This window comes from Gilvimarinus agarilyticus (genome assembly GCF_000832015.1).
GTDB classification, from domain to species: domain Bacteria; phylum Pseudomonadota; class Gammaproteobacteria; order Pseudomonadales; family Cellvibrionaceae; genus Gilvimarinus; species Gilvimarinus agarilyticus.
On the sequence record NZ_JXCJ01000001.1, the window covers coordinates 1,281,891 to 1,339,561 of the forward strand.

Sequence of the window (57,671 nt, forward strand, 5' to 3'; positions counted from 1 at the left end):
CAGGTGGCTGCGACTGTTTATTAAAAACATAGTACTGTGCAAACACGTAAGTGGACGTATACGGTATGACGCCTGCCCGGTGCCGGAAGGTTAATTGATGGGGTTAGCTTCGGCGAAGCTCTTGATCGAAGCCCCGGTAAACGGCGGCCGTAACTATAACGGTCCTAAGGTAGCGAAATTCCTTGTCGGGTAAGTTCCGACCTGCACGAATGGCGTAACGATGGCCACGCTGTCTCCACCCAAGACTCAGTGAAATTGAAATCGCTGTTAAGATGCAGTGTTCCCGCGGCTAGACGGAAAGACCCCGTGAACCTTTACTATAGCTTTACACTGAACTCTGAACCTATTTGTGTAGGATAGGTGGGAGGCTTTGAAACCATGACGCTAGTTGTGGTGGAGCCAACCTTGAAATACCACCCTGGTATGTTTGGGGTTCTAACGCAGGTCCCTTATCGGGATCGCGGACAGTGTATGGTGGGTAGTTTGACTGGGGCGGTCTCCTCCCAAAGAGTAACGGAGGAGCACGAAGGTTGGCTAATCCTGGTCGGAAATCAGGAGGTTAGTGTAATGGCACAAGCCAGCTTAACTGCGAGACTGACACGTCGAGCAGGTACGAAAGTAGGTCATAGTGATCCGGCGATTCTGTATGGAAGGGTCGTCGCTCAACGGATAAAAGGTACTCCGGGGATAACAGGCTGATACCGCCCAAGAGTTCACATCGACGGCGGTGTTTGGCACCTCGATGTCGGCTCATCACATCCTGGGGCTGAAGCCGGTCCCAAGGGTATGGCTGTTCGCCATTTAAAGTGGTACGCGAGCTGGGTTTAGAACGTCGTGAGACAGTTCGGTCCCTATCTGCCGTGGGCGTTGGAAAGTTGAGAAGAGTTGCTCCTAGTACGAGAGGACCGGAGTGAACGAACCTCTGGTGTTCGGGTTGTCATGCCAATGGCATTGCCCGGTAGCTATGTTCGGACGGGATAACCGCTGAAAGCATCTAAGCGGGAAGCCTCCTTCAAGATAAGCTTTCCCTGGGATCTTGAATCCCCTAAAGGGCCGTGGAAGACTACCACGTTGATAGGCTGGGTGTGGAAGCGTTGTGAGGCGTTGAGCTAACCAGTACTAATTGCCCGTGAGGCTTGACCATATAACAGAAACGACTGATGGGTTACGAGAGAAAACGTAACATGATCAATCGACGGACTCGAGTGAGACATACACAGACTGTCCTCAGCAATTTATAGAGTAAGTAACAACTTAATTCATCACCCTATTTGGTTGCGTGAGTAGGCCCGGCAAACGCCGATAAGACCGAAAACACACCAAGCCTGTTTGCTTGACGACCATAGCGAATTGGAACCACCTGATCCCATTCCGAACTCAGTAGTGAAACGATTCAGCGCCGATGGTAGTGTGGGGTTTCCCCATGTGAGAGTAGGTCATCGTCAAGCTTCTAAATAAATAAGGCCCATCCTGAATAGGATGGGCCTTTTTTATTTTGAATACGCTGAATTACTTTCCCTACCTCGCACGAAGTGCCATGTGGACCCAAAGCACTCGCTGCGCTCATGGGGCCTACTAAAAGCCTCTGTTCAGTAGGAACGAGTGCTAGGGCGCCCTAGCGTCGCGAAGCGATTACGAGCACCGCTCGTAACCCACTGTAGGTCATCGTCAAGCTTCTAATCTAAACGCCCTGTAGGTTATCCTGCAGGGCGTTTTTCTTGTCTGGGTTTTATCCACGTTAGGTGAGGCTTGACGATGCACTACTCTCACACGGGGCCGCCGTTCCTGCGCATCCCTGCGCCCACGGCATTAGTGAATCCTTTCACGTCAGCCCCGCTGTTTATGTGTGGGGTTTGACTCAGGCCATCCATGGCCTTCGCCCTTCGGGTAGCCTCCGGCTATCTGAAACGGCAATCCTGCCGTTTGATCCCCATGTGAGACCGCTCCTGCGCATCCATGCGCCTGCGGCATTAGTGAATCCATTCACGTCAAGTAGGTCATCGTCAAGCTTCTAATTTAAAATGCCCAATCGAGAAATCGGTTGGGCATTTTTTATTTACCGTCTGAAAATGCCTGACTGCCGATACATCTGTGAGACCGCTCCTGCGCATTCATACGCTCGCGGCATTAGTGCATTCTACACGTCAGTTGGGTGATGAACGGTGGCGAAGCCTGCAAAAGAGTGAGAGTCTTTTGCAGTGAAGAACGACCTGATCTGTGCTCAGGGCCGGGCCGGCTGTGCCGAGCTTCAAGCTTCTAATCCTAAATCCCCGATGGCGTATGCCGTCGGGGATTTTTTGTTGTAGAGAACTTGGGGATGGGTGAGTGACTCTCACTCGGGTCGCCGTTCCTGCGCATCTCGTCAACGGCTCCGGCTTTGTTCTACTTCCTCACATCCGTTTGGGTCACATGCGCCCACGGCATTATTGAGTTCATTCCTCTGTTTATGTCACCCGAATTATTTTTAATCCTTGTTCAGCTTGGTATAGTCAATGGAGTAATACATGTCACACACATTTATTCCGTAGAGGATCCATGGAAATTAAAGACGCAAGTAAACTCGCCCTATTTTTAGACTTCGACGGCACGCTAGTCGACTTTGCCTCAACCCCAGAGGGGGTGGTCGTACCTGCGGCGCTGCGCGAGGTCTTGGGGCAGCTGGCATTGCGTCTTAATGGTGCGTTAGCGCTGGTCTCGGGGCGTTCGATCGAATCGCTCAGTGGCTTAGTGGATTTACCCCTAACCATGGCCGGTAGTCATGGCGCCCAGTGGCGCTATGGTGACGGCCCCGTTAGTCATACCGAGCTCGCCAGTAAAGGCTTTGCCGAAATACGCTCGCTATTGCTGAGTTTTGCCGAGAAACACCACCTTATTGCAGAAGATAAAGGCCATGCTGTCGCGCTACATTATCGTAAAAATCCCGCCAAACAGCCGGAGATTGAGGCCTATATTGCAAAGGAGTTGGCATTGGATGATAGCGACCTGGTGCGCGTGATAAGAGGTAACTGCGTGTACGAAATTCAGCCGGTCGGGGTGGATAAAGGCGTTGCCATTGCACGATTTATGAGCACAACGCCTTTCAGCGGCCGCCAGCCCGTCTATATTGGTGATGACACAACCGATGAAGATGGGTTTGCTTGGGTGAACGCTCAGGGAGGGGTTTCCATCAAGGTGGGGGAAGGGCCAAGCTGTGCAAATGTTCGGCTTTCCGATACTGGCGAGGTTCTTGCATTTTTGCAGTTACAGCTGGATAAGTTGAGGCAACTAGATGACAGAACGAAACTTGGAACTGGCGCTAATCGGTAATTGCGTCATTGGGGCATTAGTCGATAAAAAAGCAGAGATTGTTTGGAATTGTTTACCTAGGTTTGACGGCGAGCCGGTATTTAGCTCCCTGTTAAAAACCGACGACCCAGAAACCATCATGGGTACCTACGCTATCGACTTAGAAAATTTTAGCCATAGCGAACAACATTACGAAAAAAACACCGCGATTTTGGTCACCACTCTGTACGACGCCAACGGCAATGGCGTGACGGTAACCGACTTCGTGCCGCGCTTTATGCAGTATGGGCGTATGTTTAGGCCCATGATGCTCTCGCGTAAACTCAAGCCAATAGGCTCTCCTAAAGTCCGCATTCGCCTGCGGCCCGCCTGTGACGATGGATCGCAAGGCTACCGCAAAATTCAGGGCAGCAACCATATCCGCTATTTAGGCTGCGATATGGCGTTGCGCCTAACCACGGGTATGTCCGTCACTGCCATTATGGACGAAACCTGGTTTATTCTAGATGGTGAGCACTACTTGGTGTTTGGCGATGATCAATCCATTAATGAGCCCATTAAGCAGTTAACCGAGCGCTTTTTGGTCGAGACTGAATCCTACTGGCTCGAGTGGTCGCGCTATTTGGCGATACCGTTTGAATGGCAAGATGCCGTTATCCGGGCGGCCATCACCCTTAAGCTTAGTGCCTACGAAGACACCGGCGCGATCATCGCGGCCATGACCACCTCGCTGCCCGAGGCGAGCCACTCTGAGCGCAATTGGGATTACCGCTTTTGCTGGTTGCGCGACAGCTACTTTACCGTACACGCGCTCAACCGCCTGGGCGCGACCCGTACCATGGAGCAGTATTTACAATATCTTGTAAATATAGTCGCCGGAATGAGTGAAGAGCACCTGCAACCTGTGTTCTGCATTAATGGTACCAAGCAGATGCCAGAGCGGATCGCTCACAGTTTACCTGGGTATCGCGGTATGGGCCCGGTGCGGGTGGGCAACCAAGCCGCCGAGCAAATTCAGCACGATGTGTACGGGGCGATTGTGCTCTCGGCCACGCAAATGTTTTTTGACGAACGCATTCGTCGCCCAGGTAGCAAAGAGCTGTTTGAGCTACTCGAAACCATGGGCGAAAAAGCCTACACCTATTACAACCAGCCCGATGCCGGTTTGTGGGAGTTACGCGGCAGCAAGCACGTGCACACTTTTTCCAGCATGATGTGCTGGGCCGCCACCGACCGGTTGGCCAAAATCGCGCGCAAACTCGAGTTGTCGGAGCGTTACGAATACTGGAAAAAAGCCTCTGCTACCATTCGCGATGCCATTGAAGAAAATGGTTTTAATAAAGAGCTTAACGCCTATACCGCCACCTGGGGCGGCGACACCATGGATGCCAGCCTGCTGTTGGCTTGTGAGTTGGGCTACATCGACGGACGCGACTCGCGCTTTACCGGTACCATCGCCGAGATCGAGAAAAAACTGATGCCCAGCGGCAGCCGGTATCTGTTCCGCTATGTCGTCGAAGACGACTTCGGCACCCCAGAAAACGCCTTTACCATTTGTTCATTTTGGTACATTGATGCGCTGGCGTCGGCCGGCCGCACAGAAGAGGCGCGTAATTTATTTGAAGACTTGCTTTCCAAGCGAAATCACCTGGGTTTGTTGTCAGAGGATTTGGACCCGGAAACCGGTGAGCTGTGGGGTAACTTCCCGCAAACCTATTCAATGGTGGGCATTATTAACAGCGCGCGCATCTTAAGTAAAAAATGGGAGACCGAATTATGAGTCGATTAATTGTGGTGTCGAATCGTGTTGCCAAAAGCGATGGCGCTAGCAAAGGCTCTGAAGGCGGGCTGGCCGTGGGTGTGATGGCTGCGATGGAAAAGGAGGGCGGTGTTTGGTTTGGTTGGAGCGGTAAAATAGAAAACCGCAACGATGCCCCCAAAACTGAAAAACGTGGCAACATCGAGTATGTAACGGTCAACCTGCGCCAATCGGAGTACAACCAATATTACAAAGGTTACGCCAACAGCGTGCTCTGGCCGCTGTTCCACCAGCGCCCCGAGCTAATGCGCTACAGCGATACGGACTTATCGGGTTACCTTCAAGCTAACCAAAAGTTTGCCGATGAGCTGCTAAAAATCATTCAGCCCGGCGACACCATATGGGTTCACGACTACCACCTGATTCCGCTGGGCAAAATGTTGCGCGATGCCGGTATTAAAAACCCGATCGGCTTCTTTTTGCATACGCCCTTTCCATCGCTAGATTTACTGCGCACTGTGCCGGGCTATGAGAAAATCTTAAAAGGCTTAATGCATTACGACTTGGTCGGCTTTCAAACCGAGGGCGACCATATGGGCTTTTGTATGGGCATCGCCCAGGGCCTTGGTGGTGAGATTCTTAAAAACGACAAGCTGCGACTGGGCAATTTACACTGTACCGCTCGTGTTTACCCGATTAGTGTCGAAACCTCGGCGCTCCATGGCGCAGCTCATGCCGGTATGCAAACCGACGAGTATCGACGCTTATACAGTAGTCTAGGCGATCGCAGCCTGGTCATTGGGGTGGATCGTTTGGATTACTCCAAGGGCTTAGTGCAGCGATTTCAGGCATACGACAAGCTGCTGGGGCACTATCAAGAGTTTCTGCGTCGGGTGGTGTACCTGCAAATATCGCCAACTTCGCGCGGCGATGTACAGGCCTACGGTGACCTTGCCAAACGTATCGATCGCGAAGCCGGACATATTATCGGCACCTACGCCGATTTTGACTGGATGCCCCTGCGCTACTTAAACCGAGGGTTTCGCCGTCGTACTATTCTGGCGATGTACAACTTAGCCCACGTAGGTTTGGTAACCCCGTTAAAAGACGGTATGAACCTGGTGGCAAAAGAGTATGTGGCGGCGCAAAACCCCGAAGATCCGGGCGTACTGGTGTTATCCGAGTTGGCCGGTGCCGCCGACGAGCTAGACGCCGCCGTCGTGGTTAATCCCTATGACGTCAGTGCCATCACAGGTGGTTTGGCCAAAGCCCTAAACATGCCGCTGGATGAGCGAATCGATCGTTGGCGCAAAATGATGGATGTACTCGAAGCGCACGACATCCACGCTTGGCAAGCACAGTTTTTAGGAGACCTAAAGCAGGTTACCGGCCCAAAGCTTATTAGCTCTAGCAGTGTTTCGTGATGGGGAGCGGGTGGCTCTGGAGATATAGACACTAGATTCCCGTTTTCACGGGAATGACGCCCCCTCTACGCCGTCGTCCAGGGCGTAGCGCAGCGAAGACCTTGGATGATGTGCAGGGACGCACAAGTGCCGGCGGTAGCAAGGAAAGCCAAAGCCGGCCCTAGTAGCTTTGCGATGGGGAACGGGTGATGGGGGACAGAGAACGAGGTGGTTCCAAAAAAGCAGACACTAGATTCCCGTTTTCACGGGAATGACGCCCCCTCTACGCCGTCGTACCCGACAGAGCGAAGCGGCGATCGGGGATCCAGTGACTTATGTGCAGGACACACAAATACCGACGGGTGCAGGGAGCACCGGCCCCAGCGGTTTTAACCACACAAGCCCACACCCAGCAATCCCCCGTTAACCGCTGCGGTAGGTTTCCGGCCGGCTAACCCTTATAATGCCAGTATGAAAAAGCACCCAGCGGGGTGCGCCACTGCATTATCGGGAACCACCATGGCCAGTAACGACAAACTTTATATTTTTGATACGACCTTGCGCGACGGCGAGCAGAGCCCGGGCGCCTCTATGACGCGGGATGAAAAAATCCGCATCGCCAAAATGCTTGAGAAAATGCGGGTCGACGTGATTGAGGCAGGCTTTGCTATCGCCAGTAAAGGTGATTTTGAGTCGATTCAGGCGATTGCCCGCGCGGTTAAAGACAGCACGATTTGCTCGTTGGCACGGGCGGTGCCGGGCGATATCGAGCGTGCGGCCGAGGCGATTAAGCCCGCGAACAGCGGCCGGATTCACACCTTTATCGCCACCTCCCCGATCCATATGCAGTACAAATTAAAGATGGATCCGCCCAAGGTGCTCGAGCAAGCCGTCGCCGCCGTTAAACTCGCGCGCAACCACACCGATAACGTCGAGTTCTCTTTGGAGGATGCCAGCCGCTCGGAGTTTGACTTTATGTGTCAAATTATCGAGGCCGTTATCGACGCCGGGGCGGGTACCATCAACTTGCCCGATACCGTTGGTTATGGCGAGCCAGGCGAGTACGGCCAAATGTTCGGACGCCTTATTGGCAATATCCCCAACGCCGATAAAGCCATCTTCTCGACGCACTGCCACAATGATTTAGGCCTGGCCGTGGCCAATAGTCTATCGGCCGTTATGCACGGCGCCCGTCAAGTTGAGTGCACCATTAACGGCCTGGGCGAGCGCGCTGGTAACGCCGCGCTGGAAGAAATCGTCATGGCGGTACGCACCCGCCAGGATATGATGCCGGTGGAAACCACAATCGACGCGCAACACATCGTCTCTACCTCGCGCTTGGTCAGCAGCATCACCGGCTTCCCCGTGCAGCCCAACAAAGCTATTGTTGGCGCCAACGCGTTTGCCCACGAGTCGGGCATTCATCAAGACGGGGTGCTCAAACACCGCGAAACCTACGAGATTATGCGCGCCGAAGATGTCGGCTGGAACACCAACAAACTGGTGTTGGGCAAGCACTCGGGCCGCGCCGCCGTAAAAGCTCGCTTTGAGGCGTTGGGCATTACCTTTGATAACCCCGAAGCACTGGGCGCGGCGTTTGCCCGCTTTAAAGACCTGGCCGATAAAAAGCACGAAATCTTTGACGAGGATCTACAGGCGCTGGTCAGTGATGTTCGCCCGCAAGAGGTGGTCGAGGTGTATCAGCTGGGTGAAATGGAGGTGCACTCCAAAAGTGGGCAGCAGCCAACCACCACCATTAATGTAAAAATCAATGGCGAGCCGCACACCTGCACCGCCACCGGAAGTGGCCCGGTCGACGCCACCTACAAGGCCATCGAGAGCGTGGTAAAAAGCGGCGCAACCCTTAAGCTTTATTCGGTTAATGCCATTACACAGGGCACAGACTCGCAAGGGGACGTGACGGTGCGGTTAGAAAAAGACGGCCACATTGTTAATGGCGTCGGCGCCGATACCGATATCGTTGTCGCATCGGCTAAAGCCTATTTACACGCGCTGAATTTATTGGTCGCGCCCGAGCGCTCGCATCCGCAGCGCGAAGGCATATAACCGGGCACCGTTATGGATGAACTGCAACGCCAACGCTATTTGTCGGCACTAGGCATCGAGACTTTTGTCCCTCGGTTGATCTTGCCCTGGGCGCAGCCCTCGGTACCTTGCCCGCTACCGCAGGCCACCGAGGCGCCGGCTCCGCAGCCGTTGGCGGGTGTTTCGGCGCAACCTTCCGCCGTGCAGGGCGCCGGACTTACGGAACAGCCGGTGGGCCGCGCGCCTACCGCCGCCGGCGCAGAAGCTGTCGGTCAGGTGCTGCGCGATATGGGCGTTAGCAAGTCGGCGCCGGTACGCAAAGAGCCGTTAAAAGCGGCCGTGCCTAAACGCCGTGAAGTATTAGAGACCATCCACCTGCACCTGTGGCGCCCAGCCGATGATTTAATCGTGTTAGATCATTACCAGCCCGGCACCGCCTTGCCGAGCGATAAACTGCTACACAACATCCTCAAGCTTTTGTGGCGGCCAGACGTGCAAGTTAATGCGGGTGAAGCGGTTCGCTGCCCCATAAGCGAAAAAGTGGCCAACCTTTATACCCGCGAGGACATGCAAGTGGAGCTACAGGCATGGTTCTCGGAAGAGCTGCAAAAAACACCCGATGCATCGGTCTGGTTGTTTGGAGCAGAAGCCGCTAAGTTTTTATTGCAGCCGGATGCGACCAAAGAAACACCCGAGTCGTACCATTTTAAACGCTTAGCGCTTGCCTCGGCCGATGGTGAATCTGAAGTGCGTAAGGCTCTGGTGCTACCCAGCCTAACCGAAATGCTCAATACCCCCGAGCTCAAAACAAAACTCTGGTCAACGGTACACAATAATGGCTGAGCCCAAGCTGCTGCCCGACAACCTTAAAGGCTCGGGCTTATCGAGCAGCGGCTCGACATTAGAGTTTCGGTTGCTAGACGAGAGCCTGCTCGACGCCATTTGCCAGCTAGAGTGCGAGGCCCACGCCTTTCCCTGGAGCCGAAAACTGTTTAGCGATTGCCTGGGTGTTCGTCAGCCTTGCGTCGTTGCCTTTAACAACGAGCATATTGTTGGCTTTGCCGTGGTAAATGCAGTTGCCGGTAACGCCGAGTTACTCAATTTGGCGGTCGCCAAAAAAAATAGGCGCCAGGGCATAGCGCGTGCACTGTTGCAGCATGTTATTAAAGCCGTCACTCCCTACGCCGACACCCTCTACCTCGAAGTTCGCGAGTCAAACCAATCAGCTATCGCCCTTTACGAAGCTACCGGCTTTGTCGAAGTCGGCACCCGCCCCAATTACTACCCCGCCGCCAAAGGGCGTGAAGACGCTATTATTTTGGCTTATACGCTTTAGGGGGGGGCGAGCTAAGGAGTACGGAGAACGGAGAACGGAGTGGCTTCAAATAACGCGGCCACTGGATTCCCGTTTTCACGGGAATGACGGATTGGAAGTGCCGTCGCACAGAATGCCGCGAAGCGAATGACGACACCAAACTACCTACAACGTCGCCCTGGGCGTAGTGGAGACCCGGGGCCCAGTGGCTTAGAGACCGGAAGCGGGCTAAGGGGTACGGAGCGCGGAGTGACTTCAAATAACGGGGCCACTAGACTCCCGTTCTCACGGGAGTGATGGGATAAAAGACGTTAGATTCCCGCCTTCGCAGAAATGGCACTACACCAACCAAACCCGTAAGGATTAAAAAATCGTCTAGATCATTGGTTATGGCAACTTTGGCAAGCTAACCTTACACAAACGTCGAAAAGGAGTTCGCGATGAAGCAGCCAGCGGTCTATATCCTATCCGTAAACGTAACGGCAGCCTATACGTTGGTGTAACCAGCCACTTGGTCCAACGGGTATGGCAACACAAGCAGCACCAGGTAGCGAGGTTTACACAAAAATATAAGGTTACCTATTTGGTGTATTTTGAAATGCACGACGATATGCTGGCGGCCATCGCGAGAGAAAAGCAAATAAAACACTGGCAGCGCCGCTGGAAGGTTGAGCTAATCGAAACTCATAATCCCTATTGGCGCGACCTTTATGGCGATATTTTATAGCTTGGCGGGTGGGGTGGCACCGAAAACGCAGACACTAGATTCCCGTTTTCACGGGAATGACGACACAAAGACCCAACCACACTACAACGTCGTCCCGGGCGTAGTGTAGCGGAGACCCGGGACCCAGTGGCCTAGGTGCAGGGCCGCACAAATGCCGACGGGAGCCAAGGATAGCCACAACCAGACCAACCCTTCAACTAATCCTTCACCGGCCTTTTAGTGAGTTTGCGCTGTAATGTGCGTCGGTGCATACCCAGCGAACGGGCGGTGGCGGAGATGTTACCGTCGTTTTCTTGCAGCACTTTTTGAATATGCTCCCAGGCAAGCCGGTCGACCGAGGGCGGGCGCTCGGGGATGCTCGGCTCGCAGGCTTTATTAATGCCTAGCGCGCCTAGAATTTCATCGGTGTCGGCGGGTTTGCATAAATAATTTTTGGCGCCAAGCTTTATGGCCTGCACGGCGGTGGCGATGCTGGAGTAGCCGGTGAGCACAATCATAACAATGTCAGGTTGATGCTTTATTAAAGCCTCAATAACATCAAGCCCCGAGTCGTTGGCAATTTTTAAATCGATAATGGCGTACTGATAATTTCGCTCTTGTGCGTATTGGCTCGCGCTCGCGGCGCTATTTGCGGTATCGGCAAGGTAGCTGCGTCGAGCTAGAGAGCGCTGCAGTGTAGAGGCGAATATGGTGTCGTCATCAACAATTAAAAAGTCGGCGCTGTTGCTCATGCTAAACGTCCAGCGGTAGTTTAATGGTGGTGGTGGTGCCGCCTTCGGGGCGCGGTGCCAAGGTTACGCTACCCCCAAAACGTTGAATGCTCGCATGGGTTAAAAACAGACCCAACCCCATACCGTCCGGCTTGCTAGAAAACAACGTTTTACCCATTGCCTGCAACGCCGCTTCAGGTAAACCCTCACCCCGGTCGTCAACTTGCCATATTAAGTGGTCTGTGTCGCTCGACACATGAATACTTAGATGGTTGGGACTGGCATCGGCGGCGTTGTTAAGCACATTGATAATCGCTTGTTCGATGGTGGCGTGAAACCGTACGTGCTTTTGGGTTAAGTGATCACTGATGTCAATTTCAGAGCGGGCCTCCGGGCGCAATAGCTGCCAGTGATCCAGCAAGGTACGGCAGTACTCGCGCGCTGGCAATGGCGTTGGCTCGTGCAGCCGGCTTAAATCCGAGCGCTCGCGCAAGCTCGTTAAAATATCGGCGCACTGGTTAACCTGCCGGTATAGCTCGTCTAAATCCTCCCCAAAGCTTTTTCTTGCCTGGGTGTCCTGGCGTAAGTCAGCCAGCAAAACCTTCATGGTGCTAAGCGGGGTGCCCAGTTCGTGCGCGGTGCCGGCAGCTTGGGTGGCTACGGCCAGTAATTGCTCGTCTCTTAAATCTTCTTCACGGCGGCGGTTAAGCTCATCTTGCTGCACCCGCACGGCACTGGCCATACGCACCACAAAAAAACTAATTAGGATGGCGCTTAAAGCAAAGTTAAGCCACATGCCCAGCACATGCCAGTTTGGGCCACTGGCGTGGTGCTGATGCCCGCCACCGGGCGGTGCCAGCCATTGCAGTGGCACATACCAGCGCAACAGCAAGCCGTACAAAATAATGCCTACCGCACTCACGGCCCATGCGTGTTTAGACGGTAGCGTCGCCGCAGCGATACAAACGGGTACCAGCAGGTAACTTAAAAATGGATTGGTAGCGCCGCCGGTAAAATAGGCGATGGCTGTCACCGCCAAAATATCAATTAACAATTGCGCCGTTAGCTCCGTAGCCGTGACGCTTTTGGGTTGGCGCAATCGCAATATCGATAAGCCGTTGGCGGCCGTTAATGCCAACAACACACCCAAAATGGGCATTAACGGCAAATGCGCCAGCCCCATCTTACTCGCCACCGAAGCCGTAACCGCCAACGTAAGAATCACCATCGAGCGCATGACAACAAGCTGCCGGCAGTGCTCGGACGGGGCTTTTAGTGTGAGGTAAGAGGTGGCCATAGCGGCATTATACGGTTTAGTCGGCCAGGTGGCAGCTGCGTCTTATTGTCGCAGGTATGGAGGGGAGCGGGTTAAGGGGAATGGCGAACGGATGGGTGTGGAGTGGGGCGGGATGAAAGGCACTAGATTCCCGCTTTCACGGGAATGACGAGATAGAAGACACTAGATTCCCGCCTTCGCGGGAATGACGAACCCTCTACAGCGTCATCCCGGGCGCAGCGTAGCAGAGACCCGGGACCCAGTGACTTAGAGGCAGGGGGCGGGTGAAGGGGGACGGAGAACGAGGTGGCTCCAAAAAAATTGCAGACTCTAGATTCCCGTTTTCACGGGAATGACGGACAGGGCGCCGCGAAGCGAATTACGATACCAAACTACCTACAACGTCATCCCGGGCGCAGCGTAGCGGAGACCTTGGGTGATGTGCAGGGACGCACAAATGCCGGCGGTAGCAAGGAAAGCCAAAGCCGGCCCCAGCGGCTTAAATGTACGAATGCCGGCGGGTGCAGGGAGAACCGACACCAGCCCCAGTGGCTTCGAGCAAACAGTACGACTGCAGCGGCAAAGTGCCACACCAAAAGACACTAGATTCCCGCCTTCGCTGGAATGACGAACCCTCTACAGCGTCATCCCGGGCGCAGCGTAGCGGAGACCTTGGGTGATGTGCAGGGACGCACAAATGCCGGCGGTAGCAAGGAAAGCCAAAGCCGGCCCCAGCGGCTTAAATGCAGAAATGCCCGCGCTAGCAAGAGGCCCGTTGGCCCGATGGTGTATACTGCCGCAGCTTTACATTCACCCCGTTACAGGCCTTTTTATGCCTCCCATGCCCGCGACTTTGACAGAAGGCTCCGTACCCCGGCAGCTTCGTTCGCTCGCGCTGCCTATGGTGTGGGGGCTGCTGGCGACTATGTCGTTTAACGTGGTGGATACCTTTTTTGTGGCGCAGTTGGGCAATGCGCCGTTGGCGGCCATGAGCTTTACCTTCCCGGTGGTTATGTTGCTTACCAGCATGGGCATTGGTTTGGGCGCCGGCACCTCGTCGGCCGTGGCGCGAGGGGTGGGCGCGGGCGATTCCTATCGAGCCCAGCGCTTAGCCACCGATGCGGTTACCTTAACCCTATTGTTATCGGTGACCGTGTGCCTTGTGGGCTGGTTAACCATTAACCCGCTGTTTACCTTGCTGGGCGCCTCGGCCGAGCTGCTGCCTTTAATTCATCAGTACATGAGTATTTGGTACATCAGTGCGCCGTGTTTACTGGTGCCGATGGTGGCGCTGGCTTCATTGAGGGCCATGGGGTTAAGCCAAATCCAGGGCACCCTAATGGGGGTGGCGGCGTTGTTTAATGCCGCTCTCGACCCGATCTTGATTTTTGGTTTACTGGGCGCGCCCGAGCTTGGTTTGGCCGGGGCGGCGTGGGCCACCTTAATTACCCGCAGCCTTACGCTGATAGTGGCGCTGTACATTTTGCGGGTGCGGGTAGAGCTATTGGTCAACCCACTAGCGCCTTGGGCGCGGCTGTTGGCCTCCTGGCGCTCGGTAGTACATGTTGGGCTGCCGGCCATGGCCGCCAATATGATTATCCCGCTGGCCAGCGCCATCGTGGTGATGATGGTGGCACGCTACGGTAACGACGCCGTAGCCGGGCTAGGCATTGCCGTGCGGGTCGAGCCGGTGGCGCTGATTGTGTTTTACGCGTTGTCGGGTGTTATCGGCCCATTTTTTGGCCAAAACCACGCCGCCGGTAAGCAAGCGCGGTTAGCCGAGGCCCAGCGTATCCTACTGGTATTTTGTGTGGGCTTTGGCCTGCTGCTGGCGGCCATCTTGTGGTTTTTAGGGCCTTTTATTGCCGGGCTGTTTACCGATCATGCCGAGGTGGCGGCCGTGGCCGTACGCTATCTGGCCATTGTGCCCATTAGCTACGGCGCCTACGGCTTGGTAATGTCTTGCAACGCGGCATTTAACGGTTTGGGCACGCCATGGCCGGCCATGCTTTTGTCTCTGTGCCGGGTGTTGGTGCTATTTTTACCACTGGCGGGGGTTTTGCAGTTTTTGTGGGGGCTAGACGGTTTGTTTGCCGCATCGGCCATCACCAATGTGTTGGTTGGCGCCTGGGCGTGGCGTTGGCTGAGGCGACATTTAGAGCAATAATGGGCCTAGGTACCAATTACTCAAATTGCGATCCAGTGCCCATGGCGCTCAACCCCACGCTTGGTGCAGGGCAACGCATGGGGTAGAATCCCACTATTAGCAGCAACAGGTGGCGCCAATGGCCCGCCCAGCGTTAGCCCTTAAAGGAGCTTGTAGGACGCCAAGGGATATAGGCCGCCGCGAGGGAATGAACAGCGCATCAATCGATKCCTTTAGTTTTTCTCTTTACGTCTTCATTAAGCTCCTGCTTATTTATTGTGCAGTAACGGGGTGACACCTTCGGCCTTGTAGTCGCTGAGTGCTTCAGTGTAAGTGACATTGAGATTCGATATATGGACAAATCAAAATCTAGCCACCCTTACGAGCTTAAAGACATTACGCTTCCCTCCAATGCCGTATGGCACAAAAGCACAGTGTGCCCCGCCGAGCGGGCCGCCTCTATGGGGCAAACGCCGCGCTGCATTTGGCTTACGGGGCTCTCGGGCTCGGGTAAGTCGACAGTGGCCAATGCGCTGGATGCCACCTTACACGCCAATGGCTTTAACTCTTTTTTGCTCGATGGCGATAACGTCCGCCACGGCTTAAACAAAGATTTAGGCATGACCGAGTCCGACCGGGCCGAAAACATTCGCCGCGTAGGCGAGGTAGCCAAGTTGATGGTGGAGTCGGGCTTGATTGTGATTTGTGCGTTTATCTCTCCCTACAAACGCGACCGTCAAATGGTCCGCTCGATGTTTAAACCCGGCGAGTTTGTCGAGGTGTTTTTAGACACGCCTTTAAGCGTGTGCGAGAAGCGCGACCCTAAAGGCTTGTACAAAAAAGCCCGCGCCGGTGTTATTAAGCAATTTACCGGTGTGAGCGACCCCTACGAGCAACCCGAAAGCGCCGAGCTAATATTAAACACCACCGATATTACGGTTACTCAGGGCGTTGAGTCGATTTTAAACGTTTTATAAATCTTATTTGGACTGTTTCATGTCAGCAACCAGCACTTTGTCGCCCGCCGCCTACCAGCAAGTGGTAAGCATCGCACAGCAAGCCGGCGATGCAATTTTAAGCATTTATCAGCGCGACTTTGAAGTACACAATAAATCTGACGATAGCCCCCTTACCGAGGCTGACCTAGCCGCCCACAGGCTGATCGTGGCCGAGCTTACTACATTAACACCCGATGTGCCGGTGTTGTCTGAGGAGAGCGCCACCACCGACTGGGCCGAGCGCCAAACTTGGGGCGAGTACTGGTTGGTCGACCCACTTGATGGCACCAAAGAGTTTATTAAAAAAAATGGCGAGTTCACGGTAAACATTGCGCACGTTGTTAACGGCGAGCCAGTGTGGGGCGTGGTCGTCGCGCCAGCACTTGGGGTGACCTACCAAGGCGGTGTGGCCAGTAACGGCAGCCAAAAAAACACGGCAGCGGGCAGTGGCAAAATACAGGTAGGGAGCCTGCCAAGCGGTAAAGACAACTGGTGCGTAGTGGGTAGCCGCTCGCACCAAAGCGACGAGTTTATTGAGTTTTTAACCGCCTTTAATAACCCCACCATCACCAGCATGGGTAGCTCGCTAAAAATTTGCCTGGTGGCAGAGGGGGCCGCGCATTTATACCCGCGCTTAGGTTTGACCAGCGAGTGGGATACCGCTGCTGCCCATGCGGTATTAGCCGGCGCCGGCGGTAAAATTGTACACGCCGACTCAGGCAAGCCGCTGGTGTACAACCAAAAGAGTAGCCTGCTTAACCCGTTTTTTATCGCCGCTCCGGCCAATTACCAAGGGGCTGTGTAAGTGCGCTTAAGGCAATTTTTTGAGCTGGTAGATGTACAGGCGCGCATGTCGCTGAAGGCCGAGGCCTCTAAACTGTACTTAAGTTATTTGTGGTGGGTGCTCGAGCCAGTACTCTACGTGTTGGTGTTTTACTTCGTATTTGATGTAGTGCTTGCTAGTGGGAAAGCAGATTTTCTGTTGTTTTTAATGTGCGGCAAAATCCCTTTTCTGTGGTTCTCTAAATCCGTTAATAGCGGCAGCAATAGCCTGGTGCAGAACAAAGGCCTAATGGGGCAGCTGGATGTACCCAAAACATTATTCCCCTACGTAACCTTGCAAGAGGTGCTGTACAAGCAATGGGCAGTGTTTTTGGTGTTGTTCGCCATGGTGATGTACTACGACAATATGCCAACGCTAAACTGGTTATGGCTGGTGCCGCTTATGGTTACCCAGTACGTGTTTATCGCATTTTGTACTCTACTTGGAGCGTGGTTAGTCAGCTACGTGCGTGATGTGCGCATGTTAATTCACATGGGTACCATGTTTATGTTGTTTACCTCGGGTATTTTTTGGGACATTAATCAAGTACAAAACGAGGCGCTAAAACAAGCCCTGCTAACCTGGAACCCGCTGGCTTTTATGATTGACGCCTACCGCAGTGTGCTGATGCAAAATCAAATGTACGACCTTCGCCATTTAGGTGTGTTGGCCGGTGTTATGGCAGCGGGCTTAGTGTTGGTGCACGGTTTATATCACGGCCAAAGTAAGCGCATTGCCGCGCGTATTGTGGCCAGTTAAGGCGCCATATATGAGTGAGATATTATTAAGCGCCGAGAATGTTAGCCTAACCTACAAAACCCGTGTGGGTGGCTTTAAGTGGTTTGAGCATAAAGCCTTAAACGATATAAGTTTTGCGCTAAAACGTGGCGATAAGCTTGGTATTTTGGGCCGCAACGGCAGCGGGAAAAGTACCTTGTTGCGCATTTTGGCGGGCATTGTACCGCCCACCAGCGGCAGCGTTATTTGCACTCCCGGCGTTAAGCGCAGCTTGTTAACTTTAGGGCTCGGTTTTAGGCAAGACCTGTCGGGGCGCGATAACGCCCTGCTCAGCGCCATGCTACAAGGTTATCGCCGGCGCGATGCCAAAGCGCGGCTAGAAGAGATCAAAGAGTTCTCCATGCTGGGCGACTTTTTTGAGCGGCCATTGTTTACCTACTCGTCGGGCATGCGCTCGCGCCTGGGGTTTTCCACCGCGCTCTACACCGGCATCGATATTCTACTGATCGACGAGGCCTTAAGCGTAGGCGACGCCACCTTCCGCGAGCGCGCACAAAATGCACTCGAGCAGAAGCTAGGCGGCGATCAAAGCTTGGTGTTTGTCAGCCATATGCCAGGGCAAATGGCCAAACTGTGTGATCGTGTAATTTGGCTGGAAGGTGGCGTGGTGCGGATGGCAGGTGATGTTGCAGAAGTTTCCGAGCAATACGAACTGCCGGCAGAGCCCATGAGAGAGTAGACACTAGATTCCCGTTCTCACGGGAATGACAAACTACCTACATCGTCATCCCGGGCGCAGCGTAGCGGAGACCTTGGGTGATGTGCAGGGATGCACGAATGCAGGCGTGAGCAGGGAAAGTCAGAGCCTGCCCCAGTGGCTTTACTTGTGAGAGATACGCCGATTCAGGGGGGGGCTAGAGCCGGCGCCGATGACTTTGAACAAGCGGACGTATCGAGACCGTGCCACATTCCCAGACGCTAGGTTCCCGGTCGTGGCCGGGAATGACAATAAAAGCACCCAACCACACTAAACCGTCACCCCCGCGAAGGCGGGGGTCCCGCGACTTTGCTTGTAGTCAACGCACGAATACCGGCAGGAGAAGGGAGTGCCAAAGCCAGCCCAGAAACTTAGGCCCGATTAACCCTTTAACGCCCGCCCTACAGAATAATAAACAAACCCTTTCTGCTTCATACGCACAGGCTCGTACAAATTCCGTCCATCGAAAATCACCGGGTCAGTAAGCTCAGTTTTGATTAAGTCAAAATCCGGCGCTCTAAATGGTTGCCACTCGGTTGCAATAATAAGTGCGTCGGCCTCCTGTAGCGCTGCCTCTTTTGTACCGCACAGCGATAAGTCGGATCGGTTACCGTAAACCCTTTGAATTTCTGCCATTGCCTCCGGGTCGTAAGCTTTTACTGTAGCGCCAGCCGCCCAAAGGGCCTCCATAATCACTCGGGCAGGGGCCTCTCTTACATCATCGGTATTGGGCTTAAAGGCCAGCCCCCACAGCGCAAAGGTTCTGCCCCGTAAGCGCCCGTTATAGTGTTCTTTAACTTTCTCATACAGGGTGGCTTTTTGTGCTGTATTCCGTGCTTCAACAGCTTTTAAAAGTTTGGCGTCAAAGCCGGTACTTTCCGCAGTATGAATGAGAGCTTTAATATCCTTAGGGAAGCAAGAGCCCCCGTAGCCTATACCCGGATAAATAAACTGGTAGCCAATGCGCGGGTCGCTGCCAATACCTTGGCGCACGGCCTCAATGTCGGCGCCAAATTGCTCGGCTAAGTTGGCTATCTCATTGATAAAACTGATTTTTGTCGCGAGCATGCAATTGGCAGCGTATTTGGTTAGCTCTGCGCTACGGGTATCCATGAGCATAACCTTGCTATGCTTTCTTTCAAACGGCGCGCATAGCTCACGCATGATATCTTCGGCGCGAAGGCTTTCCGTGCCTATAATTATGCGGTCTGGGCTCATGCAGTCTGCGACTGCCGAGCCCTCCTTTAGAAATTCGGGGTTTGACACCACATCAAATTCAGCGTGCTGTTTACGAGTCACCAGCACCTGAGAAATTTTAGCTCTAACTGTGTCGGCGGTGCCTACAGGTACGGTGGACTTGTTAACAATTACAGCATATGTCTCGATGAGGTTGCCGATCGTTTCTGCAGCCTCCAATACTTGACTTAAATCTGCCGCACCGCTTGTGCTTGTCGGAGTATCAACAGCGATGTAAAGCACTTGGCTTTGCGGGATGCACTCAGAGGGATTGGTAGTAAAGCTAAGCCGCCCCTGTGATGAGTTGCGCGTGAGAAGTGGCGCTAATCCCGGCTCGTAAATTGGCACTTGGTGATGCTTTAAACGCTCGATCTTTTCGGCATTGGTATCTATGCATACAACCTTGTGGCCCATTTCAGCTAAAACAGCAGCCTGTACTAAGCCTACATAACCGGCTCCAAAAATGGCAATTTTCATAACGGATTATACCGCAGTATTGGAACTGCTTATCTGCTGTAGGGAAAGTCAACGATTTTAACACGATTAGACTCCCTCGTTGAGGGGGCATTGTGCGCATTTTTGAGGTTTCAGGATAGAAGTATTAAGTACTAGTAAGGTACTATATGGCGCAGATTAAGTCGTTATCGCTGTATGAAAAGGCATTACTACTTATGGCAACCGTTGTTTATCTGCTTGGGTGCCATGGAATCGAACATCCGGAGAAAAGTATCTATATGTCTATAACGGTTGGCGCCACCCCATATAGCCCATGGAGCGACCTTCGTGATTTTTTAGAAATCGTGGGATGGTCAAATATTGATCATTTTTTGCCGTTGGAGGAGTCTCATTTTGTTCAGGAGATCCAGTGTCAGCCCTCCGAGGGTCAGTTCATATTTGTGGTGACACGCCCTGAATACGCAGTAGCAAAAGCCATATCTAAAGGTGTTGACGCGGTTGTGGCGTTTGAGCAGTGGCAACTTGCAGCCAGTAACCTGGTCAGTTTTTACAAAAAGCACTACAAGCAATGTGTAGTAATTGATGCCGCGAGTGCGATTCAGCAGCCGGTTGATGTTATTGAGTGGTTCTCGGAACATCGGCCTAACATAATTAATGCTGACTCTATGTCGTTGTCTGGGGGGGCTGCAAGTCAGACCTCCGGCCTATATGAACAATTGCCCCCTTTGTATTTAGCCGTGGCGTGCCAGTTTGTACGCCAACTCAAGCGTGCGGATGAGTTGCTTGACGAAATTGGAGCTTGCGTATTAGCGGTCGGAGAGCGTGGTTTTATGGCTCCAGATGTGAATATTTCTAATGCCTTAGATTGCTGTAGTGAGCTGGATCAAATTCAATCCTTACGGGACCAAGTCGCAGCCTATACCGAAGATAAAAGCGTCTCAAGTTCAAAACTTGAGACATTGAACATCGAGTTGCATAAGCTGAGGTCTGAGATAGAACATAACATTTGTTCCCATGAGAAAGAGAGTAGGGATCTACAAGAGCAACTTGTTAAAGCTCATGATCAGCTGCAAGAAAGAGAAAATATACTGAATGAGGAAATCCAAAATTTGGGAGCATCTAATGTAAATCTTAAGCAGCAAGTGGACTCACTAGAGGAAGAGAATAAGTTGATTTTGCAGCAGTTATTTATGCTGCAAGAGGAACTTGAGAGACGATTGATAAGTGAGCAGAAGGTGGGAGAGGAGCACGTCTCTACAATCATGGAGCTAGAGAGAAAACTTGTTGACACTGACGCTTCGCTGCAGGAAAAAGCAAAAGAACTTTCTCTTTTGGCCCGGTCAAGCAAATCTAGCGAGTTGAGCTTAACTGAGGCATCAAAAACAATTACTGCATACCAAGTCAAGCTAAACGAAACTGCAGCGCAAGCTAGTATATTTAAAGGGCAGCTAACAAGAATAAAGCGTACCACAACGTTTAGGTACAAAATGAAGGCTCCATTTAGATTTTCGGCTGGGCTTATAAAAAGTCTCGTGCCGCACCGCCGAGAGCTAAAGCGACAACTCGAGCTAATACACAACTCTGAGCTTTTCGATCACGATTGGTATTTAAAACAAAATCCAGATGTTGCAGAAAGTGGTGATGATCCTGCACTGCATTTTCTAGTGTATGGCGGACATGAGGGACGCTCTCCGAGTGAGTTATTTGATGTACGGTGGTATCTCGACCAGAACCCAGACGTTATGGAAGTAAGGGTTAATCCGCTAATTCACTACTTGGATGATGGCGAATCTGAGGGGCGGCTCATCCACCCATCACAGTTAACGCAAGGGGGGGGGAGTGTCGATTGATATCTCTAATGTCACCCCGTCCCAGAGGGTTGTATTGTGACTAAGGTGCGTAATGAATACTCTTTTGATACGCTCTGTATTGGTGCCCCTCTCTCGTTTATGCTGGATGAGAGTATTATTCCTAAGCGCAATTCTTGTGTGGCAATGGTGCCGGCACCCGATTATTCTGAAGCCCTGAAGGCATATGTAAATTCTAACGTGAAAGTTGTCGGTAGCTTAGTCTCGTGTTTAGGGCGAGATACTTATTACGAATTCAACGTGCCGGAATATAATGGAGTTTCCGAGCCTAGCGGAATCAAAGCCTTTTACCCCGGCTTCAGGTTGGTGCAGCAATACGAAATCGAGACGATGGAATTGGCTGAAGCTGTTGCTTTGGTGGACAATACAGCGGGTCGTCGACAGTTGTTGATTTGCATTCCTAATGTGGCGTATCAGATTATTAGTGACCTAGTATGCAATAAAAAAATGGAGCTCTTTTCTCGCGTCCAAGTGGTTGCCGCAGAGCATGGTATATATGGGGGTGCGTCGAGTGACTTTGATGCGCGTGATTTGTTGATTGAAAACGGCTATTCGGCTGTTGCCGTCCGGCAGGTCGAAGCCGGCCTAGTGTATTATGATTTTTGTTTGTCGCCATTAAAAGCATCTTTAGAAGAAGTCTGTCGAAAGTTAGAAGATGAAGTCGCAAGTAAGTGTGATCTGAATGATCAATTGAAAAGGCAATCTCAGCTTGTCGCTGATATAAAGTTAGAAAAAGCTGAAGCTCTAGAGGCGGGAGAATTGTATCAACATAAATGTTCAAGCCTAGAGCAAGACTTGGATCGAGTTAAATCGAAGCTGTTGGAGTCTCAATTTTTTCGGGAAGAGGTGGAAAAAAACTACAAAAAAGAAATCGGTCAATGTAAAAAAGAGTCCGAGCAGTTTCTCGCCTCTGCTCGTGAACTTCAAGCGCAATTAAAAAGTCGTGAAGCTGTTCGTATGGATGCCGAGCGCGAGGCCGGCGAGTTTCGGCGATTATTCGAAGAAATGGAGTTGGAGCGTGATTTTTTGCAGGAAGAAAATGCGAAGCTCGAATCTGATAGTGCATCTAAAGCATCAAAGATTGATCTGCTGCAGGCTGATGTGGATAAGTTTAAAAAGCAAGCTAGTAACCGAGCTAAACGCATTCAGGTGTTGGAAGATGCGCTAGCTAAGCTTGAAAAAGACCACTATGACGTTAACCACAAGAATGAGCTAATGCATCAAGAGCTGGTCAAGGCGGAGGCTCAGATTAGTATGATCAAAGACTTCGTTTTGCGAGACTAGCTGGGGCCGGCCGATGAAATCAGACAAAATAAAATCTGAGGCGAGTCCGAATCGTAATAACGATGACCCCGAAACAGTCGCCAGTTATGAGAGCTTGTCCGTTTTAGAAAAGCTACCTGCCGAGGCGGAATGGCTGCCTGCCGATTATGACCCGTATTTGCTGGAGCACGCGAAAACCTTGTGGCAATTTGGGGGGTGGGTAGAGCTTAGCGAAATAGACGTGCAAGAGTTGCAAGCTCATCCCGAAAGGGCAAGCATTGTGTTATTAATTGCATCAGCGCTCCAGCAGCTCGACGATTATGAGGGCTCTAGCGAGCTAGTGCGTCTTGCTGAAGAGTGGGGGGCAAGCAAAAAACATATTGTTAGGGTCTTGGTGGCCGGGGTCCACAACACACTTGGTAAGGCGAGTGCAGCGGCGGGAGACAAGGAACGAACGTTAATGCATTTTGAGGGGGCGGTAAGCCTGGCCCCTAAATCTTCTGCAACTTCTTATGTTACGCGTGCCCGGGCCGGGGCTCAGCTTAAGAGTATGTCTGGATTAACTCAGACTTTGCTCGCTGGCGTTGGAGTGCAGGCGGAGGTGAGTAGAGCAAATGAGGTTAAGGCTGAGTTCGGCGCTGTAGCGGAGCAACAACTAAACAATGCGCGAGTACATTGGTGTAAAGGCCAGTGGGAAATATTAATTAAGCTCGACAATGCCGCTTTGCCGGATACCCCTAACCGAGGCTTGTTGGCGTTACTTGCAGCGTGCGGTTATCAGCAATTAGCTGATGATGCCGGTGAATCGCGTTGTGTTGATTTGGCTGTTAAGTGGGGGGTTGCTAAAGGCGACGTTAAAAATGCCCTGCAAAAAGGCATTGTAAATCGAATGGCTCGAGCATCAGCGCTGGCTAGAAATTATTCAGACTCTGTTGAGTATTTTGTTCAGGCATTAGACGGATCGTCGTTTTTCAACATTAATGGGGCTGAATATCTAGAGGCCCGCATTAAGTCTCAATTGTCGGGTTTTGACGCAAAAGAAATTGCAAAAATAATCGAAGTTTCGCATCAGCGATAATAGCAACTAATTTAAGTAGGTTATAGGAGACGTTTAATGGACTATTTTAAAAACAAATCGGTGCTGGTGACAGGATGTTGCGGTACCGTTGGTAGCGAGCTTGTTAAGCAGTTGTTAGAAACCTTTGATGTTGGCCATTTAATTGGTATCGATAATAATGAGTCAGAGCTGTTTTTTATTCAACAAGAGTATCAAAAGTACGAGCAGGCTGGCTTTTTCTTGGCCGATATGCGCGACAGAGCAAAACTAACGCGCCTGTTTAAAGATGTTGATATTGTGTTTCACTCGGCTGCATTCAAGCATGTAGTGCTGTGTGAAAGGGCTCCTTTTGATGCGGTGCAAACTAATATTCACGGTGTGCAGAACGTTGTTGAGGCCGCATACGACGCCGGTGTAGAGCGGGTAATTTTTACCAGCTCTGATAAGGCCGTGAACCCAACCAATGTGATGGGCACTTCCAAATTGATGGGTGAGCGGTTAATTACGGCCGCTAATAACGCTCAGCGCGGTCACAAAACAATTTTTAGCTCTACTCGTTTTGGTAATGTGCTTGGGTCGCGTGGTTCGGTTATCCCTATTTTTAGAGATCAAATTAAAAAGGGTGGGCCTGTTACGTTAACTGACCCAGGCATGACTCGCTTTATTATGAGTATTCAAGATGCCACGCGTTTGGTAATTGACTCAAGCATGATCGCAAAAGGCGGTGAAGTGTTTGTAACCAAGATGCCTGTTATTAAGATCAAAGATTTAGCCGAATGCATGATCGAAAAGCTTGCCCCCATGTACGGGCATAAGCCCGAAGATATACATATAGTTACCATCGGTTCTAAGCCGGGCGAGAAGCTCTATGAAGAGTTGATGAGCAGTGAAGAAACCCGGCGTACTTGTGAACTCGAAAGGTACTTTTCTGTAATGCCTGCATTTGCCAATATGTACGAAAAAATTAGCTACGATTACGAAGGAAAAATCTCGGATACGATAACCAAGCCGTATAACTCAGAGCTAGAGCCGACACTCTCAAAAGATGAGTTGTGTGCATTCTTAACCGAGCACAAATTGCTGGAAGAAGACTAAAAAACAACCCCCGAAAAAGGAAAATATTATGTCGTCTCATGTGTTGATTTTGGGTGGTGATGGCTACCTAGGTTGGCCAACCGCTATGTACTTTTCAGAGCGAGGCTATCAAGTAACAGTCGTCGACAACTACTTTCGCCGCAACGCCTGCACTGAGTTGGACGTAGGCATGCTATACGCCGTTCCGACGCTGCAAGAGCGTGCAAAAATTTGGCACGAGCATACAGGTAAAGAGATCAAAGTCGTTATCGGCGATCTGGCTGATGCCGAGGTAATGCGTTCGTTGTTTGATGGCCGAGTTAAGTATCAGTGGGCGGTAAATAGTGCGTTTACTGGGATTCCAGAAACCATTATTCACTATGCCGAACAGCCATCCGCGCCTTATTCGGTAATGGACTACAAGCACGCCAATATTACATTGTCGAATAATCTAATGGTTACCAACAATCTAATGTTTGCTGTACGTGACTTTGCTCGCGACACCCATATTGTTAAATTGGGCACAATGGGGGAGTACGGTACGCCTAATATCGATATCGAAGAGGGCTGGCTTGATATCGAGCATAAAGGGCGTAAAGGAAAGTTCCTTTTCCCCCGACAGGCATCGTCGCTGTACCACACCACCAAAATTATGGATACCGATTTGCTGTGGTTTGGCGTGCGTATGTGGGATTTAAAAGTCACTGACCTAATGCAGGGGCCGGTTTATGGCACAGAAACGGATGAGTCTGCGATTGATGAGCGTTTAAAAACCATTTTTAATTACGATGAAATTTTTGGCACAGTCGTTAATCGCTTTGTTGTTCAGGCAATAGCCGGGTATCCACTCACCGTTTATGGTCAGGGTGGCCAAACCCGAGGCTACTTAAACATTAAGGATACTTTACAGTGCGTGGGCAAATCGGCCGAGACGCCTGCCGCCAAAGGTGAGCTTCGTATCTTTAATCAGATCATGGAAACCTTCAGTGTTAAAGAGCTTGCAGAGTTAACGCAGAAAGTAGGTAGCCGTTTAGGGTATAACGTCGAAATTAAAAGTATCGAAAACCCTCGCAAAGAGGCAGAAGAGCATTATTACAACCCGACTTATCAGGGGCTTATCGATATTGGTGTCAAACCCCATTATTTAACCGAAGAAGTCATGGAGCAAATGATGCGTATTGCGGATAGTCATAAAGCTAACATTCGCAATGATGTCATCTTTCGTGGTGTTCGCTGGTAACCGCTCAGGTTATGAGTAAGCAAGCGACAGCATTAGCCACGTTTCACGCGGCAAGGCGCTGCTATGAGCAGCGCCTGTTTAATCAGGCATGTGCCCTGATTAAGGAATATCATAGTTCGATCAACTATCTTCAGTTTCCGCGAGAAGATCGTCGTCCGCTCAGCGAGAGTGACGAGCCCGTAATGTGGTCGGCTATTGTTGTAACGCATAATCCAGGCCCGGATCTGTTTGCTTGCCTTGATGCGATATTTCGTACAGCCTATACAGACCTTGATGTAATTGTGGTTGATAATAGCGCCAGTATTAATCAAAAAGCGGAGTTGACGGCTTACCCGGTTTGCCACATTTGCCCTCCGGATAACCTTCTTCCTTCCGAGGCTCGCAATGTTGGCGCATTTTTTTCTTCTGCAAATAACCTCGCTTTTATTGATGACGACGGATTAGTTTGCAGAGCGTATTTTGACCAAGCCACCAGGCTTTTTTCTGATAATGCGATAGTGGGTGCCCGAGGGCGAATAATACCTAAAACCACCCGCGGGCCGGCCAGTCCACATTACGATATGGGCGATAAGGTCGTGTCAGCAAGGCTCAATTTAGAGGGCAACATGGTCATTCGCCGTCAGCTATTTGAGTCGCTCGGCGGGKTTGATTCACTCATGTTTGGGCACGAGGGGTTAGAGCTAACGGAGCGCTGCATAAATCGTTATGGGGCGGGCTCTATAGTCTATGACCCTGAGCTTGTGCTGCAGCACGACTTTGCGCATAGCTCTCGGTTGGAGGCTAAAAATAAACGTCAAGCGCTTGGAGTTGCGTATCGTGAACATCTTGAAAATCAAAAAAAAATAAAGGAGAGCCAGAAAGTGAGTGAAGAAGGCGTGTCCATCGTTTTAGTGGCGCATGATAATCTTGATGAAACCGTTCACTTTGTAGAGCATTTTGTTAAGGATAATACTCACTCCCCGGCTGAGGTGCTTATACTGGCCGGTGAGAGGGCCAGCGAGTTTGTAGCGCGAGTAAGTGCCTATGTGGGCAAAGCCAAAGTAACGGTTTTGCCTGTCGCGGCACAAATGTTTCCTCGGCTTGCGTCTAAGTTGCGCTTTCAGAATACGGTAATAGCAAAACCTCCATTTACTATTGCGGGCGATTTTTTACCTAAGCTAATAAAGTCAGGTAATCTCGCATCCAGTGCCTACGTTAACCTTGAGTCTTACGGTCTGCCTTCAGGTATTGCAACCAAGCGCAGTGCACTACAATCGCTCCCCGAAACCCCAATACATGAAGTCTTTGCCAGTCACACAATCTCGTCGCTTGCGGGTACTTCCGTACATGATGTAGAAGTTGGCGAAGCCACTCGAGCGGTTGACTTAGATTTGCAAATCTCGGAGCTGCAAGAAAAGCTTGAAGCCTTAGATAAATCCCTCGATGCAAAATATTCAGAGATTGAACGTCTCGATCAGTTATATGAACAGCTTGATGAAGACACTCAAGAGGCTATCGATCTGCGCGAGAAGCTAAAACCTCTTGTGGAGCAGTCAAATGATATGCTCATTCAATTAAAAGACGATTTTGACCGGCTAGAGCACTTACGTATTAAAAAGTACAGTGTAAAAGTCGCGAGCTAGCTGCCCTTAACCCTGAATTCAACATGCGAATAGGAATGTCACATGAGCAACAACAGAATACTAATTACCGGTGGCTGTGGCTTTATAGGTACGTCCTTAATCCAATCACTTCTCAAAAAAGACCCATCTCAAAAAATACGGGTATTGGATAGCTTAATAACCGGTAGCGAGGCCGATTTATCCGAGGTGACAAGCTTTAACTCTGTAACTCTTGACGCCCTTGGGGGTGATTCAAGCCAGGTGCAGCTGGTTGTTGCCGATATTCGCGATGAGAACGCTGTGAATATCGCTGCCAAGGGTGTAAGTGCGATCGTCCATTTGGCGGCCAATACTGGCGTTGGGCCGTCAGTCGAAAACCCGCGCCTGGATATGGAGTGTAATGTGATCGGTACTTTCAATGTACTGGAGGGCGCAAGGCTAAATGGAGTCGAGAAGTTTGTATTCGCCTCGTCTGGCGCGCCAGCAGGCGAAGTAGAACCACCCATACATGAAGAGCTTCCTCCGCACCCGGTATCACCTTATGGCTCTAGCAAACTCGCGGGTGAAGGTTACTGCTCGTCGTATTACCGTACCTTTGGTGTTAAAACCATTTGCCTGCGGTTTGGTAATGTTTACGGGCCGCGCTCTAAAAATAAAGCCAGTGTGGTGGCCAAGTTTATTAAGCAAGCCATTGCCGGTGAAACGTGCATGATTTACGGTGATGGTAATCAAACTCGGGATTTCATATACATTCAAGATCTTGTTAGAGCTGTAGAGTTGGCTCTTGAGTCTTCTTTCGGCGGAGAAACCTTTCAGGTCGCATCTGGCCGTGAACGTACGGTTGGGGAAGTTGCAGAGCTCATTGCATGTTCGCTCAAGAATAAAGGCATAAAAATGACGATTGAGCACGAATCCAAGCGATTGGGTGATGTTCTACGCAACTATTCAGATACGACTAAAGCTGAAAATCTATTAGGTTGGGTTGCAGATACGAACTTAGAAACAGGAATAGCTAGAACGATAGAATCATTCGCGTTTGAGGTTAGAGTTTAGATAATATGTCAAATAGTGCTCCCAGTCGTTTTGAAGGGTCGAAACAAGTCGTTGTAGTTCTCGGGCCTGGCAGGTCTGGCACCTCTTTGGCTATGCAGGCTTTGTGTGCCATGGGGATGAATGTTTCAGAGGATCTACTGCGAGCCAACGAGAGTAACCCCCGTGGATTTTATGAAGATGCCGCGATTGTTGAGTGCCATAAGAGGCTGATAAGTGAATTCTCTCCAAGCCCTTCTCTTCCGCTACCCGAAAGTTGGATATCGAGTAGAGCAGTGAGGGAAGTTGGCGAGGATCTCAAGCATATAGTTACAACTAATGTGGAGGCGACGGATCAATTTTGGGGTTTTAAAGATCCTCGGACGGCTCGCTTTCTTCCGCTGTGGACGTCTGTTTTTAATAGCCTTAAAGTGGTGCCTATATATGTTCTTGCTGTGAGGGATCCTCGCGCAATTGTCAGCTCTTTTCAAACTCAGTACGGAACAGGGCAAGCTCAAGCAGAACTAGTTTTGATGTTGAGAACGATAGAGGCGCTCAAATACACAGGCGGAAACTGTTTGCTAGTTAACTACGACGATTGGTTTCTTAGTGAGAGTAAAAATTGGTCAATTTTGAGATCTGTTTTTACGGACGCTGATTGTAAAGATGTCGCAGATAAGGATGTCGTTAGTGCTTCATTAAGAAGGTCATCGGGCTCATCATTGTCGATAAAGAACGAGGCCTTGGATGAGTTGTATTCGCACCTTCTGGCAAGTGAAGATGGGTCAGTTCCCCCCGCCGTGATGAATTTGATTCCTCGAATTATTGAGGGAATGAGTGACTATCTGCCTTGGTCCAATGAGGCTAACTCTCAGTATCTACGAAACAGGAAGTTAGCAGAGAAAATTCGGGATTTAGAAGACTCAATTTCCTCCCTAAATAGTATTTCTCAGGAATGCGATCGGCTGAAGGAACTCACTAAAGAATTGCAGGGGATTATCGATTCCTGTGGGCGAATCGAATCTGTTTAACAATTTTGGAAAAACAAGATGAAAAGTTTACGCGTGGAAAGTAGCGCTGCGGCGAATCTAGCTCAACAGATATCGTGGATTTCGCCAGACAAATCATTAGTTAATAAGAAGAAAAATTCTAGCTTGAATATTGGCCTTATATCAAGCGAGAGGTTGTATTTGGGTATGCGACTTGAGGGAAATGTTTATCCTTTAACTCATCGTAACTGGAAATTTTCCATAGCGTACTCAAATTTTGATTTTATTCTTGTGGAGTCTTGTTATCAATCGTGTTCCGGCGATTGGTTTATGGCGCAATCTGGGCATGGGGAGAGCTCAGAAGTACTTGAAGAGTTGGTGAGTTTCGCAAAAGAGCGGGCCATACCTGTAGTCTACTGGTTTACCCTAGATGTCCAGTATGTTGAAGAATTTAATTCTAGTTTAAGTTTATTTGATGTTGTCTTTTGTGCGGATGATCGTGCTGCCAACGCTTTAGAGGGGCGTGGAGTTAAGGCGAGTTACCTTCCTCCTGCTGTTCAGCCTGCTTTATTTTCACGCCTGAAAGAACACAACGATAGCGACATTGATAAGAAGTGTCAGCGTTATCCGTTAATTTTTGATGACGTGGTGGATATGGCGCAAAGATCAGAGGGCCGGATGAGCTTTTATTCTGAACTCGCCGACCGTGGCGCCTATTTTTTTGATTCTATGAATCAAATATGGGCTACTAAAGCAAAGCCGCTCGAAGCTCTTGGTTGTAATGTTTTGGGGACAGTTCCCTATCAGGAAAAAAGTTTTCTTTTTTCTAGATCTAACGTGTTGGGGATTTTTTCAAGTAATAGTAGGACGAGAACCGAGCAACAGTGGTCGATTGTTGAAGCGGCTGCCAGCCACGTGCCGGTTTTGCTCGAGCCAGATGTTGACGTTGGAATTTTTCAAGAGATCTGTATTAACTGTGCAAGCTACGACGAATTTAACTGTGAGATAGAATCGCTGCAAAGCGATGAGCTTTACCGAAAAAGGGTTGCTCAGATTGGATGGCGCGAGGCGGTAAAGAACAACAGCTTCTCAAATAGAGTATCTTCAATATGTAATGTGATCGGTGTGGCGCATGATTGGGAGGAGTATCCTACAGCCGCTTTAATTACACCATCTTATAGAAGTAAGTTTATACCCAGAGTTATTGATAGCTATTCTAATCAAACTTATATCAATAAAGAGATGGTTCTTGTTTTTAATGGCCCTATGGAAGAGTATGAAGACGTCAAAGCTAGCGTGTCTAATCTCGATATAGGTACTACATTTGTACCTCCAGAGCTCCATGCAGGGCCTTGTATGAATTCGGGGATTTCAAAAGCTAAGTCAGATTTTGTGTTTCGTATGGATGATGATGATTTTTATGGTCCGAATTATTTGCTGGATATGATGCTGTATACGCGTGTAGTAGATTTTGATGTCATAGGGAAAGTGTTTAGATACTTTGTTATGGACGGAGAGGCTCCAATCTATCAGAGAGAGTCCAAGAATATTGTCTTCGATCGGCCTGCATACTCCCTTTTTAATAAGTACCCTAAGCGGGTTAATTTTATTGCCGGTTGCTCCCATGGGGGTAATAAAGATTTCTTTGTAAATAATCCGTACCCGGCGAAGAACTTTGCAGCAGTAGATACTCAGTGGTTGTATTCTTTAGAGGACAAGGGGGAGGGGGTGGTTATAAGTGTCGATGAGTTTAACTTGTTGGTCGATAGACGATCTGGCAATGATCATACTTGGGTGGCAAATGTGGGAAAAATGCAGAAGGCTTCAAGAATATATGGCCTTGATCCGGAAAAGGTTTGTTTTGTATGAGTTCTCCTGATGGAAAAGCTTTCAGGCTGGTTGTGGTAAGTGATAACCCGTATGGGTTAATTGGAACGCCCGGCACCTATGAACTTGTCGACGAGCTGTGCAAGTACTTTGAAGTTAAGTTGTACTGCCCTTTGCCTAATCCTGCCAATTTTATAGTGGTTTCATCGGCAGAGTTTCAAGGGAAGTTGGTCGAACACGATCGATCTTTGAAAGGCTGGGTCCAGTCTCTTGTTAAAGATCTGGCTCAAGATGATGCGGAATGTGTTTATTTTGCATCAGGTCGATCGTGGATGCATGATGATGCATATATTCTTAGAGAGTTAAAGCGATTGAATCCAGAGCGAAAGATTATCGTGGACTTAAAGTCGCCCCCAACGATTTCAGACGTGGATGTGCTTCGCCGCTCGCAGAGACGCTCTGAATATGCACTTGATTGGATAGATTTGGTGTTGTCTAGGTGCGTGTCCGATATACGGGAAAGGTTTGGGCACGCTGAAATGAGATATGCCCTGTATCCTATCGGTCTTTCTAAGAGTTTGGTTGTCGAGGAGGTAGAGCGCCAGGATCGTATTTCGAAATTTGTCTTTATCGGTTCTTTGAGCGACAAAAGAAAATTAGATTGGATGCTGGACGAGTTTTCGCTTCTATGTAGTGAAGTGAAAAATCAGGTGACGCTAGATATATATGGCGATGGAGTCGATAAAGACCGTCTGGTTACTCATGCTAAGATGTTGGGAATTGATAATTTCGTGTCTTTTAGAGGCTTGCTTGGCCATCAAGAGTTGTTGCAGGAGCTGCCCAGTTATCATGTGGGGTTAGGGTGGGTGCCTTATGAGATGTATGACTCTGCGCCGTCATTAAAGTCGTACGAGTATTTGTCCGCGGGTTTGATTCCATTGTTGAGTGATACCAGGGCGCATCTTAAAATGGATCAGAGAAAATGCTCAGTCCACTTTTTTTCCAACCGAAAGAGTGGGCTTTCTCGAGTGATTGAGAGTTTAGTCGGCCAAAACCTTTCTTTTTATCGCGATCAGCTTCAAATGAATAAAGAGTCTGTTGATAATCAAACTTGGGCGAAGGTGGCATCTGATTACATTGCTCCATTTGTAAAAAATCTTGTGGCATCAGAGTATGATGACAAACCCTGTAATTTTTCTCCGAGCCCTAAGTGTGGGGTCAGTCTGGTTCACATAGTTTATTTTTCTGAACAAGATTTTGTCGATTGGAGTGAACCTCTTCTTGTTTGGCTTCGGACTCGAGTCCATACAGTTAAAGTGATAGTGCGACAGCGTGAAGCGTGGAGGCAAAGAGTTTTTAAGGGCGGGGTGTCGAATCCCCGCGAGATGATAGAACTTGGTGAGTCTGAAGTCTTTGATTTTATGTTGTCAGAAGATTTCTCGGCGTTAATTGGAGTGGTTTCTGACTATGATGATATGCATCCATATTTAGAACTTCTCGATTTAAGTAGGGTATGTATCTTCGAAACACTGTCACCAGAGCGACTTGTCGCTGACGCCATATCAGAAAGCCGATCTAACGCTTCAACAAGAAAGAAGAATGTTCGAGATTTTGCTTGGTGCCACTCTGGCGCGGTATTTAGTCCAGGGGGAAGTCCTGTCAGTAGTGTCGAGAAGAGAGTGCGGAGTTGGGGGTACGAGCTTTTCGATTCCGAAGTTGAAGAGGTTATTGGTGGACCTAATATCAAAGGATTTCAAGGTTCGGAAGTTGAGCGTGAACGATGTTTCAATGCGTGTAGGTTCGTGTGTAAAAGTCTGTGATATGCCCGGCAGTGTTTTCTTTGTTTGGTGGTTTTTAAATTTAAGGCTAGGTTTCTAATGAAAAGAGTCATTTTTGTTGGCGGGGCGAACCATTCCTCCTCTACAATGATTGGTGCCATTCTCGGTGCTAGTATGACACATCCCTTTGAGAGCTTTCATGTGGGAGAGATAAAGTCTTTTTTTGACCCTAGATCTCCAAAGTATGGTCAGCCTAAGGCTGTGCTCGAATCTGCATTCGGAGACTTTTGGTCTTCAGTGGACTATAAGGTTGGGTATGATAACGCATACGACGAACTGTTTAAAAAATCTGCTGAAACAGATGTTTTGGTCGACTCGTCGAAAACCTGGAGGTGTCTTCAGAGGCAGGTGACTAAAAGTGATTCCTCAGCGTGGCGATTGACTTGTTTGATTTCTTATAGGCGATTCGAAAAGATATGGAAAAGCGACGAAAGGAGAGGCGTGCCCCTTGATAAGCGCCTCAACAACTTAAAGCAATATGAGCGTCTATTATCCGTCATCGATGAGCATCACGTTAGCTATAAGGTTTTTGATTTAGGAGAGTTTTTGAAGTCCCCCAAGCTTTATGCAAAAAAAGTTTGTGAGGTGCTGGGGGTCTCCTATTTTGATGGTAAAGAAGAGTATTGGCGTTACCCCGATGCTCATTTGTATGGTGCGGCGACTCAGCGTAGGCATTTTCGAAACCCTAGTGAGGCTGGTTTTTTGGTTAATTCGAGGCCCGACCTGAGTGAGTCTCAAGGTTCCCAGTTGTGGCAAGAAGATGAAGGCTTGGTGGCGGTCGAAGCTCGCTTGATTAGCGAGTCAATATGACATAAGTTCTCGGGTTTTCGAGGCTCATCGTCGACTGTCTTTGTTTATAAGCTAATTGAAAGTTTAGGTTTGGGTAATCCATGAAAAATAGTATTGTATGGCTTTATTGGGAAAATGCGCTGGGTCAAGATATGCCCGCGCATATCGACCTTTGCCATAAAATATTGATGTCTCAGGATCATGGGTGCAACGTGATATTGGTTACCCCAGATAACGTGCATCAATACCTTCCAGATCTAGACCCTGCCGTTTGGGATATTACCCTTGAGAATATCAATCAGAACCCTATTGCGGTGCGCTGTGCGTTTATTCGGGCTTTTTTGTTAGAAAGGTATGGTGGTTTGTATGTCGACTCTGATTGCTTAGCATTGGTTGATTATAAAAGCGTCTTTGATGAAGTGGTGGGCTTCGATTTTTTTGCCATGCGGCGTACCTCGGCTAAGACTAACCATATCTCTATCGGATTTTATGGCAGTGTTAAGCAGGGGGTTGTAATTTCAAAATACTGTGAAGCCCTTAGAGCTGTGTTGAAGAAAAAGACACTGTTTAGATGGGCGGAAGTGGGGGCTCACCTAGTTACGCCTATTGTGAATGAGCATTTAGATCGGTGTTATCTTTTTCGCGAGGATCGAATTCATCCGGTGGTCGCTGAGAAGCAAGAGTTGTTGGCCGACGAAGTGGTTCCTGTTGGTGAGGTAGTGCCGAATGATGCCGTGACATTAATGTTATTTCATCGAATATTTGAACAAGAAGTTAAGGGTGTAACCTTAAAGGGCTTTTCCATGTCGGACTTGGCGAAAGGTAACTACTTACTGTCGCGTGTGATTAAGCATTATGGGTTGGTGTAACGCTTTTGCCTCGGATTTTGATATGCTTTTATTGATGATTGAGTGTTGCTCGGCCGGCTTATCGAGTAGGTCTCGGGGTTGACTTCTTCTTGTGATTCCGATGGCGCGGCAACCTTATTAGCTGAATCTAATAAGGCGGCTCACGATGGATACATTGTAAAAGCTCTGCGAGGATGGCTGAATATAGTGCAGGTGTCTGACGAATCACTTGGTGTATTGGCCAATATTGCCGCTTTTAGAGCTAAGCTTGGCCCAGAACTGGCAGAGCGCTCTATTGCCCTATTTGATGATGAAACCTTCTCCGGGCTTAGTGTACATAACGAGTGCGACGAACTATCCGCCGCTATTTATAGTGTTGTACTACGAAAACCCTGCCGGTTTATATGGCTTTCGAGTACTAACCCGTTTATTTGGTTTGCAGCCCTGTGCGCCTCGTTGCTGTGGGGTGCGCGTATTGCTTTACCTGTAGGCCTTCGATCATCGAATGAGCCGAATATGGCTTACACCGTACTATCGCGTTTTTTTAAGGCTGATTGGCCCGAGCTGCTGCATGAGCAGGTTGACGCACTCAGTTGCACTGAGCCTTCATCTTATGAAGACCTCTTGTTATACGTAGAGAGGTCGCGGGACGCTGATGCTATTGCGGGACAAGGTGCCGTTTGGTTGCTACCGCCATTAACGGAGCTTCAAAAGCATATTCTGCGTCAAGTCGCCATACTGGGAGGCCCGCCTGGTTATTCTAAAGCACCTGATGCTCGTGGCCTTAATCCTCTGACGATATTGTATGTTTGTGACTGTGATGCCGGTAACCAGGGCGTATCGACGCAAATACCAAAACAGTTAAGTCAAATGTTTTCTTGCGTGATCCTCCTTGGCATTACTGAATCAGCCAGTGCAACCCCTTTTCATCAGGTGCTCAGTTCACCGCTATCGTTGATTCCTATTGACCGGCTTAGCTTAGGTGATAATGTCGTATCTGCTAGCTTAAAACCCGATATTGTTATTGCTGACGGAGGTTCGGCTTCTGCTTTGGCTGCGGGTTTGGCTGTTAAAGTGGGTTGCGGTAGCCGTTTGGTAGTTGTGGCACGAGAAGAATCCAGTGCAATTACTGAGCCTATTGCCGGTGTAACCAATCTATTAAAGGCATTGTCATGTGGAGAATTTGGCGAGGCGGTTGATGTGACGCTGAGTCTAACCTCGTCGATAAACGATTCCGACAATGAGTCAGCCAATGATTATGCGTCGATGACTCAATACTTGTGGGTAAAGCTGTATGCCGCGATGGCTAAATTGACGCATTCAGTTGGTTCTACCTCTGCCTCGGTGAGTCGCTCGCCAAATAATACGGATCCTGGGACTCACACCGTCGTGTTGTTCTGGAAGCAAAACGATACTGGCTTATACGGGCGCCGCTCGGATATGGTGGCTAAAGCTCTAGCGCAACACCCTTCGGTTAAACAGGTGCTGATTGTTGATGCTCCGATTACCAAAAGCAGACTGCTTAATAAAGCTCAGGGCCATTCATTAACTCATGACCGGTTGGTGTACGCGGCGGCATACCAGAAGGCACTCGGCTTTAGCCGAACCGAAAAGCTGTTGACCGATGTCTTTATTTACGAAGCAGAGTCTGAGCATGATTTACCGCTTGAGAGCGAGTATTTGAGCTACTTGCGTGAGCTATTTGCGCGCGAAGGTGTAACGCCAGCTTCTAGCGTGTTTTGGTATTACCCCAAGGCGGTGCATGGTGCCGCTGTGGTTAGGGCCTTTGAGCCTGCCAAAGTGGTGGTGGATGTGGTGGACGATCATCGAGCTTGGCCGGGGGTTACCGAGGAGCAAAGCAATGAGTTTACTAGGCACTACCGTGAAATGCTTAGTTTGGCGGACGTTAGAATGGCAAATTGCCAATCTGTGCAAGAGTCAATGCAAGCATTGGGCTTTTCTGTTGATTTAGTGCCGAACGGTTGTGAAAGCTCCCCCGACGTTGTTGTCCCAGAGGGGAGTGAAGTTTACGATGAGCTGGCAAGTTTTCAAGGGCCAATTATTGGTTTTGTGGGTAACTTAGAAACTAAGATTGACATACCGCTACTGTACGAAATTGCTAAAACGTTTCCCGATAGTTTGATTGCGTTAGTTGGGTCCACCCATGCGAACCCAGCCGTTCGTGAGTTGCTGGCTCTGCCGAATGTGCGTTTAACGGGCGTGTTGGAGTATCGATTTACTCCCGCACTCGTACGTTTATTTAGCGTCGCTATTGTCCCGCATTTGAACACTCCGTTAACGAAGAGCATGAATCCACTGAAAGCGTATGTATACTTAGCCGGTAAAATACCTGTGGTGGCGACTAACGTGCCTAATTTGCCTCAAACCCCCTGGTTAAAAGTCGCTAACGATCATGTGGATTTTATTAACCATATCCATCACGTTTTGGCTGAGGGTACACGAGCCTTGAACGGTGAAGCTTTGGCGCAATTCATACATGACAACTCTTGGGAGCAGCGGCTCGCCCCGGTAATAAAAAAGCTTGGCATTTAGCTGCTTTTTGTTGTTAAGCGTTGCTCCGTCGCTAGATCTAAACTTTCAAATCTCTTTCAGGTAGTAGGTATGCCCAGCTTATGAATAGACAACTGACACCCGCCGGTAAGCCTACCTACGACTTATACATCGAGGCGCTTGGCGCCCAAGAGCTGAGCGGCTGGATTGTCGATAGCGCGGCCCCTGGCCGGGTGTTTGATTTTGCGGTGCAGATAAACGGTAAGCCTGTTGCTACCGTCCAAAACAACCTCGAACGTGCCGACTTAAAAGACATTGGTAAGTCTGAGGGACTGGGTGGTTTTAAGCTTATTTTAGTTAGCACTCTGTTGGCGGAGGGGACTAACGAGGTTGCTTTGGCGTTGCCCGAGGGGCAGCTGTTGCCGTTGGGGTACATTATCTCTAGCAGCTCGGGTGGCGGCGATGACGTGTTTGTGGGCTACGATCACCCCGTAACCGTAATTGTGCCTATTTATAACGCGTCAAAACATGTGTCGGTTTGTATTGAGCGGTTGCTGGCTTATACCGCGCCTGAAGTTCGCATACTGCTGATTGATGATGCCAGTACCGATAAGGCGATTGAGCCCCTATTGGCGCAGGCGGAGCGCTCTGAGCATATAGAGGTGTTGCGCAACGAGGTAAACATCGGTTTTACCAACACGGTAAACCGAGGTATTAAGCATGCTGGGAATGACGATGTTGTGTTGCTTAACTCTGACGCCCGCGTTACCCCCCGCTGGCTGCAGGGGCTACAACGCGCTTTGTACAATGACTCGCGTATAGCTACGGTTACACCGGTATCCAATAACGCGGGGGCGTTTTCGGCGCCCGAGCAAATGGATGCACGCTCCTTTCTCTCGGATATTCGTGAGTCAGACTATGCCCGCGCTTTTAGGCGCTATGGGGCGGGTTTGTATCCAAGCGTACCTACGGGTAATGGCTTTTGTATGTATATTCGGCGCGGCTGCTTGAATGAAGTGGGGTTACTAGACGAAGCGGCCTTCCCCCGAGGCTACGGCGAAGAAAACGACTTTTGCATGCGCGCACGCCGTAAGGGTTGGCGCCATGTCGTGGATGACCGCACCTATGTATTCCATGAGCGTAACCAAAGTTTTGGCGCTGAGCGCGACACGTTGATTAACGCCGGTGCCGGGGTAGTCGCGCAGCGTTTCCCGGAGTACGAGTTTGAGATTGGCGTTTTCTCGGCCAGTGATGCGTTTGCTACTATCCGCACACAAGCGTTAGACGCCTTGGCTCATGCCAAGCAGAGCCCTATTAAGCCAAGGGTGTTGTTTGTGGTGGCGACTCAAACCGGGGGGACCCCAAAAACCAACTTAGATCTAATGCGTACTGTGGCCCATGACTATGAGCCCTGGTTACTGCGCTGTGATTCGGCCCATATGTATTTGTCATCTCTGGACAGTAACGGAGAGCTACAAACTGTTAAAAACCACGACTTAACAGAGCCGGTCGAGCCGTTACAGCATGTGTCGTTTGAGTATGACCGGGTGATAAAGCAGTGGCTCGAGCGGTATGACTTTGATTTAGTGCATATTCGCCACCTTGCCTGGCACTCGGTTAATTTGCCTAAGCTTGCCAAGCAGGCGGGTGCTCGGGTGATTAAATCGGTACACGACTTTTATGATATTTGCCCCACGGTAAAACTGTTGGACGCCGACAATAAGTTTTGTGGTGGTAAGTGCGCTAACTCCCGGGCGGCTGCCGATTGCGCCAATAGTATGTGGGCGAAGCATCCTTTTCCGGCGTTAAAGTCCCTGTGGATTGGGCGCTGGCGAGAGATTTTTGCCAATGCACTCAGCCATAGCGACGCTTTGGTAACCACAAGCCACAGCGCCCGCGACACGGTTAAGGCGGCTTTGCCGGCTGTGGCCGACAAAGCCTTTCATGTTATTCCCCATGGCCGAGACTTTACCGAGTTTGTGCCGCCGGCGGTTACCTTAAGTACGGCAACTACGCTTAACGTATTAGTGCCCGGCACCATTGATGGCCCTAAGGGTGCCGATTATTTGCTTGCGTTGCTCGATTGCGACGCTGCCAAGCGGTTGCAAATACATGTGTTAGGCGAATGCGAATATCAGCCGCTGGCGCAACACCCGCAGGTTGTGATGCACGGCCCCTATGAGCGGGACGAGTTTGTCAGCTGCGCTCAGAGTGCCGGTGCTCAGGTGGGCGCTGTGCTTTCGGTATGGGATGAGACTTGGTGCCACACGTTAACCGAGTTGTGGGCTGCCGGCTTGCCGTGTTTTGTATTAGATTTACCTACGTTAAAGGCGCGGGTAGAGGCGTCGGGTGCAGGCTGGGTGCTGGATCCAGCCGACCCGCAAAGCAGTTATATGCAGATGGTGAATCTAAGCCCGGAAAATTACGAGCAAAAAGCGCTAGCGGTAAGGGCGTGGCAGCAGGGTGAGGGGCAAGCTCACAGCACGGCTTGGATGGCGCAACAGTATATCGAACTGTATCAAGCGCTATTGGCGCAACCTGGCCGAAAGCTGCGTTAATTTTAGGGTTGCGGCGGGTAAGGGGGGTTGCCTTGCTGTCATTCCCGGCTGCGACCGGGAATCTAGCGCCTTTTATTTCTTCATTCCTGCGTAGGCGGGAATTTAGTGTCTTTGGGTGTTGCACGTTGTCGGGGCAGGCGTATTGTTTGTTCGAAGCCACTGGGGCCGGCTCCGGCTTTCCTTGCTACCGCCGGCATTTGTGCGTCCCTGCACATCATCCAAGGTCTACGCTTCGCCCGGTTGTGGTGTGGTTGGGTGTTGTGTCGTCACTCCCGGCTATGATCGGGAATCTAGTGGCCTTGTTGTTTGAAGTCACTCCGTTCTCCGTACCCCTTCGCTCGTCCGCCGTCTTATAAGCCACTGGGTCCCGGGTCTACGCTTCGCTCCGCCCGGGACGACGTTGTAGTATGGTTGGGTGTTGTGTCGTCATTCTCGGCCATGATCGGGAATCTAGCGCCTTTAATCTCGTCATTCCCGCGCAGGCGGGAATCTAGTGTCTTTGTTGCTGGGCTAGGGTCACGGATAAGCTGGATCGGCTCTTGGTAACGCCTGTCGCAAACCGGTCCGATAAGTTGGCCTGATAAGGCGATATTGTGAGATCATACGCGCTACTTCAGCGCCTTAAGAGTTGGGTAGGTAAGGAATGAGTTAATGCTTAAGTGGCGAGCAATATTGGCGTGCTTGCAGCGGGTTTGGCTCAAACACAAGGGGTTTTAAGAGTACTGTGTATGCGTTTATTTCGGCCATTTTCTAGCGACAATCAACCAGAGCCCCCCCCAGAGGAAGAGCCGACACCCGTTGTTGAGCTGGCATCGCCTCATGTAGAGTCCTTTGCACCGTTTAATGCTCCTTTGCTACCTGCCGCTTGCGGTGTCGATTGTGCGTGTAATAGCGGGGCAGTATTGTGTAATACCGCCTATGTAAAGGCGAACCCCGGGGTTACCTCGGTGGCTCGGGCTGGTACTCACTTTGCCGAGGCGGGTGCCAAAGAGGGCCGTTATAAAGCCCTGGGGCGTATGGCGTTTAAATATCAAACCATTGGCTCGTGGCAGTACAAAGAGGCGCTGGCTAACAGCCACCGGTTGGGGCAATTTACCTCAGATTTTGTACAAGAGAAGGACGTGCCGGCGTTTATTTGGCGCGGCATTCAGCCGCACCAGCTACACGAGGCAACGCTGGTTGCGTTCGATTTGTTTGATACCTTGGTGTACCGCGCCACCACCGAGCCCCACGATATTTTTGATTTGGTCGCCTGGGATACCGGCATTGCAGATTTTGCCGAGCAGCGCATTGCGGCGGAAGAGCGCTGTAAAGAGGCGTTTGAGGTTAAACAGTACCTGCTCGCGGACATTTACCGCGAGCTGCCCTACACCGAGACCGACCGGCAGCGTGCTTACACCGCTGAGCTTGCGTACGAGCAAGCAAACCTGGCTGTGCGCCATAACCTATTTAATTTTGCTAAAACCCTACAGGCCAAGGGGTTACGGGTGATCGTCGTGAGTGACTTTTACCTTACCAAAGCCGACTTACTGAGTATTTTACCTGCCGATATTACCGAGGCGTTTGACGAGATTTATGTCTCCGCCGACTTTGGCGTGTGTAAGCACGATGGCCAGTTATTCGAGCAGTTATCGTTACAGGTACCAGAGCTGGCCAGCCAATGCGCGTTGTTTTTAGGCGATAACTGGCGCTCGGACTTTGGTATTCCACAGCAATACGGTTACAGCGCTTTTAGGACTCCAACGCTGTACGAAACCTCACGCCGCGAGCGTGGCTTTTTTGAGCTGCTTACGTACTGCCCACCCGAGCCTCGGCGCGAGAGCCTGGCGCGCTTTGCCCGCAACGAACAACGCTGGAGCCGTGATGTGCCCGCGTTATACGCGGCCTGCGCTATGGCCTTTGTGGCGCAACATTTAAAGGCGCTGTACGACAATGGCAACTACACAACCCCCGTGGTGTTTTTAGCGCGCGACGGGCACCTGGCCTGCCAAGTGTTTAAAGCGCTTTACCCGGATATTCCGGCTATAGAGGTGGCCAACTCGCGCTCATTAAATTTTCATGCCTTGGTAAATGAGGTAGAAGATTTAAAAGCCGTGTTTAAGCGCGACGGTAAACCCCAAACCCTGCAGCAAACGCTGTTTAACCGTTTGGGGTACACCGTGGACGATTTGCCTGAGGGGCAAATGGCCGATGCGTTATTGCACACACCAGAGCTTTTTAATGGCGGTTTGACTGAGCTGCTGGTTGAATTTTGCCGCGGGCAAGCCGGTAGCTACCGCCGTTACTTAAATGCGCAAGGCGTTGCGGATGGCAACGACTACTTAGTGTTTGATATTGGCTACCGTGGTACAGCCGCCAAAGCGTTTGAACAGCTGCTACCCCAAAGCCGCTGTAACTGGGTGTACCTCACTACCTTTAAAGAGATGCTGCATGCCAAACACCCGCATTTTGCCTTTATGCCAGAGTTTAATGCCGAGCGCTACGGCGATATATTGCCCGCGCTGGAGGCACTGCTAAGCGACAACGCCACCAGCAGTGCCCACTATTTTAACGAGGGTAAATTGGTGCGCCGCGAAGGTGACAGCCAGGCACTGAATACATTAATGGGAGAGTTACAAGGGCGTGCTGTTGCGTTGGTAAAGTCGCATCCACAAGCGTTTAAGCGCCCCTTCCCGCTTACCTCTAACCCGGTGATTACGCTAATGGATTACCTGACGCTGCCCAGTGCCGATTTTGCCCGGCACTTTGTGGGGGTGCCCAGTGAAGACAGCTTTGCCGGCGCTAGCTCGTATTATGTTTCACCCAAATTTTTAACCAGTGCCAGTGTGTGGCAAGGGGCATTAAACGCCCTGCTGCAGGAGCAACGCTAACCGTGCAAGCAACCAATAAACTGACGGTACAAGGTGTAACACTTACCCCGCACGACACCCCCGACGCACATTTTACTGTGCCGCAAGCGGTGCTAAATGACATCGTCGACTGGGAGCCGGGCGACTATATTGCGTTGGCAGCGGCTTTTGTGGAGCTTGCTTTGCCGCGAGTACATTTTGCCACTGTAGCCGAGCGCTTTAGCGCTTACTCCGGCAATACGCCGCTAGAGTACGTAAGCTATTTGGTGGCTGATACTCTGTTGAGTGCCGAGCAGGCCGTTACCATGGCAGTAACTCCGAGCCCGCGATTTGCCAAGTTACGTGAGAGCAGCACTTACCTTGCGCTTTTTTCGGCGCCGGTAAAAAGCCGTGTAAGTATTATTATCCCTAGCTGTAATCCCGATAACGTGGTTCATGCGCTACGTGCATTGCAGCCACCCGAGCATGTCGAGGTGTTGGTTGCCTTTAACAATGCCGACTTCTTACGCGCGGGCCAGTTATTTGTGCAGTACCTAAGCGAATTTAGCAACATCAGGCCCTTTAGTTACCAGTTTGCCGGTGGGGGCTTTTCCTTTGCCGAGGTCTGCAACTTTACGGCGGGTATAGCCACTGGCGATGCGCTGGTGTTTTTAAACGATGACTTACACATAAGCTGGGCCCAGCTCGAACCGATTGTCGCCTTGCAGCGCTACCGGCAATTAGGGGCGGCCGCGCCGCGTTTAGATTGGTACGGCGATGTGGTGCAAAACGCCGGTATTTTTGGCGGTGTGCAACGCAACAGCATGCCTGGCTTGCACGGCCGGGGTTTGCCATCAAACGCTATAAACCCTATGCCGATTAGCTGCGATGCCGTGTCTGGCGCTTGCTTAAGTATTCGTAAGACGTTGTTTGATGAGTTGGGTGGCTTTAACGAGCAAGATTTTGCGGTCGCTTACAATGATGTGGATTTAGGGTATCGGTTAATTGCCCGGGGCAAGGTGTGTTTGTCGGTCAACCACATTCGGGCTTTACACGTAGAGGGCGATTCTCGCGGTACGGGCCTGGGTAACGACAAGCCCAGCGAAGAGGTCGCCATCGCTCTGGCTTACCGGCAGCTTACGCAAGGCGTGCGCGCCGCGCGTTTTAACTTGCCTCTCGACCCGGAAACCGGAGCCCGCTTACCCTGTAATGAGCGCAAACAATTACCGCTGCCTAAGAAGGCCGTAGTGGTTACCCACAACATGAAACTTGAGGGGGCCTCGAAAGTGGCCTTGCGCGTGGCTAAGCAGCTCACTGAGGCGGGCGTTAAGGTGTATGTCGCCGCGCTGGAGGACGGCAAACTAAAGCATGAGTTTGCCGCCGTGGCCGAGCAAGTGTATATGGCCGATTGGGCGCTGCTCACCGATAAGCCCGTGTACGCCGCTTACGAGCATTGGCTGCACAGCATTGAGCCAGATTTTGTAATTGCCAACACCGTTATTTGTGCGGCTGCGGCGTACCCGGCCTCTGACCGGTTAGAGCTGCCGCAAATTAATTATATTCACGAGAGTGAGTCGATTAATGAGCATTTAGATCACTTTGGCGGCTACTGGGTAGATCGCGCTGCCCAATCGCTAGTGACAAGCTTTAATATTTTTGTCTCGCGCTACACGGTTAACGCCTACCGGCATTACTTAAAAAATAGCAACTGGGCTATTTTGTATAACCCCTTTGAGGCCGATGCCAGCGTGCCCGCTAAACATGAGCGAGCCGAGGTATTAGAGTTTGTGTCGGTTGGCAGTATCTGCGAGCGCAAAAACCAAATGATGGTGTTTGCGGCTATGGACCACCTGGAGAGCCGCGAAATTAAAGCGCGCTTTACCTTGGTGGGAGCCCGCGGTGGCGATTACTTAAGCGAGCTGAGGGATGTGGCTGGGCAACGGCGCGATGTTTATGTAAGCTTGGAAATTGTGCCCGAGACGAAAAACGTAGCGCCTTATTATGAGAGAGCCGATGTGTTTATCTCGTTCTCGAAAATGGAATCCTTCCCTATTACTTTACTTGAGGCCTCGTATTACGGGTTGCCGCTTATCTCCAGCGATGTGTTTGGCGCACGCGAGATGATTGTGCCCGGGCAAAACGGCTTTACCTTTGGTAGCCAGAATGAAGACAGCATGAATGGCGCTCTGGACATTATTGCCTCAGCGGATGTGGCCGGTATGGGCCGCAATGCCAAGCAGCTTTTAGCGCTGTGGCCCACCGAAGGTGAGTACAATCAGCGTCTTGCCGGGTTACTTAAAGCCGTGTTGCCACGGTTGAGCGTGTAATGATGATTAAGCACGGGCGCCGGTAATGCTGTTTAGTTCACTCGAGTTTATTTTTGCTTTTTTGCCGTTGGTGCTGTTGGGGTACTGGGCCTTAGGGGCGTGGGGTAGCCTGAACGCTCAAAAAGTGTGGCTGGTGGTGGCCTCGCTGTTTTTTTACGCCTGGTGGCGGCCCGAGTACCTTGGGGTGCTGGTAGGCTCGGTGCTGGTTAACTTTGCGGTGGGGTTTGCTATCGCCCGCCGTCAGTGGTTGCGGCCCAAACAGTGGCTGATACTGGGCATTGCGGCCAACCTGTTGTTACTGGGGTACTTTAAATACGCCGTATTTTTTAGTGGTAATATCAGCGCGCTTACAGGGGTAGGCTTTACGCTCGAGCAAGTCATACTGCCGCTGGCCATTAGCTTTTACACCTTTCAGCAAATTGCGTATCTGGTGGATGTTTATCGGGGTAAAGTAGGGCAGGTAAACTTTTTAGATTATTGCCTGTTTGTGACGTTTTTCCCACAGCTTATTGCCGGCCCCATTGTGCATCACAGCGAGATGATGCCGCAATTTAAGGCTCGCCCGACTCTTAACGAGCGCTACCAAAATGCCTGTAAGGGGCTGTTTATCTTCAGTATCGGCTTATTTAAAAAGCTTGCCATTGCCGATACCTTTGCCCAGTGGGCCAACGCCGGTTTTGCTAGCGGCGAGCCACTGAGTTTTGTCGATGCCTGGGGCACTAGCCTTAGCTATACCTTGCAGCTGTACTACGACTTTTCTGGCTATACCGATATGGCCATCGGTGCGGCACTGCTGTTTGGTATTAAGCTGCCGCTGAACTTTTTGTCGCCCTACAAAGCGCTTAGTATTCGGGATTTTTGGCGCCGCTGGCATATCACCTTATCGCGCTGGCTGAGAGACTATATTTATATCCCTTTAGGGGGCAACCGCGCACTCAGTGGCCGCGTATCGCTCAACTTAATGGTGACTTTTTTATTGGGCGGCCTGTGGCACGGCGCCGCCTGGGGGTTTGTATTGTGGGGCGCGCTGCACGGGTTGGCGCTGGTGGTGTGTCACCTTTGGCAGCGCCTTGGCGTTAACTTGTGGCGTTGGGCGGCTTGGCTGTTAACCTTTATGTTTGTCAACGCCACCTGGGTGTTGTTTCGGGCCGAGAGCCTGGCCGATGCCGTACGCGTTTACCGTGGCATGCTGGGGCTTAATGGCTTACCGCTGGGGCCGTGGTTGGGGCTGGATATGGCGGCCTCGGCCCCCGCGGCTACTACCAGCGTGATGAGCAGCGTGGCGATTATCAGTGTGGCGCTAGTGCTTGTGGCTACTTTACGGCTGCCTAATTCGGTAGAGCTTGCGGATTATAACGGGCCGCAATCTACCAAAGGGCGGTTTGCCCCAAGTGTAGGCAATGCGCTGTGGGCGGCGTTGGCCTTTTCGGTATCGGTGCTGTTATTAATGGCATCGGTCGGTAGCGACTTTTTGTATTTTAACTTTTGAGGCTAGCATGAGATACATAGCAACCTTTTTGCTCGCCAGCTTGCTGCTTGTATCGGCCGTGGCCATGGTATCGGTTGTGCCGGCACTAGACGGCGAGGTACAGGGCTTTGAGGTTAAGCGCCCTAGCTGGCCCGCGTCGTGGGCCGAGGTTAAAGCCAATTACTTTAATGCCGACCGGCTGCTGTTTACTTTAGGTATTATTCGCAAGCCCGAGTTTGTAAAGTTTGGCCAACCCGGCTGGTTGTTTACCGGCGACCAATACAGCTTAGTGTATACCGATGCGACCGGAGCGCTTAATTACCGGCTTGATGAGCTGCGCGAGATTCACCGCACTCGCCAGGCGTGGGGGCAGTATTTTGCCTCTCAAGGCATTGATTACCGTGTACAGGTGGCGGCTAATAAACACTCTATTTACTCTGAGCAGCTTGCCGATAAACCCAAAGGCGATACCCGGCTGGATGCGTTTGTGTCGCTGCAGGTGCCCCAGGATGAGTACTTGGTTAACAGCGTGCCCTACTTGCTAGCGCGTAAGGCACATGGCCCCGAGCTTTATTTACAAACCGACAGCCACTGGAATGCCATGGGCGCCTACTACGCTTATCAGCAGTTAATTGAGGGGTTACCTGGCGATATAACACTAACCCCCGCACCTGACATAAATAATTTTACGGTCACGCAGGGCGGTGACCTAGCCCGACTGCTAGGGGTTGAGCGGCTGTTGCGCGATTACAATATTCCCGCTCAACGTGTACCGGTAACCGGCCGTTACTTTGATACGGGTGAGCAGCATTACGTTGGCCCGTCATACCCGGTCGGTTCGCTCGAACGCGCCCAGGTATTTACCACCCCCGGTGCGCTTAACTCACAGCGGGTGTTGTGGCTGCACGATTCATTTGGCAGTGCGCTTAGCCCTTATATACACAAAACCTTTAAAGAGGTGTTGCATCAAAGCTATTTCGAGGTACTTGACGATAGCAAAAAGCTTATTGATATGGTGCGGCGTTTTAAGCCCAACATTGTGTTAGTGACCCATGCCGAACGCCACCTGGGGGAAGAGTTGTTTCGCAATGGCCCGCGGGCGATAGCCGAGCTAAGCGCGGCGGAGAATTACCCACACGTGCTGTGGCAGTTTACCCCCGAGAGCGCTGGCGCAAAGAATATGCAGCCTTTAGGTGATAGTGTGTATAGCGCGACAAATAATGACCCAATTATCGAGACGCCGGAGCTTGAGGCGTGTGAGGATTACTGCCTGTTACGGGTTGCAATAGACGTTGAACAGCGCACCCCAATGCAGCTGTTTTATCGTGAAAAGCGCGGTCAGGGGTTTTCCCCGCAGCGGGTGTATACCCGAATACTCTCGCCGGGCCCCAATAGCGTGTTACTGCGTATCCCCGCCGAGCATGTTGCGCTTGGTATGCGGTTAGACCCGGTGGCCTATCAGGGTGAGTTTTTATTGAACCAAGTAGAGCTGTTGTCAGACTAAAGCCTGCCAGTAGTTATTGTTGATGTTTAAGGGATTGCTGTAAATGAAGTCGATTAAAAGCCTGTTGCGAACCATGGCACAAAGCCTGCCGCCCTCGGTGCGCCAGCGGTTACGTAACTCGCATGCCTTGGCAAGCTGGTATCAAAACCGGGTACTTGCCTACCAACCGGCCAGCGCGCCCACCAATAGTGACGGTACGGTGGTGTATAGCGCCCATATCGCGACCAAAGTGCCAGAGTGGGCCGCCCGCGTCGAACAGTCGGGAGGCAATATTAAGCTCAGTATTATTTGCCCCGTTTATAACCCCGATGTTAGCTTGCTGGCCGAGGCTGTGGATTCTGTACTAGGCCAAAGCTACAAAAATTGGCAGCTTGTGCTGGTGGATGACGTCTCTACCGACCCGGCCGTAAAAGAGTATTTAGCCGCGCTGGACGACCCACGCATTGAGGTCGTGTATCGCCGCCTTAATGGGCATATCTCTAAGGCCAGCAATTCAGGGCTAGAGGTGGCCACGGGCGATTATATTGCACTGCTCGATCAAGATGATTTACTGCACGAGCACGCACTACTGGCGATGGTAGATGCCATTGTGCGCCATCCAACGGTGGCGGTGGTGTATTCCGATGAAGACAAGCTCAATGCCGATGGGGAGTTTTATCAGCCCCACTTTAAGCCCGATTGGAGCCCCGATTTATTTTACAGCAACAACTATATCTCGCACTTGGGCGTATACCGCACCGACTTGGTGAAGCAGGTGGGCGGTTTTAGTGTGGGGCTGGAGGGGAGCCAGGATTACGATTTAGCCTTAAAGGTAATCGCCCAATCCAATTGGCAAGATATTATCCATGTGCCTTATGTGTTGTATCACTGGCGCGCCTTGCCGGGCTCTACGGCCTACGCGGCGGATGAAAAATCCTACACGGTAGATGCCGGGCGCCGGGCATTAGAGGGGTATTTTGATCAGACGGGCGGTGCCGAGAGCGTCGGGTTAAGTCAGTTGCCCAATACGTACCGCGTAGCGTTTGCGATACCCGAGCGTAAGCCCTGGGTGGATATTATTATCCCCACCCGCAACCAGGGTGAGTTGCTGCGCAACTGTGTGCAATCGGTACTGCAAAACAGCGACTACCCCAATTACCGTATTACCCTGGTGGATAACCAGTCGGACGAAGCCGAGAGCCTGGGTATACTCAGCGAGCTGGCCAAGCACGATAAAGTGAATGTTATCGCCTATAACAAACCCTTTAATTACTCGGCCATTAACAATTTTGCCGTAGCGCAAACCAGTGGCGATATTGTGCTGCTGCTTAATAACGATACCGAGGTGATTACCCACGGCTGGCTAAGCGAGATGGTCAGCCTGGTATGCCGAGACTTTACCGGCTGCGTGGGGCCTAAGTTGTTGTACGACGATGACACCTTGCAACATGCCGGTGTTATTTTAGGCGTTGGCGGCGTGGCTAATCACTCGCACTTAGGGTTTCCCGATACTCACCCGGGCTACTTTGGCCGTATGACTATTCGCCAAAACGTCGCGGCGGTAACCGGTGCCTGCCTGATGGTGCGGCGCGAGGTGTGGGATCAGGTGGGCGGTTTAAACGATAAACACTTAACCATCGCCTTTAACGATGTCGACTTTTGCATCAAGGTCATGCAGGCGGGTTATTACAATGTGTTTACCCCTTATGCCAAGCTCTATCACTACGAGTCTAAATCGCGCGGGCAAGAAGACACCCCCGAAAAGTACCAGAGATTTGTGAGCGAAGTAGAGTATATGCAGGAAACCTGGCCCGAGCAGCTGGCCAACGACCCTTACTACTCCCCGTATTTTAGCCGTACGAAAACCGATTTTAGTTTAAGCGAGACCGCGAGCGTATGACGTTTAATTTTATTCATGTTCCCAAAACTGCCGGGACATCTTTTAGAAAGTCGCTGGAAAATAAACTGGGCCTCGAGGCGATTGCTTACGATTATGGCCGCTTTGTGGATGAGACTCACGACTTAATTCGCGAGGGCGTTTATAAAGGCTCGGTGTACGATATGCGTGAGCGCCTGCGGGAGTTTAGTCTGATTGCCGGCCACGTGCCGCTGACTAAATACGCTCCGGTAACGGGTGTGTCGCGCTGCATTGCGTTTGTGCGCGAGCCAGTGCAACGCACCTATTCTGATTATTTACACAACAAAAAGCATTTTGGCTATAAAGGCTCAATAGAAGAGTATTTAAAGCGTCCAGCCCATCGTAACCGACAGTCTACCCACTTGGGCGGCGTGCCTCTGGCGGCGATTGGTTTTATCGGTTTAACCGAGCGCTACACCGACTCGCTGGCGTTACTGGGGTATCAGTTCCCGTCTTTACAGGTTGAGGAGTTATCGCTTAATACCCATCGGCGCAATATTAAAGCCGAGCACAAAATCTCCGATGAAGATCGCGAGATTATTCTGGCCGCTAACGATAAAGACGTCGCGCTTTATGATCAGGCCAAACAGTTATTTGAGCAGCGTTTTGCGCTGTACCAGAATAAAAAAGCGGTACAACGCGGGGTGATTACGCGGGTTTTAAAGCACAAAATTGTCGGCTGGTTGGCCGGTGTCGAGCCGGGTGAGGTACAGGCTGTGCACGGCGAAGCCAATGAAGTGGCCGCGCGCGCGCGTGCAGTAGAGTATCGCCCATCACTGGCAGGCTGGGGTATTGAGCGCGATGGGTTTGTGGGTTTTACTCTGCACAATAACGAAGTGGATATGCACGACTGCCGCGTGCGCATTGCCAATACCGATGTGTTTTTGACGGGGCCTTAGGGGCAGCTTTTTCTTTTTTGTCATTCCCGGTTCTGATCGGGAGTCCAGTGTTTTTTGGTTCGTCATTCCCGCGCAGGCGGGAATCTAGTGGCTTTGTTATTTGAAGTCACTCCGCTCTCCATACCCCTTAACTCGTCCCTCGTCTTTAAGCCACTGGATCCTGGGTCTACGCTGCGCTCCGCCCGGGATGACGTTGTAGCGTAGTTGGGTGTTGTGTCGTCATTCCCGGCTGCGGTCGGGAATCTAGTAGCGCCCGTGATCTCGTCATTCCCGCGCAGGCGGGAATCTAATGTCTTTAGGTGTGGCACGATGTCGAGATGGGTGTATTGTTTGTTCGAGGTCACTGGATCCCGGATCTTCGTTTCACTACGTCCGGGATAACGTTGTAGTGTAGTTGGGTGCTTTGATGGTCGGTCAGGCATCTAGCGCCCTTAACTTCGTCATTCCCGCGTATGCGGGAATCTAGTGTCTTTGTTGTTTGAAGTTACTCCGTTCTCCGTACCCCTTCACCCGCCCTCCGCCTTTAAGTCACTGGGCCCCCGATCGCCGCTTCGCTCTGTAGGGAGTGACGTTGTAGTGTAGTTGGGTGTTGTGTCGTCATTCCCGCGAAGGCGGGAATCTAGTGTCCTGACTTGTAGGGCCGGTGCTTAGAATCGCGAGCCAGAGTGTGGCGCTGCGCAGAAGGCTTTTACGGTAGGGGCGCTGACTGGCTAAAAACTTTATTTTTTGCCAGTAGCTACCTTGTAGTGCAGCGGCTAAGCCGCAAAAAAATGCGTGGTCTTGTGGTGTGAGCTGGGCTTGGTAGACGTCGCCAAACGCGGCGGCTTGTTTAATGATCGCCTGGCTGGCCTGGATTTTACCCCAGCGGCTTTGCCAGTAACCTTGTTGGCTATGCCGTAAGGCCTGACTGCCCAGTTGGGCGGCGCGGTGTTGGCGGTAATAAAGAGTGGGGGTGCTAATTGCGCTAGCGCGGCCTTGAGTGGCAGCCAATAGGGCGATCCACCAGTCGTACATCACCATATCTGGGTGGTGACTTAACTTGTTAATTAAAGCTCTGTTGATCGCCGCAGAGGCGCCTTGTACGCAGTTATGAAAGGCAAGCCGCTGCGGCGCGTCAATGTTACCTGGATCGAGTTGGTCCATTTGCCACAAGGTTTGCTGGGGCGTGGCCGGGGGCTGCCAAACCCAGGCGTCAGAAAATATCAGGTGCGGAGTGGCCTCGTCAGTCATTTGCTGGCTGAACAAGGTTGATTTATTGTCGAGCCAGATATCGTCTTGATCAGCAATAAATACATAAGGTGATTGCGTGTGGCTTAAGGCAAACAGTAGGTTGCGGTTAACGCCTTGCCTGGGCCCCTGCAGTAAGCTTATGGGCGTGGCGCAGGTTTCGGCGCGCTGGGTAACAAGTGCGCAGGTGGCATCATCGGAGCCGTCATCACTGACGATGATGCGGGTAGGGGGAATGGCTTGGTTAAGGATACTGTCCAGCTGTTCGACGACATGATGCTCGCCATTAAAGGTGCAGATAACAACGTCGTAATTCACAGGCCTATTGGATACTCTGGTGACGATCTACATCAGCCGCATAGCGGCGGCGACGTACAGCGCGGTGCTGCTAATAGGGGTTTGGCGGTAGATGCCCGATTGGTGCAGGTGCCAGGGGGCGCGTAGCCAGTGGCGCCGGGCGTACTTAAACTGCTGCAAAATAGCGTGGCTTTCTTCGGTGAGTAAATGCTCGGCCTTAACCAATGCCGAGATGTTGCGGTCGTTCCAGTGTTTAAAACGCCCGCGCAAGAGCATGTGGACACGCCTGAAGCGCGCGGCTGCGCTCACACTGCCACCTACCAAGTTTTGCGAGTGCTGGCGGTAGCGCACACTGGTGTAGTCGTCGTAGATAATTTTGCCGCCGCTGCCGCTAACCATTAAGTAGGCCCACCAATCGTGGCTGACAATATCGACCATGCCTACCTGGCTTAACAGCTCGCGTGCGGCCTTGTTAATAACGATGGTGTTGCCACCGGCAATGCTTTGTACCAAGGCATTGGCAAAACAGGGCTCGCGCTGAAACAGCGGTGAGGTGCCTATCAGCGTGCCTTTTTCGCAGATGAGAGCGGTACGTGAGCAGTACAACGCCGGAATGCCGTCGGGTACATCGGCCAGCTTGGTAAGTGCTCGCTCAAGCTTTTGGGGCTCCCAAATGTCGTCTTGGTCGCAAAAGGCAAAGTAATCGGCTTGGATATTTTGGTTACAGACTAGCGATAAAAAGTTGCTGGCAAAGCCCTGTTGCGGCCCATGGGTGATGTTTAGCGGGGTTTTACTGTGCTCTGCCTGAAACTCTTTTAGGATGTTTAAGGTGTTGTCGCTCGAGCCATCATCGGATACCCACAGGCTCCAATGCTGGTGGGTCTGGCTTTGTAGCGAGCTGAGCTGTTCGGGTAAAAACTCCTGACCGTCGTAGGTGGCCATTAAAATGGCAACACTGGCCGGAGTGGTATCGTTAACAGGTTTGTGGTGCGACAATAGGCGAGCGGCACGGCCAAAGCCTTGCTCCGGCGCTAGCAGTGCGCTTACTTGATGGTTGGCGTCGTCCCGTACCACTTCCATGCTGTTGCTAATCCTCAAAAGTACATCTCTAGACTGGGTTTAAGTTAAGGTGGACTTAAACGAACTGTGCCTAAGTTGGAGCTGTTGGCCCCACCGGATGGCTCTGACACGAGTGAGTATTATAGCGGTGGGTGGCGCTAAATGCTAAGGACTGGCAACAAAGTCCCCGCTTTCTTATATCGTTTTGTGGCCGTATTCAAAACTCTTAGCACTATTGTGTGATGAACACCTAAATTACGCCATTTCATTGTAGCCCCTTTGGGTTGTCACACCCGTGGAAACAAGCCTCGCAGCCTGCCTGGCAATTGTGAAATGGTGCGATTTCAGGGAGAATGGCGCGCTTACGTTAATGGCCCCCTGGGCCTGTCCAAGTCCTAAGATCTGAAACTATGTCTCACGCTAACCTGCTTAAAAACATCCACAAGCGGCGCACCTTTGCGATTATTTCGCACCCGGACGCCGGTAAAACCACCATTACGGAAAAGCTCTTGCTATTTGGCAATGCTATTCAGGTGGGCGGCTCGGTAAAAGGTAAGCGGGGGCCTCATGCTAAATCGGACTGGATGACGATGGAGCAGGAGCGGGGGATCTCTGTGACCTCATCGGTGATGCAGTTTCCTTACAAAGAGCGCATCGTTAACCTGTTGGATACCCCGGGGCACGAAGACTTCTCGGAAGATACCTACCGCACCTTAACGGCCGTGGATTCGGTGTTGATGGTGATCGACGGGGCAAAAGGTGTGGAGGATCGCACGATTAAACTGATGGAAGTGTGTCGTTTGCGCGATACTCCCATTTTATCGTTTATCAACAAAATGGACCGTGATATTCGCGACCCGATCGAGGTGTTGGACGAGGTTGAAGAGGTGCTGAAGATCGCCGCTGCGCCTATTAACTGGCCGCTGGGCATGGGGCGTGAGTTTAAGGGCGTGTACAACCTTTATACCGACACCATCCACGTGTTTGCCTCGGGGCACGGGCATATGATTCCGCCGGATACCCAGATTAAAGGGCTCGATAGCGACGAGGCAACCGAGCTGCTGGGCAGTTACGCCGAGGATATCCGTGAAGAGATCGAGCTGGTACGCGGCGCGACTCATGAGTTTGATTTAGAGGAGTATTTGGCGGGCCGTATGACGCCGGTATTTTTTGGTACAGCATTGGCGAACTTTGGTGTGCGCGAGATGCTCGATGGTTTTGTCGAGTGGGCACCTAAGCCTATCGGTCGTGAAACCAAAAGCCATTTCGTTGAGGCCGAAAATGAGTCGTTTAGCGGCTTTGTATTTAAAATTCAGGCCAATATGGACCCGCGCCACCGCGATCGTATTGCGTTTATGCGGGTGTGCTCGGGGGTTTACCGTAAGGGCATGAAGATGCGTCATGTGCGCTTGGGTAAAGACGTTAAAATATCCGATGCGGTAACCTTTATGGCCGGCGACCGCGAGTCGGTAGAAGAGGCAGTGGCCGGGGATATTATCGGCCTGCACAATCACGGGACCATTCAAATCGGCGATACCTTCACCGAAGGTGAAGATCTAAAGTTTACCGGTATTCCACATTTTGCCCCCGAGCTGTTTCGCCGTATACGCTTAAAGGACCCGCTTAAAACCAAAGCGTTGCAAAAAGGCTTACAGCAGTTGTCCGAAGAGGGCTCGACCCAGGTGTTTTTCCCGCTTAACAATAACGATATTGTGGTGGGTGCGGTGGGTGTGCTGCAGTTTGAGGTAGTGGCGTACCGTTTAAAAGACGAGTACAAAGTCGAGGCGATTTACGAGCCTGTGAGTATCGCAACCGCCCGCTGGACGGACTGCGATGACCCTAAAAAGCTCGAAGAGTTTAAGCGTAAGTGCGCCGATAACCTGTGCATTGATGGCGGCGGGCATTTAACCTATTTAGCGCCTACCCGGGTTAATTTGTCTTTGGCGGAAGAGCGCTATCCCGACGTGCTGTTTAGGGCTACTCGCGAGCACTAAGCCACTGCGCCGGGTTGGTTTTGCCCTGCTCGTCACTCCCGACGGTGGTCGGGAGCTCCGCGCCTTTTAAAAACGTCATTCCCGCGTATGGGGGAATCTAGTGGCTTTGTTATTTGAAGTCACTCCGTTCTCCGTACCCCATCACTCGTTCCCCGTCTTTAAGTCACTTGGCCCCCGATCGCCGCTTCGCTCTGTCGGGGGCGACGGTGTAGTTGGGTGTTGCGTCGTCATTCCCGGTCATGATCGGAAATCTAGTGCCTTTATCTCGTCATTCCCGCGAAGGCGGGAATCTAGTGGCTTTGTTATTTGAAGTCATTCCGTCCTCCGTACCCCATCACTCGTCCCCCGTCTTAAAGCCACTGGATCCCGGGTCTACGCTGCGCTCCGCCCGGGACGACGTTGTAGTGTGGTTGCTTTGGTTGTCGGTCGGGCATTTAGCGCCCTTTCATTCGTCATTCCCGCGAAGGCGGGAATCTAGTGTCTAGAACCAAAAAGCGCGGCCTTGGCCGCGCTTTTGCTATTACTGCTGCTGGAGTTGAAACGTAATGGGGATGGTAAACTCGTGAACTTGCCCCGTGATGACCTCAGGCACCTCAGTAAAAGGCTCTGCCGATTCAACGGCGTCCATGGCTTCATCGTTTAATACGCTGTATTCGGTTTCTTCAATCAAGGCCGCACTTAGCAACTCGCCCTGACGGTCGATGCTAATCGCAATACGAATCGAGCCTTCATAACCGCGCTGCATGGCGCGGCGTGGGTAGCTGATCTCGCCCTGTACTTTGCGCACGAGGTTAGAGAAGTAGCGTTGGCTTGCGAGAATCGATTCGGCGGTAAAGGTGGGGACAAAGTCTTCGTCGGATTCATCCACAGACTCTTCTTTGGGAACCACAGGTGCGGCACTGCTGGCAACACTTGAGGAGCTGCTGGCCACCGCCGGAATAGAGCTCTCGACTCTTGCGGCCTGGCTGCTGGCCTCAGCCGTGTTATTGGCGATAGCCGAGGGTGTCGGCGGTATCTCGATTTTTGGTTTAGCAACCGTTGTCGCGGGTACCACGACCGGCGCTACGGCAACCTCTTGCTCGGGTTCGGGGGCAGGTTCTGGTTCTGGCTCAGGCTCTGGTGCGCCCCACAATGCGACTTGATCAATACGCTCGGCCGTTGGGCTAATGCTCGCGTAGCGGCTTGTTAGAGAGGCACTGACATCGCCGCTAACCAGCAGTTGCTCGCGATAGGTAGAAGATAATGGCACCCGGCCCAGCCAGGTGCTGAGTAATAGGCCAAAAAAGTTATCGTCGGGTATGGTGCCCAGGGTAATACTGTTAACGCTGAAGGCGACACCTTCGCCCGGATTTAACGCAAATACCACATGGTCATTTTCCAGCAGGCGCTCCTGAAACATCGTAGTAAAAGCGACCATGTTGTCCGCTTGCTCGGTAAGTGCGCTGCCGCGGATGTTGATGGCCATCCCTTCGATCCACATGCGGCTAAATTTACGCGCGGCAATGCCCCGCTCGGCGGTAATTTTTAGCTCCATGCGCATGGGTTGGTCGGCGGCCAACAGTTCGCTTGCATCGCTGCTTAGAGTCTCACTGTATAGCGCACCTATAAATTGATCGCGGCTGAGTTCTTGGTGTACGGCCATGCCATTTAGTAGGGGGGCGCCAACGGCTCCGTTAACGCTAAAAAATAACAGGGCTAGGATCCAATAAACAGGGATTCTGAGTGTACGCATAGGGCTCGCTTCGCTTTATTCTTGGGTTATCGGCAAGTACCTGAGACCAGGGCATTGATCGGCAGGCATGAGTGAGCCGTTTGCGAGGTGGGTGCAAAGACAGTGGTGTTCGACAAGGCTTACACGACTTCTATTGCAATTCAAACCAGCTCTGGCTCTTTTTTAAGCTATAGAGCGATACTCTACCTAAAAATAGGCGTATAGAAAAGTTTAATGCGTCAAATCGGCAATCAATATTTGCACTGGGCTATTATCACCGTTATAAAGTCTAA

39 protein-coding genes and 2 rRNA genes (1 of these 41 only partly in view) are annotated in these 57,671 nt (G+C 51.1%); 35 read left to right on the forward strand and 6 right to left on the reverse strand.

Annotated elements, in window-relative coordinates; all coding sequences use genetic code 11:
• From SD69_RS05575 to SD69_RS05615, 9 genes are all read left to right on the forward strand, one after another.
• Positions 1 to 1,144, forward strand: a 23S ribosomal RNA gene (locus SD69_RS05575); it begins 1,741 nt to the left of the window's first position.
• A gap of 188 nt (positions 1,145 to 1,332) precedes the next feature.
• A 5S ribosomal RNA gene (gene rrf, locus SD69_RS05580) occupies positions 1,333 to 1,448 on the forward strand.
• A 1,087-nt stretch (positions 1,449 to 2,535) separates the two neighbouring features.
• A complete protein-coding gene (otsB, locus tag SD69_RS05585; RefSeq protein ID WP_052480917.1) occupies positions 2,536 to 3,306 on the forward strand; it encodes a trehalose-phosphatase in 771 nt (256 codons plus the stop codon).
• Positions 3,269 to 5,065: a glycoside hydrolase family 15 protein gene (locus SD69_RS05590; protein WP_041522426.1), complete on the forward strand. Its 1,797-nt coding sequence runs from the start codon at positions 3,269 to 3,271 to the stop codon at positions 5,063 to 5,065. Before otsB ends, SD69_RS05590 begins: the two co-directional genes overlap by 38 nt.
• Positions 5,062 to 6,468: an alpha,alpha-trehalose-phosphate synthase (UDP-forming) gene (locus SD69_RS05595; protein WP_041522427.1), complete on the forward strand. Its 1,407-nt coding sequence runs from the start codon at positions 5,062 to 5,064 to the stop codon at positions 6,466 to 6,468. Before SD69_RS05590 ends, SD69_RS05595 begins: the two co-directional genes overlap by 4 nt.
• A gap of 498 nt (positions 6,469 to 6,966) precedes the next feature.
• Entirely contained in the window at positions 6,967 to 8,514 is a 1,548-nt protein-coding gene (locus SD69_RS05600) for a 2-isopropylmalate synthase (RefSeq protein WP_041522428.1), read from the forward strand.
• Between the two features lie 12 nt (positions 8,515 to 8,526).
• Positions 8,527 to 9,336, forward strand: coding sequence for a hypothetical protein (locus SD69_RS05605; RefSeq protein WP_041522429.1), 810 nt, complete (start codon positions 8,527 to 8,529; stop codon positions 9,334 to 9,336).
• Entirely contained in the window at positions 9,329 to 9,829 is a 501-nt protein-coding gene (rimI, locus tag SD69_RS05610; RefSeq protein ID WP_052480918.1) for a ribosomal protein S18-alanine N-acetyltransferase, read from the forward strand. The genes SD69_RS05605 and rimI overlap by 8 nt, the downstream gene beginning before the upstream one ends.
• A 490-nt stretch (positions 9,830 to 10,319) precedes the next feature.
• A complete protein-coding gene (locus SD69_RS05615) occupies positions 10,320 to 10,535 on the forward strand; it encodes a GIY-YIG nuclease family protein (protein ID WP_232301155.1) in 216 nt (71 codons plus the stop codon).
• A 197-nt stretch (positions 10,536 to 10,732) separates the two neighbouring features.
• Here SD69_RS05615 and SD69_RS05620 read toward each other — a convergent pair whose 3' ends face one another.
• Positions 10,733 to 11,266 (reverse strand): response regulator transcription factor, encoded by a 534-nt coding sequence (locus SD69_RS05620; protein WP_041522431.1) that lies wholly within the window; start codon positions 11,264 to 11,266, stop codon positions 10,733 to 10,735.
• A 1-nt stretch (position 11,267) separates the two neighbouring features.
• The gene (locus SD69_RS05625; protein ID WP_041522432.1) at positions 11,268 to 12,542 is read right to left on the reverse strand and encodes an ATP-binding protein; all 1,275 of its coding nucleotides are present in this window, start codon (positions 12,540 to 12,542) and stop codon (positions 11,268 to 11,270) included.
• Between the two features lie 811 nt (positions 12,543 to 13,353).
• Here SD69_RS05625 and SD69_RS05630 point away from each other — a divergent pair.
• The 5 genes from SD69_RS05630 to SD69_RS05650 all read left to right on the forward strand — a co-directional run bounded on the left by SD69_RS05630 (position 13,354) and on the right by SD69_RS05650 (position 17,965).
• On the forward strand, positions 13,354 to 14,688 hold the full coding sequence (locus SD69_RS05630; RefSeq protein ID WP_041524476.1) for an MATE family efflux transporter: 1,335 nt from the start codon (positions 13,354 to 13,356) through the stop codon (positions 14,686 to 14,688).
• 332 nt (positions 14,689 to 15,020) lie between these two features.
• Positions 15,021 to 15,644 carry an adenylyl-sulfate kinase gene (cysC, locus tag SD69_RS05635; RefSeq protein WP_041522433.1) on the forward strand — a complete coding sequence of 208 codons (624 nt, stop codon included), beginning with the start codon at positions 15,021 to 15,023 and terminating at the stop codon, positions 15,642 to 15,644.
• Between the two features lie 19 nt (positions 15,645 to 15,663).
• On the forward strand, positions 15,664 to 16,470 hold the full coding sequence (gene cysQ / locus SD69_RS05640; RefSeq protein WP_052480919.1) for a 3'(2'),5'-bisphosphate nucleotidase CysQ: 807 nt from the start codon (positions 15,664 to 15,666) through the stop codon (positions 16,468 to 16,470).
• The gene (locus tag SD69_RS05645; protein WP_041522434.1) at positions 16,471 to 17,247 is read left to right on the forward strand and encodes an ABC transporter permease; all 777 of its coding nucleotides are present in this window, start codon (positions 16,471 to 16,473) and stop codon (positions 17,245 to 17,247) included.
• Positions 17,248 to 17,257: 10 nt separating this feature from the next.
• The gene (locus SD69_RS05650; protein ID WP_041522435.1) at positions 17,258 to 17,965 is read left to right on the forward strand and encodes an ABC transporter ATP-binding protein; all 708 of its coding nucleotides are present in this window, start codon (positions 17,258 to 17,260) and stop codon (positions 17,963 to 17,965) included.
• 399 nt (positions 17,966 to 18,364) lie between these two features.
• Here the strand turns inward: SD69_RS05650 and SD69_RS05655 are convergent, their stop codons facing one another.
• On the reverse strand, positions 18,365 to 19,696 hold the full coding sequence (locus SD69_RS05655) for a UDP-glucose dehydrogenase family protein (protein ID WP_041522436.1): 1,332 nt from the start codon (positions 19,694 to 19,696) through the stop codon (positions 18,365 to 18,367).
• A gap of 146 nt (positions 19,697 to 19,842) precedes the next feature.
• On the opposite strand from SD69_RS05655, the gene SD69_RS05660 reads away from it, so the two are divergent.
• From SD69_RS05660 to SD69_RS05755, 20 genes are all read left to right on the forward strand, one after another.
• Positions 19,843 to 21,525 (forward strand): hypothetical protein, encoded by a 1,683-nt coding sequence (locus tag SD69_RS05660; RefSeq protein WP_041522437.1) that lies wholly within the window; start codon positions 19,843 to 19,845, stop codon positions 21,523 to 21,525.
• A 36-nt stretch (positions 21,526 to 21,561) separates the two neighbouring features.
• On the forward strand, positions 21,562 to 22,827 hold the full coding sequence (locus tag SD69_RS05665) for a hypothetical protein (RefSeq protein WP_041522438.1): 1,266 nt from the start codon (positions 21,562 to 21,564) through the stop codon (positions 22,825 to 22,827).
• Positions 22,828 to 22,840: 13 nt separating this feature from the next.
• Positions 22,841 to 23,884, forward strand: coding sequence for a hypothetical protein (locus SD69_RS05670; protein WP_041522439.1), 1,044 nt, complete (start codon positions 22,841 to 22,843; stop codon positions 23,882 to 23,884).
• A gap of 36 nt (positions 23,885 to 23,920) precedes the next feature.
• Positions 23,921 to 24,958 (forward strand): SDR family NAD(P)-dependent oxidoreductase, encoded by a 1,038-nt coding sequence (locus SD69_RS05675; RefSeq protein ID WP_041522440.1) that lies wholly within the window; start codon positions 23,921 to 23,923, stop codon positions 24,956 to 24,958.
• 28 nt (positions 24,959 to 24,986) lie between these two features.
• Complete coding sequence (locus SD69_RS05680) at positions 24,987 to 26,177, forward strand: NAD-dependent epimerase/dehydratase family protein (RefSeq protein ID WP_041522441.1); 1,191 nt, start codon at positions 24,987 to 24,989, stop codon at positions 26,175 to 26,177.
• Between the two features lie 11 nt (positions 26,178 to 26,188).
• Positions 26,189 to 27,799, forward strand: a complete 1,611-nt coding sequence (locus tag SD69_RS05685; RefSeq protein WP_041522442.1) for a glycosyltransferase — start codon at positions 26,189 to 26,191, stop codon at positions 27,797 to 27,799.
• A gap of 42 nt (positions 27,800 to 27,841) precedes the next feature.
• Positions 27,842 to 28,831: an NAD-dependent epimerase/dehydratase family protein gene (locus SD69_RS05690; RefSeq protein WP_041522443.1), complete on the forward strand. Its 990-nt coding sequence runs from the start codon at positions 27,842 to 27,844 to the stop codon at positions 28,829 to 28,831.
• 5 nt (positions 28,832 to 28,836) lie between these two features.
• Entirely contained in the window at positions 28,837 to 29,838 is a 1,002-nt protein-coding gene (locus tag SD69_RS05695; RefSeq protein WP_157471620.1) for a sulfotransferase family protein, read from the forward strand.
• 18 nt (positions 29,839 to 29,856) lie between these two features.
• Complete coding sequence (locus SD69_RS05700; RefSeq protein WP_041522445.1) at positions 29,857 to 31,665, forward strand: glycosyltransferase; 1,809 nt, start codon at positions 29,857 to 29,859, stop codon at positions 31,663 to 31,665.
• The gene (locus SD69_RS05705; RefSeq protein WP_041522446.1) at positions 31,662 to 33,443 is read left to right on the forward strand and encodes a glycosyltransferase; all 1,782 of its coding nucleotides are present in this window, start codon (positions 31,662 to 31,664) and stop codon (positions 33,441 to 33,443) included. Before SD69_RS05700 ends, SD69_RS05705 begins: the two co-directional genes overlap by 4 nt.
• 57 nt (positions 33,444 to 33,500) lie before the next feature.
• Positions 33,501 to 34,271 carry a hypothetical protein gene (locus SD69_RS05710; protein ID WP_041522447.1) on the forward strand — a complete coding sequence of 257 codons (771 nt, stop codon included), beginning with the start codon at positions 33,501 to 33,503 and terminating at the stop codon, positions 34,269 to 34,271.
• Positions 34,272 to 34,351: 80 nt separating this feature from the next.
• Positions 34,352 to 35,119, forward strand: a complete 768-nt coding sequence (locus tag SD69_RS05715) for a capsular polysaccharide synthesis protein (RefSeq protein ID WP_041522448.1) — start codon at positions 34,352 to 34,354, stop codon at positions 35,117 to 35,119.
• Between the two features lie 186 nt (positions 35,120 to 35,305).
• Positions 35,306 to 37,651, forward strand: coding sequence for a glycosyltransferase family protein (locus SD69_RS05720; protein WP_041522449.1), 2,346 nt, complete (start codon positions 35,306 to 35,308; stop codon positions 37,649 to 37,651).
• Positions 37,652 to 37,731: 80 nt separating this feature from the next.
• Positions 37,732 to 40,167: a glycosyltransferase gene (locus SD69_RS05725; protein WP_041522450.1), complete on the forward strand. Its 2,436-nt coding sequence runs from the start codon at positions 37,732 to 37,734 to the stop codon at positions 40,165 to 40,167.
• Between the two features lie 728 nt (positions 40,168 to 40,895).
• The gene (locus tag SD69_RS05730; protein WP_041522451.1) at positions 40,896 to 43,037 is read left to right on the forward strand and encodes a hypothetical protein; all 2,142 of its coding nucleotides are present in this window, start codon (positions 40,896 to 40,898) and stop codon (positions 43,035 to 43,037) included.
• Positions 43,038 to 43,039: 2 nt separating this feature from the next.
• On the forward strand, positions 43,040 to 45,322 hold the full coding sequence (locus tag SD69_RS05735) for a glycosyltransferase (RefSeq protein WP_041522452.1): 2,283 nt from the start codon (positions 43,040 to 43,042) through the stop codon (positions 45,320 to 45,322).
• A 25-nt stretch (positions 45,323 to 45,347) separates the two neighbouring features.
• The gene (locus SD69_RS05740) at positions 45,348 to 46,811 is read left to right on the forward strand and encodes an MBOAT family O-acyltransferase (protein WP_041522453.1); all 1,464 of its coding nucleotides are present in this window, start codon (positions 45,348 to 45,350) and stop codon (positions 46,809 to 46,811) included.
• Positions 46,812 to 46,818: 7 nt separating this feature from the next.
• Positions 46,819 to 48,294 carry an alginate O-acetyltransferase AlgX-related protein gene (locus tag SD69_RS05745; protein WP_041522454.1) on the forward strand — a complete coding sequence of 492 codons (1,476 nt, stop codon included), beginning with the start codon at positions 46,819 to 46,821 and terminating at the stop codon, positions 48,292 to 48,294.
• Positions 48,295 to 48,337: 43 nt separating this feature from the next.
• Positions 48,338 to 50,173 (forward strand): glycosyltransferase family 2 protein, encoded by a 1,836-nt coding sequence (locus SD69_RS05750; protein ID WP_198144060.1) that lies wholly within the window; start codon positions 48,338 to 48,340, stop codon positions 50,171 to 50,173.
• Positions 50,170 to 51,090: a sulfotransferase family 2 domain-containing protein gene (locus SD69_RS05755; RefSeq protein ID WP_041522455.1), complete on the forward strand. Its 921-nt coding sequence runs from the start codon at positions 50,170 to 50,172 to the stop codon at positions 51,088 to 51,090. The genes SD69_RS05750 and SD69_RS05755 overlap by 4 nt, the downstream gene beginning before the upstream one ends.
• Positions 51,091 to 51,687: 597 nt before the next feature.
• Here SD69_RS05755 and SD69_RS17995 read toward each other — a convergent pair.
• Together SD69_RS17995 and SD69_RS05765 are read right to left on the reverse strand one after the other, a co-directional pair.
• Complete coding sequence (locus SD69_RS17995; protein ID WP_052480920.1) at positions 51,688 to 52,635, reverse strand: glycosyltransferase; 948 nt, start codon at positions 52,633 to 52,635, stop codon at positions 51,688 to 51,690.
• Between the two features lie 27 nt (positions 52,636 to 52,662).
• Positions 52,663 to 53,694, reverse strand: coding sequence for a glycosyltransferase family 2 protein (locus tag SD69_RS05765; protein WP_084591495.1), 1,032 nt, complete (start codon positions 53,692 to 53,694; stop codon positions 52,663 to 52,665).
• Between the two features lie 389 nt (positions 53,695 to 54,083).
• Between SD69_RS05765 and SD69_RS05770 the strand changes: the two genes are divergently transcribed.
• Entirely contained in the window at positions 54,084 to 55,667 is a 1,584-nt protein-coding gene (locus SD69_RS05770; protein ID WP_041522456.1) for a peptide chain release factor 3, read from the forward strand.
• A 520-nt stretch (positions 55,668 to 56,187) separates the two neighbouring features.
• Here SD69_RS05770 and SD69_RS05775 read toward each other — a convergent pair.
• Positions 56,188 to 57,399, reverse strand: a complete 1,212-nt coding sequence (locus SD69_RS05775; RefSeq protein ID WP_041522457.1) for a TonB family protein — start codon at positions 57,397 to 57,399, stop codon at positions 56,188 to 56,190.
• Positions 57,400 to 57,671 lie beyond the last annotated feature (272 nt).

Coding starts and splice junctions, on each gene's coding strand:
- SD69_RS05620 (WP_041522431.1), bottom strand. CDS start 11,266: ATGAGCAACAGCGCCGACTTTTTAATTGTTGATGACGACACCATATTC.
- SD69_RS05690 (WP_041522443.1), top strand. CDS start 27,842: ATGAGCAACAACAGAATACTAATTACCGGTGGCTGTGGCTTTATAGGT.
- SD69_RS05750 (WP_198144060.1), top strand. CDS start 48,338: ATGAAGTCGATTAAAAGCCTGTTGCGAACCATGGCACAAAGCCTGCCG.
- SD69_RS05765 (WP_084591495.1), bottom strand. CDS start 53,694: ATGGAAGTGGTACGGGACGACGCCAACCATCAAGTAAGCGCACTGCTA.
- SD69_RS05630 (WP_041524476.1), top strand. CDS start 13,354: ATGCCTCCCATGCCCGCGACTTTGACAGAAGGCTCCGTACCCCGGCAG.
- cysC (WP_041522433.1), top strand. CDS start 15,021: ATGGACAAATCAAAATCTAGCCACCCTTACGAGCTTAAAGACATTACG.
- SD69_RS05755 (WP_041522455.1), top strand. CDS start 50,170: ATGACGTTTAATTTTATTCATGTTCCCAAAACTGCCGGGACATCTTTT.
- SD69_RS05695 (WP_157471620.1), top strand. CDS start 28,837: ATGTCAAATAGTGCTCCCAGTCGTTTTGAAGGGTCGAAACAAGTCGTT.
- cysQ (WP_052480919.1), top strand. CDS start 15,664: ATGTCAGCAACCAGCACTTTGTCGCCCGCCGCCTACCAGCAAGTGGTA.
- SD69_RS05625 (WP_041522432.1), bottom strand. CDS start 12,542: ATGGCCACCTCTTACCTCACACTAAAAGCCCCGTCCGAGCACTGCCGG.
- SD69_RS05675 (WP_041522440.1), top strand. CDS start 23,921: ATGGACTATTTTAAAAACAAATCGGTGCTGGTGACAGGATGTTGCGGT.
- SD69_RS05670 (WP_041522439.1), top strand. CDS start 22,841: ATGAAATCAGACAAAATAAAATCTGAGGCGAGTCCGAATCGTAATAAC.
- SD69_RS05725 (WP_041522450.1), top strand. CDS start 37,732: ATGAATAGACAACTGACACCCGCCGGTAAGCCTACCTACGACTTATAC.
- SD69_RS05730 (WP_041522451.1), top strand. CDS start 40,896: ATGCGTTTATTTCGGCCATTTTCTAGCGACAATCAACCAGAGCCCCCC.
- SD69_RS05660 (WP_041522437.1), top strand. CDS start 19,843: ATGGCGCAGATTAAGTCGTTATCGCTGTATGAAAAGGCATTACTACTT.
- SD69_RS05740 (WP_041522453.1), top strand. CDS start 45,348: ATGCTGTTTAGTTCACTCGAGTTTATTTTTGCTTTTTTGCCGTTGGTG.
- rimI (WP_052480918.1), top strand. CDS start 9,329: ATGGCTGAGCCCAAGCTGCTGCCCGACAACCTTAAAGGCTCGGGCTTA.
- SD69_RS05745 (WP_041522454.1), top strand. CDS start 46,819: ATGAGATACATAGCAACCTTTTTGCTCGCCAGCTTGCTGCTTGTATCG.
- SD69_RS05605 (WP_041522429.1), top strand. CDS start 8,527: ATGGATGAACTGCAACGCCAACGCTATTTGTCGGCACTAGGCATCGAG.
- SD69_RS05600 (WP_041522428.1), top strand. CDS start 6,967: ATGGCCAGTAACGACAAACTTTATATTTTTGATACGACCTTGCGCGAC.
- SD69_RS05710 (WP_041522447.1), top strand. CDS start 33,501: ATGAAAAGAGTCATTTTTGTTGGCGGGGCGAACCATTCCTCCTCTACA.
- SD69_RS05650 (WP_041522435.1), top strand. CDS start 17,258: ATGAGTGAGATATTATTAAGCGCCGAGAATGTTAGCCTAACCTACAAA.
- SD69_RS05705 (WP_041522446.1), top strand. CDS start 31,662: ATGAGTTCTCCTGATGGAAAAGCTTTCAGGCTGGTTGTGGTAAGTGAT.
- SD69_RS05595 (WP_041522427.1), top strand. CDS start 5,062: ATGAGTCGATTAATTGTGGTGTCGAATCGTGTTGCCAAAAGCGATGGC.
- otsB (WP_052480917.1), top strand. CDS start 2,536: ATGGAAATTAAAGACGCAAGTAAACTCGCCCTATTTTTAGACTTCGAC.
- SD69_RS05590 (WP_041522426.1), top strand. CDS start 3,269: ATGACAGAACGAAACTTGGAACTGGCGCTAATCGGTAATTGCGTCATT.
- SD69_RS05770 (WP_041522456.1), top strand. CDS start 54,084: ATGTCTCACGCTAACCTGCTTAAAAACATCCACAAGCGGCGCACCTTT.
- SD69_RS05700 (WP_041522445.1), top strand. CDS start 29,857: ATGAAAAGTTTACGCGTGGAAAGTAGCGCTGCGGCGAATCTAGCTCAA.
- SD69_RS05715 (WP_041522448.1), top strand. CDS start 34,352: ATGAAAAATAGTATTGTATGGCTTTATTGGGAAAATGCGCTGGGTCAA.
- SD69_RS05655 (WP_041522436.1), bottom strand. CDS start 19,696: ATGAAAATTGCCATTTTTGGAGCCGGTTATGTAGGCTTAGTACAGGCT.
- SD69_RS05775 (WP_041522457.1), bottom strand. CDS start 57,399: ATGCGTACACTCAGAATCCCTGTTTATTGGATCCTAGCCCTGTTATTT.
- SD69_RS05680 (WP_041522441.1), top strand. CDS start 24,987: ATGTCGTCTCATGTGTTGATTTTGGGTGGTGATGGCTACCTAGGTTGG.